Below are 40,606 nucleotides of genomic sequence, written 5' to 3'. Positions count from 1 at the left end.
CCCTCGGCCGCGCCGTGCTCCGAGCCGCTGCCGCCGGCGCCGACCGGTCCGGCCGCCACCCCGAGCACGGCGCCGGCGACGGCCGGCCCGGCCGCCTCCCCACGGCCCGGCCTCCCCGGGGCGCCCCACGCCCGGCCGTCCGACGCCCGGCCGCCGTTCGACGCCCAGCCCGAGCCCCGGCCGTCCGAGGCCCGGTCGTCCTCCGACGCCCGGCCGTCCTCCAGCGCCCGGTTGTCCGACGCCCGGCCGGGGGAGCCCGGCCGGCCCGGCGCGGGCGGGGGGACCGCTGGGGAGCCCGGCCCGTACGGGGTGGCGCCGCGCTCGCTGGTACAGCGGGTCACGCCGCCCCTCGGCGCACTCGCCGGGGTCGCGGCCGCCTTCGCGTACGTCGGGACGGTCGATCCCAACGAACCCGGGCACTACCCCGTCTGCCCGCTGCTGCGCTTCACCGGGCTCCTCTGCCCCGGTTGCGGCGGCCTGCGCAGCGCCCACGCCTTCATCCACGGCGATCCGGCCACCGCCCTGGGTGCCAACGCGCTCGCCGTCGCCGCCTATGTGCTCTTCGCGGTGGGCATCGTGTTCTGGCTGGTGAGGGCCGTCCGGGGACTCCCCGTCCGGATCACCCTCGGCCCCGTCTGGTGGTGGTCCGGGGGTGTGGTGCTGGCGGTTTTCTCCGTCGTCCGGAATCTGCCGTTCGGTGCCGCGCTCGCTCCGTGAAACCGCAGCTCACAGCGGTGCGATCGGGCGGATGAGGACTCTTGGCCCCGGTGCGGATACCATCGAGGTGACCGATCGTGATCCAACATCGCCGTCCCGGAAGGGGGCCTCTCGCGTGAGTGTGCTCGACGAGATCATCGAAGGCGTTCGCGCCGACCTCGCAGAGCGACAGGCGCGGGTCTCCCTCGACGAGCTCAAGGAGCGGGCTGCCAAGGCGCCCCAGGCCAAGGAGGGTGCCGCCGCACTGCGCGGCGACGGCGTCAAGGTCATCTGCGAGGTGAAGCGCTCCAGCCCCTCCAAGGGCGCGCTCGCCGCGATCGCGGACCCCGCGGGGCTCGCCGCGGACTACGAAGCGGGCGGCGCCGCCGTCATCTCCGTACTGACCGAGCAGCGGCGCTTCGGCGGCTCACTCGCCGACCTCGAAGCCGTGCGCGCCAAGGTCGACATCCCGGTCCTGCGCAAGGACTTCATCGTCACCGCCTACCAGCTCTGGGAGGCCCGGGCGTACGGCGCCGACCTCGCCCTGCTGATCGTCGCCGCTCTGGAGCAGCCCGCCCTGGAGTCGCTGATCGAGCGGGCCGAGTCCATCGGCCTGACCCCGCTGGTCGAGGTGCACGACGAGGACGAGGTCGAGCGTGCCGTCGACGCGGGCGCCCGCGTCATCGGTGTCAACGCGCGCAACCTGAAGACCCTCAAGGTCGACCGCTCCACCTTCGAGCGGGTAGGTCCTGAGATCCCCGCCGGCATCGTGAAGATTGCCGAGTCGGGCATCCGCGGCCCCCACGACCTGATCGCGTACGCCAACGCGGGCGCGGACGCCGTGCTCGTCGGCGAGTCCCTGGTGACCGGGCGCGACCCCAAGTCGGCCGTGGCCGACCTGGTCGCCGCCGGCGCCCACCCGGCCCTCCGGCACGGACGGGGCTGAGCCCTCCCCATGACCGTCGCCGCCCGCCCCGTCGCCGCCGCGACGCCGCACCGGACGCCCCCGCGCCCGGCGCAGGCGTCACCCGCGGCCACGCGCGCGTGCCCGGCGGACGGTTCCACCTCCGCGTCCCGGGGCCGGCGCCCCGGGGCCCCCGGTACGGACGCCTCCACGCGCGCGTGCCCCGGCGCCCCGGCCGTCCTCGGCGTGCGGCCCATCGACCCGCCCGGCACGGGCACCACACCCGCGTACCTGACCGCCCCGGCGGCGGACGCCACGGCGTCGCGCGACCCCTACGCCCGGCTGGCCAGGGGCTGCCGTCCCCGTGGCTGCCGGGCCCCGGCACGGCGCGTGCGCGGGCGCCGCGTCCGCTATGTCATCGGTGACGAGCCCGGTCAGGTCAACGGCATGCGATGGCGGGCGCGCACCGCGCGCCACCCCCACCGCTGACCCACAGCCCTCCGTACCCGCGCGACGCGGGCACCCGGACGGGCGGGCGGCCTGCGGTCGACCGGTGGCGTCGGCGCACACCGAGACCACCGTCACGCCAAGACATCCGGGGGCGCACGCCGCCTCCGTAGAGGAGCATGTCGCATGCCCAGCGAGTTCTTCATTCCCGATCCCGAGGGCCAGGTCCCGAGCGCCGAGGGCTACTTCGGCGCCTACGGCGGCAAGTTCATCCCCGAGGCCCTCGTCGCCGCGGTCGACGAGGTCGCCGTCGAGTACGACAAGGCCAAGAACGACCCCGCGTTCGCCGCCGAGCTCGACGACCTGCTGGTCAACTACACCGGGCGGCCGAGCGCGCTCACCGAGGTCCCCCGGTTCGCACGGCACGCGGGTGGCGCCCGGATCTTCCTCAAGCGGGAGGACCTGAACCACACCGGCTCGCACAAGATCAACAACGTCCTGGGTCAGGCCCTGCTCACCAAGCGCATGGGCAAGACCCGGGTCATCGCCGAGACCGGTGCCGGTCAGCACGGCGTCGCCACCGCCACCGCCTGCGCCCTGTTCGGCCTCGAATGCACCATCTACATGGGCGAGATCGACACCCAGCGCCAGGCGCTGAACGTCGCCCGGATGCGGATGCTCGGCGCCGAGGTCATCCCGGTCAAGTCCGGCAGCCGCACGCTCAAGGACGCCATCAACGAGGCGTTCCGCGACTGGGTCGCCAACGTCGACCGCACGCACTACCTCTTCGGCACGGTCGCCGGACCGCACCCGTTCCCCGCCATGGTCCGCGACTTCCACCGTGTCATCGGCGTCGAGGCCCGCCGCCAGATCCTGGAGCGGGCCGGCCGGCTGCCCGACGCGGCCGTCGCCTGCGTCGGCGGTGGCTCCAACGCCATCGGGCTCTTCCACGCGTTCATCGGGGACACCGACGTGCGGCTGGTGGGCTGCGAGCCCGCCGGACACGGCGTGGAGACGGGCGAGCACGCCGCCACGCTCACCGCCGGCGAGCCCGGCATCCTGCACGGCTCGCGCTCGTACGTCCTCCAGGACGACGAGGGCCAGATCACCGAGCCGTACTCGATCTCCGCCGGTCTGGACTACCCGGGCATCGGCCCGGAGCACTCGTACCTCAAGGACAGTGGCCGCGGCGAGTACCGCGCGGTGACCGACGACGCTGCCATGCAGGCCCTGCGCCTGCTGTCCCGCAGCGAGGGCATCATCCCGGCCATCGAGTCGGCCCACGCGCTGGCCGGCGCGCTGGAACTCGGCCGGGAGCTCGGCGAGGACGGCCTCATCGTGGTGAACCTCTCCGGCCGCGGCGACAAGGACATGGACACCGCCGCGCGCTACTTCGGCCTGTACGGCACCGACGCCGCCCCGGTCGAGGCCGACGCCTCCGCCGACGACGGCGCCGCCGAGATCCAGACGGACACCGAGACCCGGACGGACACCGAGACCCGGACGGGCACCGAGGCCCAGGGGGGCACCAAGTGAGCGGGAACATCCAGCTGCTTCAGCACACCCTGGAGCAGGCCAGGACCGAGAACCGGGCCGCGCTCATCGCGTACCTCCCGGCCGGCTTCCCCACCGTCGACGGCGGGATCGAAGCGGTCAAGGCCGTCTTCGACGGCGGCGCCGACGTCGTCGAGGTCGGCCTGCCGCACAGCGACCCGGTCCTGGACGGTCCGGTCATCCAGACCGCCGACGACATCGCGCTGCGCGGCGGCGTCAGGATCGCCGACGTGATGCGTACCGTCCGCGAGGCTCACGAGGCCACCGGCAAGCCGGTCCTGGTCATGACGTACTGGAACCCCATCGACCGGTACGGCGTCGAGCGCTTCACCGCCGAACTCGCCGAGGCGGGCGGCGCCGGCTGCATCCTGCCCGACCTGCCCGTCCAGGAGTCCGCCGTCTGGCGCGAACACGCCGACAAGCACGGCCTGGCGACCGTCTTCGTCGTCGCGCCCAGCAGCAAGGACGAGCGGCTCGCCACCATCACCGAGGCCGGCTCCGGCTTCGTCTACGCCGCCTCCCTGATGGGCGTCACCGGCACCCGTGAGTCCGTCGGCGAGCAGGCGGCCGACCTGGTGCGCCGCACCCGGGCCACCTCCGGCCTGCCGGTCTGCGTCGGCCTCGGCGTCTCCAACGCCGAACAGGCCGCCGAGGTCGCCACCTTCGCCGACGGGGTCATCGTCGGTTCCGCCTTCGTCAAGCGGATGCTCGACGCCGACGACCAGGCGGCCGGCGTCGCCGCCGTACGGGAACTGGCGGGCGAACTCGCCCGAGGAGTACGGCGAGTTTCGTAGCTCGTACGGGTGGATCCGGGCCGGGGAGGCGCGCCCGCGCCTCCCCGGTTCGTTGCTGTGGGCGTGAGCGAGAAGAACAGTGAAGGCAAGCGGAGCGCGCGCGAACGGCTCCAGATCGAACGCGAGCAGCAGAAGGCCCGGGAGCGGCGCAGGCGCACGCTGCTCGTGTCGGCGGCCGTCGTCGGAGTGCTCGGCCTCGCCGCGGTGGTCGGCGTCATCGCCGCGAACACCGGCGACGAGGGTGACGGCTCCGGCTCCGGCCCCGTCGTGGCCCCCACCGGCGCGGTCGGCGAGGAGCAGCTGGCCATCCCGGCCGGCGCCACCGACGCCCCCTCCACGCTCACGATCTGGGAGGACTTCCGCTGCCCGGCCTGCGCCCAGTTCGAGAACGCCGCCCGGGACACCATCCACCAGCTGACCGACTCCGGCCAGATCAAGGTCGAGTACCGCCTCGCCACGATCATCGACGGCAACATGGGCGGCAGCGGCTCGCTCAACGCGGCGAACGCCGCCGCGTGCGCCCAGGACGCCGGCAAGTTCGTCCCGTACCACGACGTGCTCTACCAGAACCAGCCCCCGGAGCCGGACGACGCCTTCGCCCGGGACGCCAAGCTCTTCGAGCTGGCGGCGAAGGTGCCCGGACTGGACACCCCCGCCTTCCGCTCCTGCGTGTCGGAGGGTACGCACGACAGCTGGGTGAAGAAGTCCAACGAGGCCTTCCGCAGCGGCGACTTCCGGGGCACGCCGACGGTGCTGCTCAACGGAGAGTCCATCTTCCCGAGCAAGGGCGACGAGCAGATCTCCATCGAGAACCTGAAGAAGTGGGTCGCCGAGGCGAACAAGGGCAAGAAGCCGGGCACGGCCTTCCCGTCCCCCGCCGCTCCCGCCTCGCCGCAGGCCCCCGCGTCGCCCACTGGGAACTGAGCGCGGCGGCGGCTGTCGCTGTTATGCAGTCTTTGCCGGGCGGGTTGCCCTGTCTCCCGCCCGGCAGGGTAGCGTCGGACCTGCCATGGACCTTGCCTACATTCCCAGCCCGTCGACCGGTGTGCTCCATCTCGGACCGGTCCCGCTGCGCGGCTACGCCTTCTGCATCATCATCGGTGTCTTCGTCGCCGTCTGGTACGGCAACAAGCGCTGGCTCGCCCGGGGCGGCAAAGCCGGCACCGTGGCCGACATCGCCGTATGGGCCGTGCCCTTCGGCCTCGTCGGCGGTCGGCTGTACCACGTCGTCACCGACTACCAGCTGTACTTCAGCGAGGGCGAGAACTGGGTCGACGCCTTCAAGATCTGGGAAGGCGGCCTCGGTATCTGGGGCGCCATCGCGCTCGGCGCGGTGGGCGCCTGGATCGGCTGCCGGCGCCGCGGCATCCCGCTGCCGGCGTACGCGGACGCCATCGCGCCCGGCATCGCCCTCGCCCAGGCGATCGGACGCTGGGGCAACTGGTTCAACCAGGAGCTGTACGGCCGGCCCACCGACCTCCCGTGGGCGCTGGAGATCAGCGACGGCGCCAACCGCGAGGCCGGTCTCTACCACCCGACCTTCCTGTACGAGTCGCTGTGGTGCGTCGGCGTCGCACTGCTGGTCGTCTGGGCGGACCGTCGGTTCCGGCTGGGCCACGGCCGGGCGTTCGCGCTGTACGTCGCGGCGTACTGCGCCGGACGCGGCTGGATCGAGTACATGCGCGTCGACGAGGCGCACCACGTGCTCGGCCTCCGCCTGAACGTGTGGACCGCGATCGTGGTCTTCCTGCTGGCCATGACGTACATCGTCGTCTCGTCGCGGATGCGGCCGGGGCGCGAGGAGATCGTGGAACCGGCGGCACTCGCGCAGCAGGCGAAGGCCGACGCGGCCAAGGCGGTTACGGACAGCACCGGCATGGCGAAGACGGACAGGACCGGCTCGGCGAAGGCGGACTCGGCGGGAGCCGCTGACCCGGCGGGGTCTGCCGACTCGGCGGGGTCTGCCGACCGGGCGGGGTCTGCCGGCCCGGACGCGAACACGTCCGGGGCCGGTACGGCGGCCGGTTCGAAAGAGCCCGGTGTGAAGCCGGAGTCGGCCGAGAAGAGCTGATCCGTCCGTGGTGTGAGGCGGCCGTCGGGACCTGGAGGGTTCCGGCGGCCGCCTCGTTTCACGCCCGGTGGGCCCTGGCGATGGACAGGGTGCGGCGGGCGGCCGCGACGACCGCCGCGTCGACGAAGCGGCCGTCCGGAAGGGCCGGCGCGCCCGCGTCGGCGGCGGCCGCCTTCACGATCTCCTCCTCCGCCGCCACCTCCTCGGGGGCCGGGAGGTACGCCCGCTCGATGACGGCAGCCGGCGCGGGTGGGTCGCCGTACGGCCCAGGAATCCGAGCGCACGACCATGGGCGACGCAACAAGCGGCGAGGCCGTCGAGGCCGTCCAGGTCGCGGACGTCCGGATGGACGGACTGCGCGGGCGGGGGCAGGTTCGGACCTCGCCCTCGGAGTCCCGCTGCACGCCCTGCGCCGTGGCGCGGCCGCCGGGGGTGGACAGGTCGACGGTGATGGCGCGCTTGTTGCGGCCGAGCAGCTTCCACCGGAGTCCGACGCCGTTCTTGGCCGGCCGTGGCCCGGGAGGGGTCGGGTCTGCGGGGGTGCTCGACCTTGATGACGTCGGCGCCGAAGTCGCCGAGCATGGTCGCCGCCGGCGGGCGGGCGAAGAGGGTGGCGAGGTCGAGGTCGCGCAGGCCCTGGAGCGGGGGAGCGGCCGGAGAGGTGGTGGTCATGCGGTGTCGATCTCCGTGCGGTACGGCATCGAGGACGTGGCGCCGGGGCGCTGGACGGACAGGGCGGCGGCGGACGACGCCCAGGCGAGGGCGTCGGGCACGGGGGTGCCCTCGCCGAGGGCGACGGCCAGGGCGCCGACGAAGGTGTCGCCGGCGGCGGTGGTGTCGACGGCCCGGACCCGAGGGGCGGGGACGGTGACCGGGTCGGCGCCGCGGGCCGCGTACAGGCTGCCGGCCCCGCCGAGGGTGATGACGACCTCCGGAACCTGGCGGAGCAGCGCGTCGGCGGCCGCGCGCGGGTCGGCGTGGCCGGTGAGGGCCGCCGCCTCGTGCTCGTTGGGTACCAGCAGGTCGGTGGCGGCGAGCAGTGCCGGGGGGAGTGGCTGGGCGGGGGCGGGAGTGAGGATCGTGCGCACGCCGTGGCGGCGGGCGGCTTCGGCGCCGGCGGTGACGGCGGAGAGGGGGAGTTCCAGTTGGAGCAGCAGGGCGGAGCCGGTGGCGATGAGCGTTTCGTCGCCGGGGGCCAGGGAGGTGACGCTGCCGTTGGCGCCGGGGATGACGACGATCGCGTTGCCGCCCTCGTCGTCGACGACGATGTGGGCGGTGCCCGAGGGGCCGTCGACGGTGCGGAGGAGATCGGTGTCGACACCGGCGGCGGTGAGCCCGGCCCGGAGGCGGGCGCCGAACTCGTCGGAGCCGACGGCGCCGATCATCGACACCTCCGCCCCGGCGCGGGCGGCGGCGACCGCCTGGTTGGCGCCCTTGCCGCCGGGGATCGTGCGGAACTCGCGTCCCGTGACGGTCTCGCCGAGTTCGGGGGCGCGGCCCACATAGGCGACGAGGTCCATGTTGGTGCTGCCGAGCACCACGATGTGGGTCATGGGCGGGGTGCCTCCTGGTGTGCGAGCCGGTGAGTGAGGGTGGCGAGGGTGTCGGAACCGACGCCGTCGAACGTGGGGACGGAGGTGGCGAGGCGGTTCTTGAGGGGCGCGGCCCAGCGGTCGGGGATCCTTTCGGGACGGGCCGGCCGGGAGACCGGCGACGGAACCGGCGGTGGCACCGTTGCAGCCGGTGTCCCAGCCGCCGGAGACGGCACGGCAGATGGAGAGGATGTAGTCGCCGTCGGCGTGGGTGGGCGCGGCGGCGAGGAGGGCGGTGTTCGGGACGACGTGTACCCAGTGGTAGGAGCCGTAGGCGGTGTGGAGCCGGTCGACGACGGTGTCGAAGCCGGAGTGGGCGTGGGCCGTCGCGATGCCGAAGCGGACCGCTCGGGCCAGGCGTGAGTCGGGTGGGACGACGGTCAGCCCGGCGGCGCGCGACTGGTGGACGTCGACGGTGCCGGAGGCGGCGGTGGCGATGACGGCCGCGGTGAACATGGCGCCGAACACGCCGTTGGCGGTGTGGGCGAGGACCGGCGTCCCGGTGGGCATGCTCGGCGGCGGCCGCCGGGTCTCCGGGGTGGGTCCAGCCGTGGACGTCCGCGCGGATCCGGGCGCCGATCCACTCGCGGAACGGGTTGCGGGCCTCGGTGAAGGCCGCCCACTCGGCGTCGTCGGAGGGGCCGAGGCGGAGCGGTTCGGGGGCTGGTGGAGGGCGATGGGGACGGGGAGGGTGGTGGTGGCGTTCTGCTCGGCGAACGTGTCGGGTTCGCGGGTGAGGCGTCGGGCCCACTCGGGCATGCGGGCGGCGCGGTGCCGGGCGGCGGGCCCGGCCCGCGGCGTCACCGGCGGCGAGGCCGAGGAGGAGACCCTCGACGCGCCGCGGTCCGCCAGGAGGGGCGGCGGGCGCCACGCCTCTCCCGCCGGTGCCCGTGCCGCGGCCGGACCCGGTGCGTCCGCCGGGGCCGGCACCGCGGCCGTCCTGTGGCCGGGTGGCCCCGGAGGGGGAACGGGGGCGGTGCCGCGCCCCGGGGGCGGGTCGGACGGACGCCCGGCGGCCGGTACCGGCTCCGCCCGCGAGGCCGGGCAGGGCCGCGGTGCGTGGCAGGTCCGGTGCCTCCCGCCCCGGCCCCTCCCGCCGGGCGGGCCGGAGCCGGGCTGGCCGCCGGGTGGGCGTGCGGGGCGGCCGGCGTCCCGGGGCCGGGCGCGGCCGTGGGGCGGGCCCCGGTGCGTCAGGTCCCGGGGCGGCGCGGCCGGGCGGCCGGGCGGAGGCGCGGATCAATGCGACCGGCGCTGTCACTCGCCTGCCGCAGCCGCAGCCGCAGCCGCAGCCGCAGCCGTCCCGCACGCCTGGCGACGGGGGAGGGCGAAACGGCCTGGCGGACGCGCGGCCGATGCCTGCGGACGCCTGGTCGGACGCCTGGTCGGACGCCTGGTCGGACGCCTGGTAAGTAAAGCCTGCCTTGCTGGCGCGCCCCTTACATGGCGCGTATTTTCGAGGTGTCGGGGGAGGCGGGGTCACCCGGACCCGCTGCTGTACGCAAGGCGTAAGGGGAGAGCTGTGTCCATCATCGAGACCGAGGCGACGCTTCACGAGGCGCACCGCGACAACCACACCCACCGAGATGTGAACGGCGGCTGGCTCCGTCCCGCCGTCTTCGGCGCGATGGACGGTCTTGTCTCCAACCTCGCGCTGATGACCGGTGTCGCGGGTGGCGCCGTGTCCCAGCAGACCATCGTCATCACGGGGCTGGCCGGGCTCGCGGCCGGCGCGTTCTCCATGGCCGCCGGCGAGTACACCTCGGTGGCTTCGCAGCGCGAACTCGTCGAGGCGGAACTGGACGTGGAGCGTCTCCAGTTGCGCAAGCACCCGGTGGACGAGATGGAGGAGCTCGCGGCGCTGTACGTGGCGCGTGGCGTCGAGCCGGCGCTGGCCCGCGAGGTCGCCATGCAGCTGTCGAGGGACCCCGAGCAGGCGCTGGAGATCCACGCCCGCGAGGAGCTCGGCATCGACCCGGACGACCTGCCCTCGCCGACGGTCGCCGCCGCGTCCTCCTTCGGGTCGTTCGCGCTCGGCGCGCTGCTGCCCGTCCTGCCCTACCTGCTGGGCGCCACCACGCTGTGGCCGGCGGTCCTGCTGGCGCTGCTGGGACTGTTCGCGTGCGGCGCCCTGGTGGCCCGGGTGACGGCGCGGAGCTGGTGGTACAGCGGCCTGCGCCAGCTCGCCCTGGGCGGCGCCGCCGCGGCCGTCACCTACGGCCTGGGTGCCTTGTTCGGCGCGGCGGTCTAGTCGCCGCGGGTCGGCCCTCTCGGCAGGCGGCCGAGGGGGCTTCGCCGTACGGTTGGCCTACTGTTGTGGAGAACGCCGCGACCGCCCTGGACGGACGCGGTGAGCGTTGTGGAGAACGCCGTGACCGTTGTGACGAACGTCCAATAGCCCTATCCGCTCCTCCGGTGAGACACTATGCGGCGCGGCACATAAGTAGCCGTAATACGGCGGTTTCGAAGCCCTCGCCACGGGGCATGAGCCGTTAGCGCTGCGGGCAACGAAGCCCGCTCACCCCACGGGCCGCCGGATGTCGATCTCTCGACGGTCCGTCCGCCCGCCGGGCCCGGAACCCCCCACCGCCATGAGCGGTGTCCGCATGCTGGAACGAGCTTTCCGCTTTTCGAGAAGCACTCCATCATGTAACCTGCACGAAATTTTGCGGAGGGCCAGCGTCGTCCCTCTGGTACTCGCTCCCCCAGGCTCCGTCTGGGAGGTGCCCCCAGCCACGACGACGACGGGAGAGCCGATGCGTTCCGACGCCTGGTCGCCCATGGACGGTCGCCCCGCCCCGCAGGGTATGTACGACCCCCGCAACGAGCACGACGCCTGTGGTGTCGGCTTCGTTGCCACCCTCACCGGTGTCGCCAGCCACGCGCTGGTGGAGCAGGCGCTGACCGTTCTGCGCAACCTTGAGCACCGGGGCGCCACCGGCTCCGAGCCCGACTCCGGCGACGGCGCGGGCATCCTGCTCCAGGTGCCGGACGCGTTCCTCCGCGAGGTCACCGACTTCGCACTCCCGGCAGCCGGTGAGTACGCCGTCGGCATCGCCTTCCTCCCCGCCGACGGCTCCGCACAGGCCGTCTCGCGGATCGAGACGATCGCCGCCGAGGAGAACCTCACCGTCCTCGGCTGGCGCGACGTCCCCGTCGCCCCCGAGCTGCTCGGCGCCACCGCCCGCTCGACCATGCCGGCCTTCCGCCAGCTGTTCGTCGGCGACGGCGGTACGAGCACGTGCATCGACCTGGACCGCAAGGCGTTCGTGCTGCGCAAGCGCGCCGAGCGCGAGGCCGGGGTCTACTTCCCCTCGCTCTCCGCCCGCACCATCGTCTACAAGGGCATGCTCACCACCGGGCAGCTCGAGCCGTTCTTCCCGGACCTGTCGGACCGCCGCTGCGCCACCGCCGTGGCGCTCGTCCACTCCCGGTTCTCCACCAACACCTTCCCGAGCTGGCCGCTGGCCCACCCGTACCGGTTCGTCGCCCACAACGGCGAGATCAACACGGTCAAGGGAAACCGCAACTGGATGCGCGCCCGCGAGTCGCAGCTGGTCTCCGACCTCTTCGGGGCCGAGAAGCTGGACCGGATCTTCCCGGTGTGCACGCCGGACGCCTCCGACTCCGCCTCCTTCGACGAGGTGCTGGAGCTGCTCCACCTCGGTGGCCGTTCGCTGCCGCACAGCGTGCTGATGATGGTCCCCGAGGCGTGGGAGAACCACGACTCCATGGACCCGGCCCGGCGCGCCTTCTACCAGTACCACTCCACGATGATGGAGCCCTGGGACGGCCCGGCCTGTGTCACCTTCACCGACGGTGTTCAGGTCGGCGCCGTTCTCGACCGCAACGGCCTGCGCCCCGGTCGCTACTGGGTCACCGACGAGGGCCTCGTCGTGCTCTCCTCCGAGGTCGGCGTCCTGGACATCGACCCCGCCAAGGTCGTCCGCAAGGGCCGCCTCCAGCCCGGCAAGATGTTCCTCGTCGACACCGCCGAGCACCGCATCATCGAGGACGACGAGATCAAGGCCGCCCTCGCCGCCGAGCACCCGTACCAGGAGTGGCTGGAGAGCGGGATCATCGAGCTCGAGGACCTTCCCGAGCGCGAGCACATCGTCCACACCCACGCCTCGGTCACCCGCCGCCAGCAGACCTTCGGCTACACCGAGGAAGAGCTGCGCGTCATCCTCGCGCCGATGGCCCGCACCGGTGGCGAGCCGCTCGGCTCGATGGGTACGGACTCGCCGATCGCCGCGCTCTCCGAGCGCCCGCGGCTGCTGTTCGACTACTTCACCCAGCTGTTCGCGCAGGTCACCAACCCGCCGCTGGACGCCATCCGCGAGGAGCTCGTCACCTCGCTGCGCTCCTCGCTCGGCCCCCAGGGCAACCTGCTGGAGCCGACCGCCGCGTCCTGCCGCAGTGTCACCCTGCCGTTCCCGGTGATCGACAACGACGAGCTGGCCAAGCTCATCCACGTCAACGCCGACGGCGACATGCCCGGCATGACGGCCGCCACGCTCTCCGGCCTCTACCGGGTCTCCGGCGGCGGCGAGGCCCTCGCCGCCCGCATCGAGGAGATCTGCGCCGAGGCCGACGCCGCCATCGAGGCCGGCGCCCGTCTCATCGTGCTCTCCGACCGGCACTCCGACGCCGAGCACGCGCCGATCCCGTCGCTGCTGCTCACCTCCGCCGTCCACCACCACCTCATCCGCACCAAGCAGCGCACCCAGGTGGGCCTGCTGGTCGAGGCCGGCGACGTCCGCGAGGTCCACCACGTCGCGCTGCTGATCGGCTACGGTGCCGCCGCCGTCAACCCGTACCTCGCCATGGAGTCCGTCGAGGACCTGGTCCGCGCCGGCACCTTCGTCGAGGGCCTGGAGCCCGAGCAGGCCATCCGCAACCTGATCTACGCCCTCGGCAAGGGCGTCCTGAAGGTCATGTCCAAGATGGGCATCTCGACCGTCGCCTCCTACCGCGGCGCGCAGGTCTTCGAGGCCGTCGGCCTCGACGAGGCCTTCGTCGAGAAGTACTTCCACGGCACCGCCACCAAGATCGGCGGCGCCGGCCTGGACATCGTCGCCAAGGAGGTCGCCGCCCGCCACGCCAAGGCGTACCCCGCCTCCGGCGTCCCCTCCGCGCACCGCGCGCTGGAGATCGGCGGCGAGTACCAGTGGCGCCGCGAGGGCGAGCCGCACCTGTTCGACCCGGAGACGGTCTTCCGTCTCCAGCACGCCACCCGCTCCGGCCGCTACGACATCTTCAAGAAGTACACGGCCCGTGTGAACGAGCAGTCCGAGCGCCTGATGACGCTGCGCGGCCTGTTCGGCTTCGCGTCCGACCGCCCGTCGATCCCCCTCGACGAGGTCGAGCCGGCGTCCGAGATCGTCAAGCGGTTCTCCACCGGCGCCATGTCGTACGGCTCCATCTCGCAGGAGGCGCACGAGACCCTCGCCATCGCCATGAACCAGCTGGGGGGCAAGTCCAACACCGGTGAGGGCGGCGAGGACCCCGAGCGCCTGTATGACCCGGCGCGCCGGTCGTCGATCAAGCAGGTCGCCTCCGGCCGCTTCGGTGTGACGAGCGAGTACCTGGTCAACGCGGACGACATCCAGATCAAGATGGCCCAGGGCGCCAAGCCCGGCGAGGGCGGCCAGCTGCCCGGCCACAAGGTCTACCCGTGGGTCGCCAAGACCCGGCACTCCACCCCGGGTGTCGGCCTGATCTCCCCGCCGCCGCACCACGACATCTACTCCATCGAGGACCTGGCTCAGCTGATCCACGACCTCAAGAACGCCAACCCGGCCGCCCGGATCCACGTGAAGCTGGTCTCCGAGGTCGGTGTCGGGACCGTCGCCGCCGGTGTCTCCAAGGCGCACGCGGACGTCGTGCTCATCTCCGGCCACGACGGCGGTACGGGAGCGTCCCCGCTCACGTCGCTCAAGCACGCGGGCGGCCCCTGGGAGCTCGGCCTCGCCGAGACCCAGCAGACCCTGCTCCTCAACGGCCTGCGCGACCGGATCGTCGTCCAGACCGACGGCCAGCTCAAGACCGGCCGCGACGTCGTCATCGCCGCGCTCCTCGGCGCCGAGGAGTTCGGTTTCGCGACCGCGCCGCTCGTCGTCTCCGGCTGCGTCATGATGCGCGTCTGCCACCTGGACACCTGCCCGGTCGGCATCGCCACCCAGAACCCGGTGCTGCGCGACCGGTTCACCGGCAAGGCCGAGTACGTCGTCAACTTCTTCCAGTTCATCGCGGAGGAGGTGCGCGAGCTCCTCGCCGAACTGGGCTTCCGGACGCTGGAGGAGGCCGTCGGCCACGCCGAGCTGCTCGACACCGAGCGGGCGGTCACGCACTGGAAGGCGCAGGGCCTGGACCTCGAGCCGCTGTTCTACGTGCCCGAGCTGCCCGAGGGCGCGGTGCGCCACGCGCTGATCGAGCAGGACCACGGCCTGGAGAAGGCGCTCGACAACCAGCTGATCCAGCTGGCCGCCGAGGCGCTCAACGCGGCCAGCGCGGAGGAGGCCCAGCCGGTCCGCGCCCAGGTCGCCATCCGCAACATCAACCGCACGGTCGGCACCATGCTCGGCCACGAGGTGACGAAGAAGTTCGGTGGCGCGGGCCTGCCCGACGACACCATCGACATCACCTTCACCGGCTCGGCCGGCCAGTCCTTCGGCGCGTTCGTGCCGCGCGGCGTCACGCTGCGCCTGGAGGGCGACGCCAACGACTACGTCGGCAAGGGCCTGTCCGGCGGCCGTGTGATCGTCCGTCCGGACCGGGGCGCCGACCACCTGGCCGAGTATTCGACCATCGCGGGCAACACCATCGCGTACGGCGCGACCGGCGGCGAGATCTTCCTCCGCGGCCGCACCGGCGAGCGCTTCTGCGTCCGCAACTCCGGCGCGCTGGTGGTCTCCGAGGGCGTGGGCGACCACGGCTGCGAGTACATGACCGGCGGTCACGCGGTCGTCCTCGGCGAGACGGGCCGCAACTTCGCGGCCGGTATGTCGGGCGGGGTCGCGTACGTCATCGACCTCGACCGGGACAACGTCAACTCCGGCAACCTCGGCGCGGTCGAGGCCCTGGACGGGACGGACAAGGCGTGGCTGCACGACGTCGTGCGCCGCCACCACGAGGAGACGGGCTCGACCGTGGCCGAGAAGCTCCTTGCCGACTGGTCCACGGCCGCGGACCGATTCAGCAAGATCATCCCGACCACGTACAAGGCAGTGCTCGCCGCCAAGGACGCCGCTGAGCTCGCCGGTCTCTCCGAGCAGGAGACCACCGAGAAGATGATGGAGGCGGCGACCAATGGCTGACCCCAAGGGCTTCCTGACCACCGGGCGCGAAGTCGCCAAGACCCGCCCCGTGGGCGAGCGCGTCAAGGACTGGAACGAGGTCTACGTTCCCGGCTCCCTGCTGCCGATCATCAGCAAGCAGGCCGGCCGGTGCATGGACTGCGGCATCCCGTTCTGCCACAACGGCTGTCCGCTCGGAAACCTCATCCCCGAGTGGAACGACTACGCCTACCGCGAGGACTGGTCCGCGGCGTCCGAGCGGCTGCACGCCACGAACAACTTCCCGGAGTTCACCGGGCGGCTGTGCCCGGCCCCCTGCGAGTCGGCGTGCGTGCTGGGCATCAACCAGCCCGCCGTCACCATCAAGAACGTCGAAGTCTCCATCATCGACAAGGCGTGGGAGACCGGTGACGTCACGCCGCAGCCGCCGGAGCGGCTGTCGGGCAAGACCGTCGCCGTCATCGGCTCGGGCCCGGCGGGCCTGGCCGCCGCGCAGCAGCTGACCCGGGCCGGCCACACGGTCGCCGTGTACGAGCGGGCCGACCGCATCGGCGGTCTGCTGCGGTACGGCATCCCCGAGTTCAAGATGGAGAAGGTGCACATCAACCGGCGCATCGAGCAGATGCGCGCGGAGGGCACCAAGTTCCGTACGGAGGTCGAGATCGGCCGCGACATCGACGCCGCGAAGCTGCGGCGCCGGTACGACGCGGTCGTCATCGCCGCCGGCGCCACCGTCTCGCGCGACCTGCCGGTCCCGGGCCGGGAGCTCAAGGGCATCCACTTCGCGATGGAGTACCTGCCGCTCGCCAACAAGGTGCAGGAGGGCGACTTCGTGGCGCCCCCCATCACCGCCGAGGGCAAGCACGTGGTGGTCATCGGCGGCGGTGACACCGGCGCGGACTGCGTGGGCACCGCCCACCGCCAGGGCGCGGCCTCCGTCACCCAGCTGGAGATCATGCCGAAGCCGGGCGAGGAGCGGAACGCGAACCAGCCCTGGCCCACGTTCCCGATGCTCTACAAGGTCACCTCGGCCCACGAGGAGGGCGGCGAGCGGGTCTACTCCGTCTCCACCACCCACTTCGAGGGCGACGAGGACGGCAACGTCCAGTTCCTCCACCTCGTCGAGGTCGAGTTCAAGGACGGCAAGCTGGAGCAGAAGCCGGGCACCGAGCGGAAGATCCCGGCCCAGCTGGTCACCCTCGCCATGGGCTTCACCGGCACCGACCAGTCCAACGGCCTGGTGCGGCAGTTCGGCCTGGAGCTCGACGAGCGCGGCAACATCGCCCGCGACGGGGACTACGCGACCAACGTCGACGGCGTGTTCGTCGCCGGTGACGCCGGCCGCGGCCAGTCGCTCATCGTCTGGGCCATCGCCGAGGGCCGCTCCGCGGCGCGGGGCGTGGACCGCTACCTGACGGGCGCCAGCGAGCTGCCGGCCCCCGTCCGCCCCACGGACCGCGCGCTCACGGTCTGACGTCCCGGCCGGGCGTCCCGCACGAGACGGTGCGGGACGCCCCCGGCACGCCCAGGGCGGGACGCCCGGCTCCCCGCCCCGCCGGGTCGCACCCCGCCGACACCGACGCCGACGCCCCCGGGCCGAGGCACCCGCCACATCCCCCGCCGATCCGGCACCGGAACTCCGGCGCCCGGGTCACCGCCCCGGTAAGGCACCCCGCCCGGCTCCGCACCGTCGCCGGGGACCGCCCGCGGGCGCGCCGAGCCCCGTGGGCGCCCGCCGACGGGCCGGCGGAGGCCGCTCCCGCGGGCCCATGGCGGGCAGGGGCCGCCGCGCGGGGTACAGTCGGGGGCAGCCGGCCGTGCCGGCCCGCCCGCTCCAGCGGCCCGGGCACCCCTCATACGTCCCGTACAACGGCGTGCGGAACACAGCAGCGCCTGCCGTGTCCCCGACCGGACCTTCGGCAGGCGCTGCGCCTTTTCCGGCGCGGGTGATGCGGGTGGCGTCCGTACGCGCGCCGAGTGCGCGCCGTGCGCGTACGCCGCGTGCGCCCCGCCGGTGCGCGGCCCGCGACCACTCCTCACGGTCCCGGACAGCCCGGCACGCCTGGGGGAACCCGCCGTCGGCACCCACCCTCCGGCGGCCACACGCACAAGGGCGGTCTGACGGGCGGGCTCTGGCACACGAGGGGCATGTACCGGTCCCGGCCGGGGAGTTGAACGGGTCCGTGCCCGGCGTCCGCCGTCTCGGCACTCGGAGAGGAACCGCGGCGGTCGCATAGTCTCGCCGTATGCCGATCAGCCTGCAGAAGCTCGAAGAGACCGCGCCCGCCCTGGTCGACCTCTACAAGAGCGCGGGGGTCTCGCTGCGCAAGCACGGGCTGAGCGGCGAGCGCGCCGCCGTCTACCTGGTCGTCGACCACTCCGGGTCGATGAGGCCGTACTACAAGGACGGCAGCGTCCAGGCGCTCGCCGACCGGGTGCTGGGTCTGTCGGCGAACCTCGACGACGACGGGCGCGTCCCGGTGGTCTTCTTCTCGACGGACGTCGACGCCGAGACGGAGATCGCCCTCTCCGACCACCAGGGCCGGATCGAGCGGATCGTGGCGAACCTCGGCCACATGGGCAGGACCAACTACCACCTCGCCATGGACGCGGTCATCGACCACTACCTGGACAGCGGGGCGACCGACCCGGCCCTCGTCGTCTTCCAGACGGACGGCGGACCGAGCAGCAGGGCCGCTGCCGAGGGCCATCTGTGCAGGGCCGCGAGGCTCCCGCTCTTCTGGCAGTTCATCGGCTTCGGCGACCCGGCCAGTCGCCAGTTCGAATTCCTCCGCAAGCTCGACGAGCTGGCCGTACCCGCCAGGCGCTGCGTCGACAACGCGGGCTTCTTCCACGCGGGTACCGACCCGCGCGGCGTCCCCGATGACGAGCTGTACGACCGGCTGGTCGCCGAGTTCCCCGCCTGGCTCGCCGCCGCCCGCGCCCGGGGCATCGTGCGATGACGGCGGCGCGCGTGCTGCGGGCGGCCGACCGGACGGCCGTGCCGTGGAAGAACGGCGGTGGCGTCACGCGGGAGATCGCCGCCCTGCCCGAGGACGCGGGCATGGAGGGCTTCGACTGGCGGGTCAGCCTCGCCGACGTCCACGCCGACGGGCCGTTCTCCGCGTTCCCCGGTACGGAGCGGATCCTGACGGTCGTCGACGGCACGGGCATGGACCTCGACGTCGACGGGCGGCACCTGTGCGCCGAGCGGTACGCCCCGCGGCACTTCCCCGGCGACGTCCCCACCGGCGGGCGGCTCCGCGCCGGACCGGTCGTCAACCTCAACGTCATGCACCGGCGCGGGGCGGTCGCGGCGGCCGTCACGGTCGTACGGGGCGGGCGGGCCGTGGCGGTCCCGCCGGACGCGACGGTGCTCGTCGTCGCCCTGGACGGGCCGGCGGAGGCGGCGGGCGTGGAACTGGGGCGCTACGACGCGGTGTTGTGCGCGGCCCGGCAGACCACGGTACGCACGGACGGGTACGCGGCGCTCGTCACGCTCCGCCGAACGGGCTGAGCCGGCCGTGTGATTGTGCCCCGACCGTCGTGAAGGGCCGCCGGCGGCGGGTAGTGCTGCACCTCGGGGACGGCCACCGGACAGGAGACACTCATATGCGCCGTGCAGCTTTCACCGTCGCCGCCACGACCGCCGCGCTCACCCTCGCGGCCGCCGGGCCGGGCTGGGCGTCCACGTCCAGCGGTGACATCACCACCAGCTGGGGCGACCGCAGCCGGATCCAGCTGACCTGGGTCGACCGGAACTCCTTCCAGGGCGGCACGCTCACCGTCGCCGACCAGACGTGCGACGACCGCTCGGTCTACGCCACCCTCACCATCCGGACGGGCTCCGGCACCACTCTCGCGTCGGACGACAAGCACAACACCCGCGGCTGCGGCACGACCGCCGACTTCCAAAACCTCCGGGCCACGGACCCGAGCGGCATCAAGAGCGTCACGATGACCCTGTGTCGCCGGGTGGCGGGCACACCCGACCACTGCGAGACCCGGTACACCGGCTTCAACCCGTACAACCCCTCCCTCGCGTTCTGAGACCCGCCGCGCGAGGACGGCTCGCCGCGCGTCACCGCCCGGCCCGGGCAGCGGTACGGACACGGGGGGGCGGTGACGTTCGGTCCGGGAAGGCGGACGCGCCGCGGCCGCTCCACCTCATCGGCGGAAGGCGCCGACGACCCACGGCGTGCCCTGTTGCGGCTGGGGCGCGAGGATGGTGTGCTACGGTTGTCCACGTTGCAGTTTTGGTACCCATGAACTTTATGTGCGCCTGACGGGAATGTTCCTCAGGCGCATTATTGTTTTACCGGCTTTCTCCGGATGGGGCCCCGACACCATCAGGAGATAATTATGGCCACCGGTACCGTGAAGTGGTTCAACTCGGAAAAGGGCTTCGGCTTCATCGAGCAGGACGGCGGCGGCGCCGACGTCTTCGCCCACTACTCCAACATCGCCACCTCGGGCTTCCGTGAGCTCCAGGAAGGCCAGAAGGTGACCTTCGACGTCACGCAGGGCCAGAAGGGCCCGCAGGCGGAGAACATCCTCCCCGCCTGATCACCGGATACGCAGCACCGGTATCTCGCAGCCGGGACCCGCACCATGCAGTCGAGGTGCGGGTCCCGGCTTGCGCTGTGCTCAGGCCAAGGAAGGCAAATGTATGACAACGACTCGACCCGAACGCCCCGCCCGTAAGCGCCCCGCGAGGACCGGCAACGCGAATCCCGCGCGCTCCGGGAACGGCAGGACGGCCGGAAACGGCAACGCGCCCGCCCGCGCCACGGGCAGCCGGGCCCCGATCGCGGCTCCGCGCGACTTCGCCCTGCCGGAAACCGCCACGCCCGCGCTGCCCCCGGTCGAGGCCTTCGACGACCTCGACATGCCGGCCGCCCTCCTCAAGACGCTCACCGCCCAGGGCGTCACCGAGCCGTTCCCGATCCAGGCCGCGACCCTGCCGAACTCCCTGGCGGGCCGTGACATCCTCGGCCGCGGCCGCACCGGTTCCGGCAAGACCCTCGCCTTCGGCCTCGCCCTGCTCGCCCGCACGGCCGGCCGGCGCGCCGAGCCGAAGGCCCCGCTCGGGATGGTCCTGGTCCCCACGCGCGAGCTCGCGCAGCAGGTGACCGACGCCCTCACCCCGTACGCGACCTCCGTGCAACTGCGGATCGCCACCGTCGTCGGCGGCATGTCGATCAGCCGGCAGGCGGGCGCGCTGCGCCGCGGCGCCGAGATCCTCGTCGCCACCCCCGGTCGCCTCAAGGACCTGATCGAGCGCGGCGACTGCCGGCTGGACCAGGTGTCGGTCACCGTCCTGGACGAGGCCGACCAGATGGCCGACATGGGCTTCCTTCCCCAGGTCACCGCGCTGCTGAAGCAGGTCGAGCCGGACGGCCAGCGGATGTTGTTCTCCGCCACGCTCGACAAGAACATCGACCGGCTGGTGCGGATGTTCCTCACCGACCCGGTCGTCCACTCCGTCGACCCGTCGGCCGGCGCGGTCTCCACCATGGAGCACCACGTCCTGTACGTCGCGGACGAGACCGACAAGAAGGCCGTCACCGCCCGTATCGCGGCCCGCGACGGCCGGGTGATCCTCTTCCTGGACACCAAGCGCTCCGTGGACCGGCTGGTCAAGCGGCTCCTCGCCAGTGGCGTACGGGCCGCCGGCCTGCACGGCGGCCGCTCGCAGCCGCAGCGCAACCGGACCCTGGACCAGTTCAAGACCGGCCAGGTCACCGCACTGGTGGCCACCAACGTGGCGGCTCGTGGCATTCACGTCGACGACCTCGACCTCGTCGTGAACGTCGATCCGCCGACCGACCACAAGGACTACCTGCACCGAGGCGGCCGCACCGCCCGCGCGGGCGAGTCCGGCAGCGTGGTCACCCTCGTGCTGCCCGAGCAGAAGCGCGACATGAGTCGGCTGATGTCCCACGCGGGCATCACGCCGCGCAGCGCTCGCGTGAAGTCCTCCGACGAGGAACTGGCCCGGGTCACCGGCGCCCGCGAGCCGTCCGGCATACCGGTCACCATCGAGGTCCCGGAACCGGCCCGGCCCGCCGCGCAGGGCGACGGCAAGACCGGCCGTCGGCGCCGTCCCCGCCGCAGCGGCCAGGGCACCGGCGGCGCCGCCGCGACCACCGCCACCGCCACCGCCACCGGCGCCGGCGCTCAGGCGGGCGCTCCCCGCCGCCGTGCCTCGGGCACCGGCGCGGCCCGCACGTCCGGGGCGGGACGCTCGGGGAGCACCGGACGCACGTCCGGCACCGGCCGCTCGGGCGGCTCGGGCCGCGGCGGTCGCCGCACCGCCGCCTAGCGGCACCCCCGCCCGGCACGGCAGGGCCCGGAACACCGCGACGCGCGGCGTTCCGGGCCCTCACGCCGTTCAGGCCCCGGCCAGCCGCCGCGCCCCGGACGGCACCACGCGCTCGATCCGGCTCCTCGCACCCCGCGAGTCCTCGGCGCGGCGGGCCCTCAGGCGGAGGGGGCGACCACCACGCCCGTCCCCTCCGGCCCGGAGAACGGCCCGCTGGGATCGCGAGGGCGAACGAGGCGACCGCCCCGTACCCCCTCATCGACGGCCTCCCACGACCTGGGGTGGCCGTATCCGCGCCGGGTGATGTTCGGAGCCCTTCCCTTCCTCGCCGTGGGCTCCGTGGCCGCCGGCGCGCTGGTGCTGTGGCTGGTGTCCTGGTTCAGCACGGGGCTGCGGCCCACACTCCACGTCTCCGGCCTCGGCACCTTCCTGTCGGCGGGCGTGACCACGGCGGTGGTGCTGTGGGCGGTGGGCCTCCCGTTCTTCCTGCACGGTCTGAAGAGCCGGGGCGTGGGCGCCCCGCACGGCGGCCCGCGGCCTCTCGTGGTGCGCGCCACCGGCTTCGGCTTCGTCTGGCCGAGGACCCCCGGCTCCGCGCCCCCGGACGGCGCCGGGGGAGACGTTCACCTTCTCGCCCCGTAAGTGACGGGCACGTCAACGTCCGGGGAATTCAGGCGACTTGACGTTGACGTGCCCACGTCTACACGCGTCATCATCGGCGTATGAGAATCCCCCCGCGGTTCACCCTGCTCGGCGGCGCCGTGGCGCTGCTGTCCACCCTGTTCGCCGGACCGGCCACCGCTGTCCCGGCCGTCCCCGCCGTCTCCGCAGCCCCGGCCGCCATCACCGCGGTGGGGAGCGTCTGCTACTCGCGGCTGCCCTCGCAGGCGCACGACACCCTCGACCTCATCGAGGCCGGCGGTCCCTACCCCTTCCGCCAGGACGGCACGGTCTTCCAGAACCGCGAAGGCATCCTGCCGAGCCGGACGACCGGCTACTACCACGAGTTCACGGTCATCACCCCCGGCTCCACCACCCGGGGCGCCCGCCGCATCGTCACCGGCGACACCGAGCGGGAGGACTACTACACCGCCGACCACTACGCGTCCTTCGACCGCGTCGACCACGGCTGCTGAACCGGACACCACCATGACGACCGTGTACGTCATCGAGGGCCGCCGGGTCGCCGGACCCGACGGCTTCTGGCGGGCCGTCGGAGAGGCCGTGAACGGCCCCGGCGGGTACTTCGGCGACAACCGCGACGCGTTCGCGGACTGCCTGAGCGGCGGCTTCGGCACGCCGGAGGACGGTGACTTCGTCATCGAGTGGCGCGATCACGACGCCTCGCGCCGCGCCCTCGGACCGGCCCTCTTCGACGAACTCGTGGAGATCATCGACGAACGGGCGCCGGGTACGCTCCGGCTTCGCTGACCCCGCCCGGACGGCACACCGCGGCTTCGCCGGCCCCCGGCCCGGGACGGCCCGCCGTGCCGGCGCCGGGGGCGGCGGTCAGCGGCGGCGCGGCAGGATGTGCTCCAGGCGGCGCCGGTCGCGCTCGTCCCGTACGTGGGCCAGGGCCGCCTCGGCGACACCGCGCGCCGGACTCCCCGGCGCCTCGCTGCCCAGGATGCGCGCCAGCGCCTCCGGAGCACGGTCGTCACGGCGCTTCGCCAGACCCCGGGCGGCCTCGGCGGCCGTGCCGGGGTCGGGGTCGTCCAACCGGGCGGCCAGCGCCTCCCGCAGCGCGGGGGAGTCGTCCGGCACCTCCGCGAGCGCCAGGGTCGCCCAGTCGCGCACCCACGGGACCGCGTCGCGGCTCAGCCCGATCAGCACCTCCACGCCCTCCCGGTGGCCGGCGGGCACCAGCCCGGTGAGCGCGACGGCGACACCGCGCCGTACGCCGGGGTCGACGTCCGCGGCGTGCCGCAGGATCTCGGGCAGTGCGGCCGGGTCGCCGAGCCGTCCGAGCGCGCCCACCGCGGCCGTCACCGGTCCGGCGTGCCGTGCGGCCCGCGCCACCTCCCGCAGGACCGGCAGGGCCCGCTCCGCGCCGACGCCGAGCCCGCCGAGCACGTCCGCGGCGAACGCCTGGCGCAGGGGGTCGTCGCTCGCGGCCCAGCCGAGCGCCGCCTCCAACGTCGCCTCGTCGCCGCGCCCGCTCAGCGCCCGCACCGCCTCGGTCCAGTCGTCCTGCCCGGGGTCGCCGCAGCGCAGGGCCCGCCCGGCCAGTTCCTCCGGGTCGGCGCGGACGCCCAGCGCGTCCTCCAGGAGCGTGGCGATCGCCGCGTGGCCGGTCTGCTGCTCGGCGCCCGCGCCCGGCACACCGTCCCGCAGCAGCTCCACCACCACGGTCACCCCGCCGTCCTCCGGCACCCGACGGGTCACGACCTCGTACCCGTCCGGCCCGTACGCCTCGGCCAGGTCCCGCCGCAGCGCCTCCGCGACGTCCGTCCCGGCCCACCGCCGGGCCTCGCGCAGGGCTTCGTCCAGGCCGGGCGCGCCGCGCTCCAGCAGTGCCCGCACCACCGAGGGGGAGCCGCGCCGCGCGGCCGCGACGAGCGGCGGCTCGTGGCCGGGTTCCGGCCCGGGCAGCCCGGGGTCGGCCCCGTACTCCAGCAGGGCCTCCACGGTGCCGGTGTGCCCCTGGCGCACCGCCCACGCCAGCGCGGTGAACCCGAACTCCTCGCGCTGGTCCGCCCGCGCCCCGGCCGCGAGCAGGGCCCGCACCACCCCGGTGTGGCCGTTGCACGCGGCGCCGCACAGCGGCAGCTCCCCGGCACCCTCGCCGCTCGCGTGCCCGGGGTCCGCGCCGGCGGCTAGCAGCAGCCGGACGATCCCCGCGTGACCGCTCACCGCGGCCGCGTAGAGGGCGGTCCGCCCCTCGTCGTCGGCCGTCGAGGCCGGGACGCCCGCCCGCAGCAGCCGGACCACCGCGTCCTCGTCGTCGCCGTGGACGGCTTCGAAGAGGTCCTCCATGTCCTTGGTCATGGTCCGACCTTCACCCGCGCGCCCCCCGGCCGCCAAGTGGATATCGTCCAAGGGGTCTTATGTGTCGCGTCCCAGTCATGTATCGCATTCCAGCACCGTCCGGCACAGCCCGCACCGGGCCCGGACCCGCCCCCGCACCGGGATCCGGATGCGCTGGTGACAGGTGGGGCACGGGAAGGAGACCCGCAGTCCGGTGTCCGGGCCGCCGCCCTCGAAGGCGTACGGCAGTCCGGTGGTGGCCCCGGGATGGTCCCGCGCGTGGCGGCGGTCCTGCGCGTAACGGTGCCGGCCCGCCCACCCCGCCGCCGTCAGCGGTGGCTGCCGTGCGTCGTGCAGTGCCACGTCCCGGCCGTCGGTGTAGGCGGTGTACGCCTGCGGGCTGGTGAACCACGGCGAGGGGTCCTCCCCGAACGCCAGCGCCCGCTTGGCCAGCACGTACCCGAACTCCTCCGGGGTCAGGTAGCCGAGCTTCTGGCTCGTCACCCCGTCCTCGCGGTACGCGTCCAGCAGCAGCCAGCCGGCGCCGAGGTACGTCGTCACCGTGTCCGTGAGGATCTCGTTGTCCCGCGTCCCGGCGAAGCTCAGCCCGAGCCGGTGCAGCAGTACGTGGGTGATCTCGTGCGCGAGGGCCGCCCCGATGTCCCGGCGATGCGTACGGAACCGGTCGTTCAGCTCGATGAAGTACTCCGGCCCGGCCGCCAGTTCGACGCTGGCCGCGTGGGTCATCCCCCGGAAGCTGACGATCATCCGCGCGTCCGGCAGCCGCAGCTGCTGCACCAGGGCGTGGGCCACCCGCTGCGCGCCCAGGTGGAGGTCGTCGCCCTCGGCGAAGGACACGTCGGCGGGGGCGACACTGGCGGCGTACGCGTACAGCCCCTCCCGGCTCAGCCGCCGGTACAGGGCCGTGATCGCCGCCCGCACGGTGTCGAGGTGCGGGTAGCCGTGCACGACCTCACTGCCGTTCGCCACGCCCCTGCCCCCATGTGCGACGTCGACCTTCCTCCACTGTAGGGCCCGCGCGCGGGCCGGGGGAGAGGGGGCCAGGGGGGCGGGTGGTGGCCGAAAACGCCGCCTTGTGGTCCCTCCGGCCGCCTCCGGATAATCCGGAACACGCTTTGACGGGCGCATGTCATTGAGTGTCATCGAGCTGCCTTCCGGCATGGTCCCGTCACGCGCGCACGGATCAACCCCCCACGAAAGGCAGACAGTTGTCCACTCTTCTTCGCACCCTCAAGAGATGTGCCGCGGCCGGTGCCGTCGCCCTCGCCGCCGTCAGCCTCCAGCCCACCAGCGCCTTCGCGGCTCCCCAGCCGATCGTCGGCGGCACCCAGGCCGCACAGGGCGAGTACCCCTGGATGGTCAGGCTCTCCATGGGCTGTGGCGGTTCCCTGCTCACCCAGCAGATCGTGCTGACCGCCGCCCACTGCGTCAGCGGCTCCGGCAACAACACCAGCATCACCGCCACCGCCGGTGTCGTGGACCTCCAGAGCACCGCCGCCATCAAGGTCCGCTCCACCAAGGTCCTCCAGGCGCCCGGCTACAACGGCAAGGGCAAGGACTGGGCCCTGATCAAGCTCGCCCGTCCGATCAACCTGCCCACCCTGAACATCGCCACCAACACGGCCTACAACAGCGGCACCTTCACCGTCGCCGGCTGGGGCGCCGCCCGCGAAGGCGGCGGTCAGCAGCGCTACCTGCGCAAGGCCACCGTGCCGTTCGTCTCGGACGCCAGTTGCCGGCAGTCCTACGGCTCCGACCTCGTCCCCGGTGAGGAGATCTGCGCCGGCTACCCCCAGGGCGGCGTCGACACCTGCCAGGGCGACTCCGGCGGCCCCATGTTCCGCCGTGACAACGCCGGTGCCTGGGTACAGGTCGGCATCGTCAGCTGGGGCCAGGGCTGCGCACGCCCCGACTACCCCGGCGTGTACACCGAGGTGTCCACCTTCGCCTCCGCCATCAAGTCCGCGGCCGCGACTCTCTAGCACCGCCCGGCCGAGCAGCGAGGGGCAGGCCCGGCGGGGCCTGCCCCTCCCGCCGCGCCAGGCGTACGCGGACCCCGGCACCCTCCAGCTCCAGTACCCACACCTCGTTCGTACCCTCCCGCAGCACGGGCCCCGGCACGAACAGCGACTGCTGCGGCCCCACCCCCCAGAACCGCCCCAGGCAGAACCCGTTCACCCACACGAACCCCCGCGTCCAGCCGGGCAGCTCCAGCACCGCGTCCCCCGCACCGGCTACCCCCACGACCACCCGGTACAGCCCCGGCACCCCCTCCCGCGGCACCGGCCCGAACGGCACCTTCCCCACCCCGCCCGCCGTGAACGCGTCCACCCGCAGCCCCCGCGCCCGCACCCCGTGCACGTACTGGCGCTCGTGCAGCACCCCGCCCGTGACGCCCTTGCTCTCCCCGAGCCGCGGCCCGTAGTTGACCCGCCCCAGCGACTCCACCCACAACTCCACCACCGCCGGGCCCGCCACCGGCTCCGCCAGCACCGCGTCCTCCCCCTCCAGCACCCCCGCCCGCACCCCGTCCACGTACACCACCGCCAGGTCCCGCAGCCCCACCACCGACAGCGGACGCGGCAGGCGCGGCCCCGGAACCTCCAGCCGGTAACGGACCAGCCCCCGGTCCACCCCCAGCTCCTCGAAGGACGGCGGCACCGGCCCGTACCGCTCCTCGTCGCCCAGCGCCTCCAGCACGCCGTCCAACGGGACCCACCCGCACGCCGCCGCCCCCACCCCGCGCGCCAGCCGCGGCGGCGGCGCCGGAACCGGCGGCAGCGGGTCCGCCGCGTACGCCGCCAGCACCTCCCGGAACGCCCAGAACTTCGCCGTCGGCAGCCCCGCCTCGTCGACCGGCGCGTCGTAGTCGTACGAGGTCACCGTCGCCTCCAGCGGCCCGTCGTGCAGCGCGCCGGACCGGTTCGCCCCCGCCCACCCGCCGAAGTTCGTCCCCCCGTGCGCCATGTAGACGTTGAGCGAGGCCCCGCACTCCAGGACCTCCGCCAGCGCCGCCGCCGCGTCCTCCGCGTCCCGCGCCGCGTGCGCGTCGCCCCAGTGGGTGAACCAGCCGCACCAGAACTCCATGCACATCAACGGCCCCCGAGCCCGGTGCCGCCGCAGTACCTCGAACGCCGCCCGCGCCCCCGACCCGAAGTTCACGGTGGCCAGCACCCCCGGGATCGACCCACCCGTCAGCATGTGGTCCTCGGGCCCGTCCGAGGTGCACAGCGGCACGCTCACCCCGCACCCCACCAGCAGATCCGCGACGTACCGCAGATACCCCGGGTCGGAGCCGTAACTCCCGTACTCGTTCTCCGCCTGCACCATGATCACCGGGCCGCCCCGGTCGATCTGCCGCGCCACCACCTGCGGCAGCAGCGTGCGGAACCAGCGGCTGACGTGCCCCAGGTACTCCGGGTCATCCGTCCGCACCCGCCGCCCCACCCGCCCCGTCAGCCAGTGCGGCAACCCCCCGTTCTCCCACTCCGCGCAGATGTACGGGCCCGGCCGCACGATCGCCCACAGCCCCGCCGCCCGCACCGCGTCCAGGAAACGCCCCAGCGCGGCCACGTCCCGGTAGCGTCCCGGACCCGGTTCGTGCAGATTCCACGGGACGTACGTCTCCACGCAGTTCAGGCCCATCGCGCGCAGCATCGCCAGCCGGTGCTCCCACTGCTCCTCGTGCACCCGGAAGTAGTGCAACGCCCCCGACAGCAGCCGCACCGGCCTGCCGTCCATCAGGAACTCCCGCTCACCCACCGTGAACTCCGCCAACGAACCCACCCGTCTCCCGGCCCGTCTCCCGGCCCCGTACCGCGACCAACTGTCGCCCTCTGGCGGCCGGCGGGTCCATGGACAAAGATCGGCGCTGTTTGGACGCGAGAGCGCCGGAACGATTTCCCGGGGAGGCCGAAGGATGTACCACACCTGGATGCGCTTCTTCTCACCCGGCCCGCTGCACCAGCGGCTCGGTCTCGTCTGCCTCGGCGTCGGGCTCCAGCACGGCGCCCTCCCCACGGTCGGCCCCCGCACCCTCGACCACCACGTCGCCGTGGTGATCAGCGCGGGCGGCGGCTGGTACCGGTTCCCCGACGGGCGACGCGCCGACGTGACCGCGCCCGCCCTCCTCTGGCTCACCCCCGGCGTCCCGCACCACTACGCGCCCGACCCGGCCACCGGCTGGGACGAGGGCTTCGTCGACTTCACCGGACCGGTCACCGCCACGTACACCGAACTCGGTTACGTCGAGCCCGACCGCCCCGTCGTCCCCCTCGCCGACGCCGGCCCCGCCCGCTCCGTCATCGGCCGCGTCGCACGGGCCGCCCGGCGAGGCAACGCCCTCCTGGAGGTCGAGACCTCCGCCGCCGTCCACGAACTGCTCGTCACCCTGCGCCGCACCCGCGCCGACACCAACGCCGACGGTGACCTCGTACTGGAGGCTCTCGCCCGCGACGCCTTCCGGCCCCTGTCGGTCGCCGAGCACGCCGCCCGGCACGGGATGACCCCCGCCGAGCTGCGCGCCGCGGTACGCCGCGGCGCGGGCTGCAGCCCCAAGGACTACCTGCTCGGCATCCGGCTGGGCCGGGCCAAGGAGCTCCTCGCCGGCACCGAGCTGCCGGTCGCCGCGATCGCGCGCCGCGTGGGCTACGACGACCCCGCGTACTTCTCCCGCCTGTTCGCCCGCCGGGTCGGTACCGCCCCCGTCCGCTTCCGCGAGCAGCAGGGCCGCGCCGTACCGGGCGGCTGGAGCACCCGGATCCCGGATGCCGAACACCCACCGACGATCGTCACGGGACACGTCTAAGCTCGCTCCCCATGAGCACCAGCGAGACCGAGGACTCCGTACGCGCCGAGCTGAACCGGCTGCGCGAAAGCATCGACAACATCGACGCGGCGGTCGTCCACATGCTGGCCGAGCGCTTCAAGTGCACCCAGCAGGTCGGCCACCTCAAGGCCCGCCACCACCTGCCCCCGGCCGACCCGGCCCGCGAGGCCCGCCAGATCGCCCGGCTGCGCCAGCTCGCGGAGAGCGCCAACCTCGACCCGGCGTTCGCGGAGAAACTGCTGAACTTCATCATCGCCGAGGTGATCCGCCACCACGAGACCATCGCGGGCGGTGCGCGAACCACCTGACCCGGCCCCGCGCCCGGACCCGCGCCCCGGCCCCCGCCGGACCCTCGACCGGATGACGCCGGGCGCCCGCCGGGCTCGCGACCGGGCCAACCGGACTCACGACGGCCCCCGCCCGCCGGCCCCACGACCGGACGGCGAGGCCCCCCGCGTGCCCCCGACCGGACCTCACCAACCCCCGACCGACCGCGAGAGACGGCGACGGGCACGCGCGCCAGGCCCTCGGCCGGGCCCCGGCGGGACCGCTCCCGGCGGCCGGCGACCGGGCACCGGCCCCGCCACCCGATCAGCCGTGAGACGAACCCCCGTGCCCCGCCCCCACCCCATCGGGCAGCATGGCCCTCATGCCCGTACTGACGCGCGACGAAGCGCAGACCCGAGCCCGGCTCCTCGACGTCCACCGGTACACCGTCGGCCTCGACCTGACGACCGGCGACGAGACGTTCGACTCCAGCACCGTCATCCACTTCACCGCCCGTACCGGCGGGAACACCTTCGTCGAGCTGAAGCCGGCCGTCCTGCGCTCCGTCACCCTCGACGACTCGCCCGTCGACCCGGAGACCCTCGTCGACAACCGGCTGCCCCTCACCCTCACCGAGGGCGAGCACACCCTCCGCGTCGACGCCGCCATGCGCTACTCCCGCACCGGCGAGGGCATGCACCGCTTCACCGACCCCAGCGACGGCGAGACCTACGTCTACACCCAGCTGTTCATGGAGGACGTCCAGCGGGTCTTCGCCGCCTTCGACCAGCCCGACCTCAAGGCCGTCTTCGACGTCTCCGTCACCGCCCCCGACCGCTGGACCGTCCTCGCCAACGGCATCACCACCCACCAGGGCGACGGGCACTGGCAGGCCGCCCCCACCCCCCTCATCTCCACCTACCTCGTCGCCGTCGCCGCCGGCCCCTGGCACTCCGTCCGCACCGAGCACGCCGGCCTGCCCTTCGGCATCCACTGCCGCCGCTCCCTCGCCCCGTACCTCGACGCCGACGCCGACGAGATCCTCGACGTCACCCGGCAGTGCTTCGACCGGTACCACGAGAAGTTCGACGAGCCCTACCCCTTCGACTCCTACGACCAGGCGTTCGTCCCCGAGTTCAACGCGGGCGCCATGGAGAACCCCGGCCTCGTCACCTTCCGCGACGAGTTCGTCTACCGCTCCGCCGTCACCGTCACCGAACGCCAGACCCGCGCCATGGTCATCGCACACGAGATGGCTCACATGTGGTTCGGCGACCTCGTCACCCTCAAGTGGTGGGACGACATCTGGCTCAACGAGTCCTTCGCCGAATACATGGGCTACCAGATCGTCAACGAGGCCACCAGCCGCTACCCCGACACCTGGACCGACTTCGGCGTCGCCCGCAAGGCCTGGGGGTACGACGCCGACCAGCGCCCCTCCACCCACCCCGTCGCCCCCGACCCCGACGCCGTCCCCGACACCGCCTCCGCGATGCTCAACTTCGACGGCATCTCCTACGCCAAGGGCGCATCCGCGCTCCGCCAGCTCGTCGCCTGGATGGGGGAGAAGGAGTTCCTCGCCGGCATCAACGCCCACTTCGCCCGCCACAAGTTCGCCAACGCCACCCTCGCCGACTTCATCGACAACCTCGCCTCCGCCACCGAGCGGGACGTCCACGGCTGGGCCGCGACCTGGCTGCGCACCACCGGCGTCGACACGCTCACCCCGGCGTACGACCAGGCCACCGGCACCCTCACCGTCACCCGCGCCGGCAGCCGGCCCCACCGCATCACCGCCGCCGTCTACGACCCCGACCTCGCCGACGGCAGACGCCTCGTCCTCCGCCACCGCCTGGAGATCGACGTCCCGCAGGACACCCCGGCGAACCTCCCCGGCCCCCGCCCGGCACTGGTCGTCCTCAACGACGGCGACCACACCTACGCCAAGATCCGCCTCGACGAGCACTCCGAGGAACGCGCCCTGCGTACCCTCTCCGGCATCCCCGGCGCCCTCACCCGGGCCGTCGTGTGGAACTGCCTGCGCGACATGGTTCGCGACGGCGAACTCGAGCCCGTCGCCTACCTCGAGGCCGCCCGCGCCCACCTTCCGGAGGAGAGCGACCTCGCGATCGTCCAGGGCGTCCTCGGCTTCGCCTCCACCCACATCGCCGACCGGTACGTCACCGCCGAGGGCCGCCCCGCCGCCCTCGCCCTGATCACCGACCTCGCCCGCGACCTCATCCGCCGTACCGAGGACGGCAGGGACCCGGGCCTGCGCCTCACCGCCGTACGCCACCACATCGACGCCACCGACCGGACCGGCACCCTCCAGGGCTGGCTCGACGAGGGCGGCGTCCCGGGCGGCCCCGAACTCGACCCCGAGCTGCGCTGGCGCGTCCTGGGCCGGCTCGCCGTCCTCGGCGCCACCGACGAGGCCGCCATCGCCGCCGAACTCGACCGGGACGCCAGTGCCACCGGAGAGGAGGGCGCCGCCCGCTGCCGCGCCGCCCTGCCCACAGCCGAGGCGAAGGCCGCGGCCTGGGAGCGCATGTTCGCCTCCGACAGCCTCTCCAACTACCTGTTCACCGCCACCGCCCAGGGGTTCTGGCAACCCGAACAGGCCGAGCTGGTACGGGAGTACGTGCCCCGCTTCTACCCCGACGCGACCGCCCTGGCCGACCGCCGGGGTCCCGCCATCGCGGAAGCGGCCGGCCGCTACGCCTTCCCCGTCCACGCCGTCGACGCCGCGCACCTCCGCCTCGCCGAACAGCACCTGGCGTCGGACAACCTCCTCCCGGCCCTCCGCCGCAAGCTCATCGACCAGGTCGACGACCTGCGGCGCGCGCTGGCGGTCCGCAAGGCCTGACCCCGGGCCCCGCCCCACCTCGCCCGCCCCGCCCCGTCCCGGCCGCCAGCCGGCCATCGGCCCGGGCGGGGCCGGGCGGAGGCCCTTGCGGGACCATACGGATCCGTACGGGGCCACGGTTGGCCGCCCCGCAGGGGCCGGCGGCGAAAGCCGGGCCACACCGCCGCGCCCAAGCCGCCGGCCCCGTGGCGCGTCCACTCCGCAAGGGCCAGGCGCCCGGAAAGAGCCACGCGCCCGCAAGAGCCAGGCGCCCGGAAGGGCCACGCGCCCCACCCGCCACCGCCGCCGCCCCGGCCGGCCACCGCACCACCCCGCGGCGTCCCACCTTCCCCGGGAGCCCACCGCACCGCCCCATAGCACGTCCTGCGCACCCCGCCACCCCCTCGTCCCCCTTTCGGGTTGCGATCGCCCCGCCCCGCAACCGCGCTTCGGCGTGGCGGGTCACGCTGGCAGCATGAGCAGCAGCCCGTGGAGCACCACCTCGTGGACCGCGCCGCCCCTCGCCGGAGGCCCCGGAGGCGCCGACGCGCTGCGGCCGCTCCTCGGCACCGTGCTCGACGCCCTGCGCGACGGTGCCGTCGCCCGGGGCGGGCCGGTGCCGCCGGGCGGACCGCAGGACGTGACCGCCCACCTGCGCGACGCCCTGCGCGACGGTGCCGCCCACCACGGCGGACCGCAGGACGTGACGGCCCACCGGCGTGACCGGCTCGCGGACGTCCTGCCCGACACGGGGACCGGCGCCGAGGAAGCCCTCCGCACCCTCGTCGCCGCCGTCGCCCGGGGTGCCGCCGACCCCGCCCACCCGCACTGCGTCGCCCACCTCCACACCCCGCCGCTCGCGCTGGCCGCCGCGGCCGACCTCGCCGCCTCCGCGCTCAACCCGTCCCTCGACTCCTGGGACCAGGCCCCCGCCGCCTCCGCGCTCGAAGCGCTCGTCACCCGCGCCATCGCCACCGAGACGCACCCCACCGGGCCCGACCCCGACGCCCTCGTCACCACCGGCGGTACCGAGTCCAACCAGCTCGCGCTGCTCCTCGCCCGCGAACACCACGGCCCCACCCTCCAGACGGTCTGCGGCGCCAACGCCCACCACTCCATCCACCGCGCCGCCTGGCTGCTGGGCCTCCCCGAACCCGTCACCGTCCCCGCACCCGGCGGCACGATCGACCTCACCGCCCTCGCCGCCGTCCTCACCGACCTCCGCGGGCCCCTCCTCGTCACCGCCACCGCCGGCACCACCGACACCGGCGGCATCGACCCCCTCCCCGAGATCGCCGACCTGTGCGACAAGCACGGCGCCATCCTCCACATCGACGCCGCGTACGGCGGCCCGCTCCTGTTCAGCGAGACCCGCCGCCACCTCCTCACCGGCCTCGACCGGGCCCGCACCGTCACCCTCGACCTGCACAAACTCGGCTGGCAACCGGTCGCCGCCGGCCTCCTCGCCGTACCCGACACCACACTGCTCGACGCCCTGAACCACACCGCGCCCTACCTCAACGCCGACGACGACACCCGCGCCGGCCTCCCCGACCTCCTCGGCCGCTCCTTCCGCACCAGCCGCCGCCCCGACATCCTCAAGATCGCCGTCACCCTCCGCGCCCTCGGCCGCACCGGCCTCGGCCACCTCGTCGACCGCGTCTGCGCCGGCGCACGGCAACTCGCCGACCTGATCGAGACGGACCCCCGCCTCGACCTCTACGAACCCCCCACCCTCAGCACCGTCCTCTTCCGCCCCTGCGGTGCCACCGACCACGCCGTCGCCGAAGCCCGCCGCGACCTCCTCACCCATGGTCACGCCGTCCTCGGCCGCGCGCACGCCGACGGGCGCCTCTGGTTCAAGGCCACCCTCCTCAACCCCCACACCACCCCCGACGACCTCCGAGAACTCCTCGCACTCACCGCACTCGTGGAAGGCACCACCACCCGATGACCGGCAGCACACCCCAGCGCGACCCCGACCAGCCCCACGACCTGGTGGGCATCGGCATCGGCCCGTTCAACCTCTCCCTCGCCGCCCTCGCCCACGGCGTCCCCGGAGGCCTCGCCACCGCCTTCTACGAGCAGCGCCCCACCTTCCAGTGGCACCCCGGACAACTCATCGACGGCACGACGCTCCAGGTTCCCTTCCTCGCCGACCTCGTCACCCTCGCCGACCCCACCAGCCCGTGGTCGTTCCTCAACTACCTGCGCGGCCGCGACCGCCTCTACCCCTTCTACTTCGCCGAGCGGTTCCACACCCACCGCACCGAGTACGACGCCTACTGCCGCTGGGTCAGCGACCAGCTCCCGGGCCTCCACTTCGCCCACCGGGCCGACGCCGTCCGCTGGAACCCCGAACGCGACCTGTTCGAAGTCGACTACACCCGGCTCGACGCCCATGGAGAGCCCGAAGCCCTCGGCCGCACCCACACCCGCCACATCGCCCTCGGCGTCGGCACCGAACCCCACATCCCCGAACCCCTGCGCCCCCTTACCGAGCAACCGGCCGTCCCCGTCATCCACTCAGCCGACTACCTCCACCACCGCGAACGTCTCCTCGCCGCCGAGCACGTCACCGTCATCGGCTCCGGCCAGTCCGGCGCCGAGATCTTCCTCGACCTCCTCCGCACCCGCCCCACCGGCGCCGAGAAGATCCACTGGCTCACCCGCACCGAGGCCTTCGCCCCCATGGAGTACTCCAAACTCGGCCTCGAACACTTCACCCCCGACTACACCCGCTACTTCCACGCCCTCCCCGAACAGGTACGCGGCGACCTGGTCCCCCGCCAATGGCAGCTCCACAAAGCCATCGACGCCGACACCATCGCCGCCATCCACGACGAGCTCTACCGCCGCACCCTCCACGGCGGCTGGCCCGACGCCGTCCTCACCCCCGGCGTCCGCGTCCGCACCGCCGGCCGGCTCGCCACCACCAAGGTCGAACTCCACCTCGAACACATCCAGCAGGGCACCCGGTCCCGCCTCACCACCGACGCCGTCGTCCTCGCCACCGGCTACCGTGAACGCCCCCTCGGCCGCATCCTCGCCGGACTCGAGCCCTATATGCGCCGCGACTCCCAGGACCGCCCCCGCGTCGACGCCCACCACCGGCTCGTCCTCGACCCCTCGGTCACCGGCTCCCTCTACGTACAGAACGCCGAGACCCACACCCACGGCGTCGGCGCACCGGACCTCGGCCTCGCCGCCTGGCGGAGCGCCACCATCCTCAACCACCTCACGGGCAAGGAGCCCTACCCGCTCCCGCGCCGCACCGCCTTCACCACCTTCGGCCTCGAACGGCAAGAGGCGCCCGGCATTCCCAGCCAGACGCCTCGGCCCGTACGGCACCTCAACCGCTAGAACACCGGCACACCGTCCCGGGTCAGCTTCCAGTCCACCGACGCGAACCGGCCCGGGTCGACCGTCCCCTGCGCCTTCACCCACTGGATGATCGTGTTCCGGATCTCGTCCGAGTCCGTCCACAGCTGCTTCGCCGTCGCCACGTGCGGGAACGCACCGCCCCCGGACGCCCGGTAGTTGTTCACCGCCAGCACGAACCGCGCGGCCGGATCCAGCGGCTTGCCCTCGAACGACAGGTTCACGATCCGCGACCCGGCCGGCTTCGCGATGTCGATCTCGTACGACAGCCCGTACACGGCGTCGTAGTTGTAGTCCGGCGTCCCACCCGCGTTCGTCAGCTTCGCCGGGTCCACCGGCGCACCCGCCGGGGTCAGCACGTAGTACCGCGCCGAGAACTCCAGGTAGTCCTTCAGCTGGGCACCCGTCAGCAGCCGCGCCTCCAGGGTGTTCTCGAACGGATACAGCCCCGCCGCGTCCCGGATCGTGACCTCACCGGCCGGGATCCCCGCCGTCCGGGAGAAGCACGACGCCTGAGACAGCACCGGAAGCGACGCGTACTCCCCGCCCGCCAGCGCCGCCTTCACCGTCTCGGCCTGCACGTGGTTGATCAGGTCGATGATCGGCTCGTCCTTCCAGGGCGCGTCGGCCGTGGACATCACGGCGGTCGACGTGCCGATGACCTGGTTGACGTACGCCACGACCTTCTCGTGCTCGTCACCCAGCAGCCTGACGATCTCCGGGTCCTCCTCGACCGTGTTGGAGTTCAGCACCCGCGCGCCGACCTTCTCCACCGTCCAGCGCCCCTTCGACCACACCAGGTCGAAGTCGAAGAGCGTCAGCCGTTGTCCCCACTTCAGTGGCTCGGACAGCACGACGTCCTTGCCCGTCTCCTTGTTGGCGACCCGGTACTCGGGGATCTCCGTGTGCGCGTGCCCCACCAGGATCGCGTCGATGCCCGGCACCTGCTCCGCCACCAGACCGGCCGCGTTCTCGATGTACGGGAGCTGGTCGCCGTACGACGACGTACCGCTCGACCCCGAGTGCGCCGACACGATCACCACGTCTGCGCCCATCGAACGCAGCTTCGGCACCCACTTCGCGGCCTGCTCCTCCAGCCCCGGGAACACCATCTTCCCGCTGACGTTCGCCTTGTCCCAGATGGCGATGCCCGGGTTCGTCAGCCCGAGGACGGCCACCCGCACATCCCGGCCGTGCGGCGTGCACAGCCGGTGCATGCTGTACGGGGGGAACGCCGGCCGCAGCGTCCTCGCGTCCAGCGCGTTGGCCCCCAGCAGCGGGAAGTCGCACTGCTGCTGGAACTTCCGCAGCACCGGTATGCCGTAGTTGAACTCGTGGTTCCCGAGCGCCGCGGCGTCGTACCCGATCGCGTTCATCGCCTGCGCCATCGGGTGCACCGGGCCGCGCTCGGCCGTGATCGGGTCGACCTTGGCGTAGTAGTACGAGAGCTGGGTGCCCTGGATCGTGTCGCCCGCGTCGATCAGCAGCGTGTTCCGGCGCCCCTTCTCCTTCCGCACCCGCTCCACCAGCGTGGAGATCTTCGCCAGGCCGACGTCGTTGCGCGCCCTGTCGTCGAACTCCCTGTCCGTGAAGTAGTCCCAGTTGAAGACGTTGCCGTGCAGGTCCGTGGTGCCCATGACGGTGAAGGAGTACCGCCTGGCCCGGGGCGCCGCGGCCGCGGGCGTGCCGCCGACCGCCCCGGCGACAGCCGCCCCGGCGCCGGCCACGGCCGAAGTGCCCAGGAAAGTCCTACGATTCAGCGGCATGTGATCTCCTTCGTCCAGTGCATGACGCGCGTAGATTCTGGCGCAGACACGCCCCTCGCAACAGCCCCTCCAGGTTTCGATCCGGTGACCACCTACGGAAGAGTGGAACCCCCGAGCGAAGGGACCGACCGGCGATGACACAGTCCAGCGACCTCCCCTACGGCACCCCCCAGAACCCCCGCGTCGCCGTACGCGGCGAGGCCCACCTCGAAGTCGACCCCGAGATCGCCCGCATCGGCATCACCGTCGCCGCCCGCGGCACCGACCGGCGCGCGGCCCTCGACGACCTCACCCGCCGCAACACCACCGTCCTCGACCTCATCAGAAGCTACGGCGACGCCGTCGAGAACCTCCGCACCGGAGCGTTCTCCATCAGCCCCGAACTCGGCCGCCACGGCCGCGCCGAACGGGTCCGCGCCTACCACGGCAGCGTCCACATCACCGCCGAGCTCACCGACTTCACCGCCCTCGGCGAACTCACCACCCGCCTCGCCGACCTCGAACTCACCCGCGTCGACGGCCCCTGGTGGGCGCTGCGCCCCGACTCGCCCGCCCACGGCGAGGCCCGCCGCCTGGCCGTCCAGGAAGCCGTCCAGCGCGCCCGCGAATACGCCCAGGCCCTCGGCACCCGGCTCGCCGCCCTGGTGGAACTCGCCGACCTCGGCGCCGAGAACGCGACCCCCCACCTCTCTCCCGCCGTCGGCGGCGCCCGCATGGCCTTCGCCGCCGCCGAGCCGGCGGAATCAGCCGCTCCACCGCTCGACCTCGAACCCCAGCGCCAGACCGTCACCGCACAGGTCAACGCCCGGTTCACCATGCACCCGCCCCAGCTCTGACGCTCATCGGAGCATGCCCCCGCACAATTCAACACTTGTCAATAGGGCTTCACACAAAGGTTGTTGAGTAGTCATGTGGGACCAAATCTCTACCGGCCGGTAAGCCATAGGCTCGAACCATGCGCCGAGCCAAAATCGTCTGCACCCTGGGCCCAGCCACCGACTCATACGACCAGATCAAGACGCTGGTCGAAGCGGGAATGGACGTCGCCCGCTTCAATCTCAGCCACGGCACCTACGCCGACCACGAGGAGCGCTACCAGCACGTACGCAAGGCCTCCGACGAAACCGGCCGGAGCGTCGGCATCCTCGCCGACCTTCAAGGCCCGAAGATCCGCCTCGGACGCTTCCACGAAGGACCCGTACTGCTTGAACGCGGCGACGACTTCACCATCACCGTCGAACCCGGCGTCCAAGGCGACCGCCACACCTGTGGCACCACCTACGACGGCCTCGCCGCCGACGTCACCCCCGGCGAGCGCATCCTCGTCGACGACGGCCGTGTCACCCTCGAGGTCACCGCCGTCGACGGCCCCCGCGTCCGCACCACCGTCGTCGAGGGCGGCATGGTCTCCGACAACAAGGGCCTCAACCTGCCGGGCGTCGCCGTCTCCGTCCCCGCCCTCTCCGACAAGGACGTCGAAGACCTCCGGTGGGCGCTGCGCACCGGCGCCGACATCATCGCCCTCTCCTTCGTACGCGGCGGACGCGACATCGAGGACGTCCACCGTGTCATGGACGAGGAGGGCCGCCGCGTACCCGTCATCGCGAAGATCGAGAAGCCACAGGCCGTCGAGAACATCGACGACATCGTCGCCGCCTTCGACGGCATCATGGTCGCCCGCGGCGACCTCGGCGTCGAGATGCCCCTCGAGCAGGTCCCCATCGTCCAGAAGCGCGCCATCAAGCTCGCCAAGCGCAACGCCAAACCGGTCATCGTCGCCACCCAGATGCTCGACTCGATGATCGACAACCCCCGCCCCACCCGCGCCGAGGCCAGCGACGTCGCCAACGCCGTCATCGACGGCACCGACGCCGTCATGCTCTCCGGCGAGACCAGCGTCGGCCGCTTCCCCATCGAAACCGTCCGCACCATGAGCCGCATCGTCGAAGCGGCCGAGGAGGACGTCCTCGCCAAGGGCCTCCCGCCCCTCACCGAACGCAGCAAGCCCCGCACCCAGGGCGGCGCCGTCGCCCGCGCCGCCGCGGAGATGGGTGACTTCCTCGGCGCCAAGTACCTCGTCGCCTTCACCCAGTCCGGAGACACCGTCCGCCGCCTCTCCCGCTACCGTTCCCCGATCCCGCTCCTCGCCTTCACCCCCGACCCCGCCACCCGCTCCCAGCTCAACCTCACCTGGGGCGTGGAAACCTTCCTGGGCCCGCACGTCGACTCCACGGACGCGATGGTGGCCCAGGTGGACGAGCACCTGCTGGAGATCGGCCGCTGCCGCAAGGGCGACGTGGTCATCATCACCGCCGGCTCCCCACCGGGCGTCTCCGGCTCCACCAACCTCGTCCGCGTCCACCACATCGGCGAACCCCTGGCGTAACCCGCTCAGTACTTCGGCCCGACGTGCGCGTCCATCAACCCCACGGACGCGCGTCGGGCGACCGAGATGTTGTACGGATTCCCGCCGCGGGCGCACTGCGTCCACTCGACACCGAGCGTGTCGAGGGTGTCGGTGAACAGTCGCCGGATGTCGTCCGACACGTTGGTGAAGAAGTACCGCGGATACTCGTACCGCCTCCGCTCCCCGCCCACGAGGCGCGTGGTCCAGTTCGTGACCCGGCAACCGTCGGAGTGGACGAGCCCCCGGACGAACTCCCAGGGATGCTCTGCGACGATCTCCCGCTGCCAGTCCTCGAGCACGATACGGCGCTCGTGCTTCCTGCCCGGGCCGTGCTGAGGGAAGAGGCACCACAGGTGTCGGGAGTAGATCTTCAGCTCCTGACATCCCTTCCTCCGCACCTTCGACACCGAGTTGCCGGGGAGCACGGATCGCATTGCGCGCACGCA

General features: G+C 73.1%; 33 protein-coding genes and 2 pseudogenes (1 of these 35 only partly in view). 26 read left to right on the top strand and 9 right to left on the bottom strand.

The features are described from left to right. The 7 genes from ABD347_RS30745 to lgt form a co-directional block, all read left to right on the top strand. Nucleotides 1–717: DUF2752 domain-containing protein (locus tag ABD347_RS30745; RefSeq protein ID WP_425575752.1), on the top strand; the 717-nt coding region annotated here is incomplete at its 5' end. A 115-nt stretch (nucleotides 718–832) separates the two neighbouring features. Beyond that, a complete protein-coding gene (gene trpC, locus ABD347_RS24390; RefSeq protein WP_344365003.1) occupies nucleotides 833–1,642 on the top strand; it encodes an indole-3-glycerol phosphate synthase TrpC in 810 nt (269 codons plus the stop codon). 249 nt (nucleotides 1,643–1,891) lie between these two features. After that, nucleotides 1,892–2,089 carry a tryptophan biosynthesis modulator TrpM gene (gene trpM / locus ABD347_RS24385; protein ID WP_344365039.1) on the top strand — a complete coding sequence of 66 codons (198 nt, stop codon included), beginning with the start codon at nucleotides 1,892–1,894 and terminating at the stop codon, nucleotides 2,087–2,089. A gap of 144 nt (nucleotides 2,090–2,233) precedes the next feature. Next, the gene (gene trpB / locus ABD347_RS24380) at nucleotides 2,234–3,583 is read left to right on the top strand and encodes a tryptophan synthase subunit beta (protein ID WP_344365001.1); all 1,350 of its coding nucleotides are present in this window, start codon (nucleotides 2,234–2,236) and stop codon (nucleotides 3,581–3,583) included. Beyond that, nucleotides 3,580–4,395, top strand: coding sequence for a tryptophan synthase subunit alpha (trpA, locus tag ABD347_RS24375; protein ID WP_344364999.1), 816 nt, complete (start codon nucleotides 3,580–3,582; stop codon nucleotides 4,393–4,395). Before trpB ends, trpA begins: the two co-directional genes overlap by 4 nt. Before the next feature lie 63 nt (nucleotides 4,396–4,458). After that, nucleotides 4,459–5,319, top strand: a complete 861-nt coding sequence (locus tag ABD347_RS24370; RefSeq protein WP_344364996.1) for a DsbA family protein — start codon at nucleotides 4,459–4,461, stop codon at nucleotides 5,317–5,319. 85 nt (nucleotides 5,320–5,404) lie between these two features. Further along, nucleotides 5,405–6,466 (top strand): prolipoprotein diacylglyceryl transferase, encoded by a 1,062-nt coding sequence (gene lgt, locus ABD347_RS24365; RefSeq protein WP_344364994.1) that lies wholly within the window; start codon nucleotides 5,405–5,407, stop codon nucleotides 6,464–6,466. A 58-nt stretch (nucleotides 6,467–6,524) separates the two neighbouring features. On the opposite strand, the gene ABD347_RS24360 is transcribed toward lgt, so the two are convergent. The 4 genes and pseudogenes from ABD347_RS24360 to ABD347_RS30740 form a co-directional block, all read right to left on the bottom strand. Beyond that, nucleotides 6,525–6,665, bottom strand: a complete 141-nt coding sequence (locus ABD347_RS24360) for a hypothetical protein (protein WP_344364991.1) — start codon at nucleotides 6,663–6,665, stop codon at nucleotides 6,525–6,527. Nucleotides 6,666–6,879: 214 nt separating this feature from the next. Beyond that, nucleotides 6,880–7,138: pseudogene (locus ABD347_RS24355) on the bottom strand (CoA transferase); the annotation flags it as partial. Further along, nucleotides 7,135–8,019 carry a ribokinase gene (gene rbsK / locus ABD347_RS24350; protein WP_344364988.1) on the bottom strand — a complete coding sequence of 295 codons (885 nt, stop codon included), beginning with the start codon at nucleotides 8,017–8,019 and terminating at the stop codon, nucleotides 7,135–7,137. The pseudogene ABD347_RS24355 and the gene rbsK, both read right to left, overlap by 4 nt. 201 nt (nucleotides 8,020–8,220) lie before the next feature. Then, nucleotides 8,221–8,514 (bottom strand): annotated as a pseudogene (locus ABD347_RS30740) (ADP-ribosylglycohydrolase family protein); the annotation flags it as partial. A 1,063-nt stretch (nucleotides 8,515–9,577) separates the two neighbouring features. Here ABD347_RS30740 and ABD347_RS24340 point away from each other — a divergent pair. The 11 genes from ABD347_RS24340 (at nucleotide 9,578) to ABD347_RS24290 (ending at nucleotide 23,109) form a co-directional block, all read left to right on the top strand. Then, nucleotides 9,578–10,306, top strand: a complete 729-nt coding sequence (locus tag ABD347_RS24340) for a VIT1/CCC1 transporter family protein (RefSeq protein WP_344364986.1) — start codon at nucleotides 9,578–9,580, stop codon at nucleotides 10,304–10,306. 505 nt (nucleotides 10,307–10,811) lie between these two features. Further along, a complete protein-coding gene (gene gltB, locus ABD347_RS24335; protein WP_344364984.1) occupies nucleotides 10,812–15,374 on the top strand; it encodes a glutamate synthase large subunit in 4,563 nt (1,520 codons plus the stop codon). Next, nucleotides 15,367–16,827 (top strand): glutamate synthase subunit beta, encoded by a 1,461-nt coding sequence (locus ABD347_RS24330; protein WP_344364983.1) that lies wholly within the window; start codon nucleotides 15,367–15,369, stop codon nucleotides 16,825–16,827. Before gltB ends, ABD347_RS24330 begins: the two co-directional genes overlap by 8 nt. 772 nt (nucleotides 16,828–17,599) lie before the next feature. After that, complete coding sequence (locus ABD347_RS24325) at nucleotides 17,600–18,316, top strand: VWA domain-containing protein (RefSeq protein ID WP_344364981.1); 717 nt, start codon at nucleotides 17,600–17,602, stop codon at nucleotides 18,314–18,316. Then, nucleotides 18,313–18,870: a HutD/Ves family protein gene (locus tag ABD347_RS24320; RefSeq protein ID WP_344364979.1), complete on the top strand. Its 558-nt coding sequence runs from the start codon at nucleotides 18,313–18,315 to the stop codon at nucleotides 18,868–18,870. Before ABD347_RS24325 ends, ABD347_RS24320 begins: the two co-directional genes overlap by 4 nt. Before the next feature lie 95 nt (nucleotides 18,871–18,965). Beyond that, a complete protein-coding gene (locus ABD347_RS24315) occupies nucleotides 18,966–19,403 on the top strand; it encodes a hypothetical protein (RefSeq protein ID WP_344364976.1) in 438 nt (145 codons plus the stop codon). Between the two features lie 312 nt (nucleotides 19,404–19,715). After that, nucleotides 19,716–19,919 (top strand): cold-shock protein, encoded by a 204-nt coding sequence (locus ABD347_RS24310; RefSeq protein ID WP_005318814.1) that lies wholly within the window; start codon nucleotides 19,716–19,718, stop codon nucleotides 19,917–19,919. Nucleotides 19,920–20,022: 103 nt separating this feature from the next. Beyond that, entirely contained in the window at nucleotides 20,023–21,678 is a 1,656-nt protein-coding gene (locus tag ABD347_RS24305; protein WP_344364974.1) for a DEAD/DEAH box helicase, read from the top strand. 303 nt (nucleotides 21,679–21,981) lie between these two features. Continuing rightward, nucleotides 21,982–22,320, top strand: a complete 339-nt coding sequence (locus tag ABD347_RS24300; RefSeq protein ID WP_344364972.1) for a hypothetical protein — start codon at nucleotides 21,982–21,984, stop codon at nucleotides 22,318–22,320. A gap of 80 nt (nucleotides 22,321–22,400) precedes the next feature. Beyond that, a complete protein-coding gene (locus ABD347_RS24295) occupies nucleotides 22,401–22,814 on the top strand; it encodes a guanyl-specific ribonuclease (protein WP_344364971.1) in 414 nt (137 codons plus the stop codon). A 13-nt stretch (nucleotides 22,815–22,827) separates the two neighbouring features. Then, nucleotides 22,828–23,109: a barstar family protein gene (locus ABD347_RS24290; protein ID WP_344364970.1), complete on the top strand. Its 282-nt coding sequence runs from the start codon at nucleotides 22,828–22,830 to the stop codon at nucleotides 23,107–23,109. A 78-nt stretch (nucleotides 23,110–23,187) separates the two neighbouring features. Here the strand turns inward: ABD347_RS24290 and ABD347_RS24285 are convergent, their stop codons facing one another. Together ABD347_RS24285 and ABD347_RS24280 are read right to left on the bottom strand one after the other, a co-directional pair. Beyond that, a complete protein-coding gene (locus tag ABD347_RS24285) occupies nucleotides 23,188–24,666 on the bottom strand; it encodes an ankyrin repeat domain-containing protein (protein ID WP_344364969.1) in 1,479 nt (492 codons plus the stop codon). 75 nt (nucleotides 24,667–24,741) lie between these two features. Beyond that, nucleotides 24,742–25,635, bottom strand: a complete 894-nt coding sequence (locus ABD347_RS24280) for a hypothetical protein (protein ID WP_344364967.1) — start codon at nucleotides 25,633–25,635, stop codon at nucleotides 24,742–24,744. Nucleotides 25,636–25,874: 239 nt separating this feature from the next. Here ABD347_RS24280 and ABD347_RS24275 point away from each other — a divergent pair, with 239 nt between their 5' ends. Beyond that, nucleotides 25,875–26,648 (top strand): S1 family peptidase, encoded by a 774-nt coding sequence (locus ABD347_RS24275; protein ID WP_344364966.1) that lies wholly within the window; start codon nucleotides 25,875–25,877, stop codon nucleotides 26,646–26,648. Here ABD347_RS24275 and ABD347_RS24270 read toward each other — a convergent pair. Further along, nucleotides 26,623–28,443, bottom strand: a complete 1,821-nt coding sequence (locus ABD347_RS24270; protein WP_344364964.1) for a glycoside hydrolase family 35 protein — start codon at nucleotides 28,441–28,443, stop codon at nucleotides 26,623–26,625. The two genes, ABD347_RS24275 and ABD347_RS24270, sit on opposite strands and share 26 nt — an antisense overlap. A 142-nt stretch (nucleotides 28,444–28,585) precedes the next feature. On the opposite strand from ABD347_RS24270, the gene ABD347_RS24265 reads away from it, so the two are divergent. The 5 genes from ABD347_RS24265 (at nucleotide 28,586) to ABD347_RS24245 (ending at nucleotide 35,969) form a co-directional block, all read left to right on the top strand. Further along, nucleotides 28,586–29,473, top strand: a complete 888-nt coding sequence (locus ABD347_RS24265; RefSeq protein WP_344364962.1) for a helix-turn-helix domain-containing protein — start codon at nucleotides 28,586–28,588, stop codon at nucleotides 29,471–29,473. Between the two features lie 11 nt (nucleotides 29,474–29,484). Further along, nucleotides 29,485–29,802 (top strand): chorismate mutase, encoded by a 318-nt coding sequence (locus ABD347_RS24260; protein ID WP_344364960.1) that lies wholly within the window; start codon nucleotides 29,485–29,487, stop codon nucleotides 29,800–29,802. Between the two features lie 341 nt (nucleotides 29,803–30,143). Continuing rightward, nucleotides 30,144–32,627 carry an aminopeptidase N gene (pepN, locus tag ABD347_RS24255; protein WP_344364958.1) on the top strand — a complete coding sequence of 828 codons (2,484 nt, stop codon included), beginning with the start codon at nucleotides 30,144–30,146 and terminating at the stop codon, nucleotides 32,625–32,627. A gap of 454 nt (nucleotides 32,628–33,081) precedes the next feature. Then, nucleotides 33,082–34,560, top strand: a complete 1,479-nt coding sequence (locus tag ABD347_RS24250) for a pyridoxal phosphate-dependent decarboxylase family protein (RefSeq protein WP_344364955.1) — start codon at nucleotides 33,082–33,084, stop codon at nucleotides 34,558–34,560. Beyond that, entirely contained in the window at nucleotides 34,557–35,969 is a 1,413-nt protein-coding gene (locus ABD347_RS24245) for a lysine N(6)-hydroxylase/L-ornithine N(5)-oxygenase family protein (protein ID WP_344364953.1), read from the top strand. Before ABD347_RS24250 ends, ABD347_RS24245 begins: the two co-directional genes overlap by 4 nt. On the opposite strand, the gene ABD347_RS24240 is transcribed toward ABD347_RS24245, so the two are convergent. Then, entirely contained in the window at nucleotides 35,966–37,753 is a 1,788-nt protein-coding gene (locus ABD347_RS24240) for a bifunctional metallophosphatase/5'-nucleotidase (RefSeq protein ID WP_344364951.1), read from the bottom strand. The genes ABD347_RS24245 and ABD347_RS24240 overlap by 4 nt on opposite strands. Before the next feature lie 134 nt (nucleotides 37,754–37,887). Here ABD347_RS24240 and ABD347_RS24235 point away from each other — a divergent pair, with 134 nt between their 5' ends. Both ABD347_RS24235 and pyk read left to right on the top strand, forming a co-directional pair. Then, nucleotides 37,888–38,589, top strand: coding sequence for an SIMPL domain-containing protein (locus ABD347_RS24235; RefSeq protein ID WP_344364949.1), 702 nt, complete (start codon nucleotides 37,888–37,890; stop codon nucleotides 38,587–38,589). Between the two features lie 119 nt (nucleotides 38,590–38,708). Further along, the gene (gene pyk / locus ABD347_RS24230; protein WP_344364947.1) at nucleotides 38,709–40,139 is read left to right on the top strand and encodes a pyruvate kinase; all 1,431 of its coding nucleotides are present in this window, start codon (nucleotides 38,709–38,711) and stop codon (nucleotides 40,137–40,139) included. Between the two features lie 5 nt (nucleotides 40,140–40,144). Here pyk and ABD347_RS24225 read toward each other — a convergent pair whose 3' ends face one another. Next, nucleotides 40,145–40,606, bottom strand: the 3' portion of a protein-coding gene (locus ABD347_RS24225) for a helix-turn-helix domain-containing protein (RefSeq protein ID WP_344364945.1). The gene runs 324 nt beyond the window's last position; only the last 462 of its 786 coding nucleotides appear in the window; its start codon lies beyond the right edge, outside the window — the gene reads right to left on this strand; it ends in the stop codon at nucleotides 40,145–40,147.

Origin of the sequence: Streptomyces gobitricini (assembly GCF_039532985.1) — a bacterium.
Classification (GTDB): Bacteria; Actinomycetota; Actinomycetes; order Streptomycetales; family Streptomycetaceae; genus Streptomyces; species Streptomyces gobitricini.
This window is presented reverse-complemented; position numbering and strand designations above follow the sequence as displayed.

Excerpts from the sequence above, each read along its gene's own strand:
- ABD347_RS24265 (WP_344364962.1), top strand. The coding sequence starts at position 28,586 with ATGTACCACACCTGGATGCGCTTCTTCTCACCCGGCCCGCTGCACCAG.
- gltB (WP_344364984.1), top strand. The coding sequence starts at position 10,812 with ATGCGTTCCGACGCCTGGTCGCCCATGGACGGTCGCCCCGCCCCGCAG.
- ABD347_RS24295 (WP_344364971.1), top strand. The coding sequence starts at position 22,401 with ATGAGAATCCCCCCGCGGTTCACCCTGCTCGGCGGCGCCGTGGCGCTG.
- ABD347_RS24235 (WP_344364949.1), top strand. The coding sequence starts at position 37,888 with ATGACACAGTCCAGCGACCTCCCCTACGGCACCCCCCAGAACCCCCGC.
- ABD347_RS24330 (WP_344364983.1), top strand. The coding sequence starts at position 15,367 with ATGGCTGACCCCAAGGGCTTCCTGACCACCGGGCGCGAAGTCGCCAAG.
- ABD347_RS24325 (WP_344364981.1), top strand. The coding sequence starts at position 17,600 with ATGCCGATCAGCCTGCAGAAGCTCGAAGAGACCGCGCCCGCCCTGGTC.
- ABD347_RS24260 (WP_344364960.1), top strand. The coding sequence starts at position 29,485 with ATGAGCACCAGCGAGACCGAGGACTCCGTACGCGCCGAGCTGAACCGG.
- pyk (WP_344364947.1), top strand. The coding sequence starts at position 38,709 with ATGCGCCGAGCCAAAATCGTCTGCACCCTGGGCCCAGCCACCGACTCA.
- pepN (WP_344364958.1), top strand. The coding sequence starts at position 30,144 with ATGCCCGTACTGACGCGCGACGAAGCGCAGACCCGAGCCCGGCTCCTC.
- ABD347_RS24300 (WP_344364972.1), top strand. The coding sequence starts at position 21,982 with ATGTTCGGAGCCCTTCCCTTCCTCGCCGTGGGCTCCGTGGCCGCCGGC.
- rbsK (WP_344364988.1), bottom strand. The coding sequence starts at position 8,019 with ATGACCCACATCGTGGTGCTCGGCAGCACCAACATGGACCTCGTCGCC.
- ABD347_RS24310 (WP_005318814.1), top strand. The coding sequence starts at position 19,716 with ATGGCCACCGGTACCGTGAAGTGGTTCAACTCGGAAAAGGGCTTCGGC.
- ABD347_RS24290 (WP_344364970.1), top strand. The coding sequence starts at position 22,828 with ATGACGACCGTGTACGTCATCGAGGGCCGCCGGGTCGCCGGACCCGAC.
- ABD347_RS24285 (WP_344364969.1), bottom strand. The coding sequence starts at position 24,666 with ATGACCAAGGACATGGAGGACCTCTTCGAAGCCGTCCACGGCGACGAC.
- lgt (WP_344364994.1), top strand. The coding sequence starts at position 5,405 with ATGGACCTTGCCTACATTCCCAGCCCGTCGACCGGTGTGCTCCATCTC.
- ABD347_RS24320 (WP_344364979.1), top strand. The coding sequence starts at position 18,313 with ATGACGGCGGCGCGCGTGCTGCGGGCGGCCGACCGGACGGCCGTGCCG.
- ABD347_RS24250 (WP_344364955.1), top strand. The coding sequence starts at position 33,082 with ATGAGCAGCAGCCCGTGGAGCACCACCTCGTGGACCGCGCCGCCCCTC.
- trpB (WP_344365001.1), top strand. The coding sequence starts at position 2,234 with ATGCCCAGCGAGTTCTTCATTCCCGATCCCGAGGGCCAGGTCCCGAGC.
- ABD347_RS24240 (WP_344364951.1), bottom strand. The coding sequence starts at position 37,753 with ATGCCGCTGAATCGTAGGACTTTCCTGGGCACTTCGGCCGTGGCCGGC.
- ABD347_RS24305 (WP_344364974.1), top strand. The coding sequence starts at position 20,023 with ATGACAACGACTCGACCCGAACGCCCCGCCCGTAAGCGCCCCGCGAGG.
- ABD347_RS24245 (WP_344364953.1), top strand. The coding sequence starts at position 34,557 with ATGACCGGCAGCACACCCCAGCGCGACCCCGACCAGCCCCACGACCTG.
- ABD347_RS24315 (WP_344364976.1), top strand. The coding sequence starts at position 18,966 with ATGCGCCGTGCAGCTTTCACCGTCGCCGCCACGACCGCCGCGCTCACC.